At 47.4% G+C, this 57,671-nt stretch carries 44 protein-coding genes (1 of these 44 running past the window's edge); 19 read left to right on the plus strand and 25 right to left on the minus strand.

Features of this window, described 5'->3' with window-relative positions:
- The first annotated feature begins 10 nt into the window (after positions 1-10).
- A complete protein-coding gene (locus ACO08K_RS22425; protein ID WP_421798708.1) occupies positions 11-1,039 on the plus strand; it encodes an LLM class flavin-dependent oxidoreductase in 1,029 nt (342 codons plus the stop codon).
- 205 nt (positions 1,040-1,244) lie between these two features.
- Positions 1,245-6,347: an alpha-2-macroglobulin family protein gene (locus tag ACO08K_RS22430; RefSeq protein WP_421798709.1), complete on the plus strand. Its 5,103-nt coding sequence runs from the start codon at positions 1,245-1,247 to the stop codon at positions 6,345-6,347.
- A 301-nt stretch (positions 6,348-6,648) separates the two neighbouring features.
- Here the strand turns inward: ACO08K_RS22430 and ACO08K_RS22435 are convergent, their stop codons facing one another.
- The 3 genes from ACO08K_RS22435 to ACO08K_RS22445 form a co-directional block, all read right to left on the minus strand.
- Positions 6,649-7,404 carry an arginine-tRNA-protein transferase gene (locus tag ACO08K_RS22435; protein WP_421798710.1) on the minus strand — a complete coding sequence of 252 codons (756 nt, stop codon included), beginning with the start codon at positions 7,402-7,404 and terminating at the stop codon, positions 6,649-6,651.
- Positions 7,405-7,437: 33 nt separating this feature from the next.
- Positions 7,438-9,315 carry an Nramp family divalent metal transporter gene (locus ACO08K_RS22440; protein ID WP_421798711.1) on the minus strand — a complete coding sequence of 626 codons (1,878 nt, stop codon included), beginning with the start codon at positions 9,313-9,315 and terminating at the stop codon, positions 7,438-7,440.
- Between the two features lie 134 nt (positions 9,316-9,449).
- The gene (locus tag ACO08K_RS22445; RefSeq protein ID WP_421798712.1) at positions 9,450-10,628 is read right to left on the minus strand and encodes an aldose epimerase family protein; all 1,179 of its coding nucleotides are present in this window, start codon (positions 10,626-10,628) and stop codon (positions 9,450-9,452) included.
- Between the two features lie 229 nt (positions 10,629-10,857).
- On the opposite strand from ACO08K_RS22445, the gene ACO08K_RS22450 reads away from it, so the two are divergent.
- The 7 genes from ACO08K_RS22450 (at position 10,858) to ACO08K_RS22480 (ending at position 23,157) form a co-directional block, all read left to right on the plus strand.
- The gene (locus ACO08K_RS22450; protein ID WP_421798713.1) at positions 10,858-12,309 is read left to right on the plus strand and encodes a pyridoxal phosphate-dependent decarboxylase family protein; all 1,452 of its coding nucleotides are present in this window, start codon (positions 10,858-10,860) and stop codon (positions 12,307-12,309) included.
- 73 nt (positions 12,310-12,382) lie between these two features.
- Positions 12,383-18,541 (plus strand): gliding motility-associated C-terminal domain-containing protein, encoded by a 6,159-nt coding sequence (locus tag ACO08K_RS22455; RefSeq protein ID WP_421798714.1) that lies wholly within the window; start codon positions 12,383-12,385, stop codon positions 18,539-18,541.
- A 56-nt stretch (positions 18,542-18,597) separates the two neighbouring features.
- A complete protein-coding gene (locus tag ACO08K_RS22460) occupies positions 18,598-19,170 on the plus strand; it encodes a DUF1572 domain-containing protein (protein ID WP_421798715.1) in 573 nt (190 codons plus the stop codon).
- 84 nt (positions 19,171-19,254) lie between these two features.
- The gene (locus ACO08K_RS22465) at positions 19,255-19,974 is read left to right on the plus strand and encodes a class I SAM-dependent methyltransferase (RefSeq protein ID WP_421798716.1); all 720 of its coding nucleotides are present in this window, start codon (positions 19,255-19,257) and stop codon (positions 19,972-19,974) included.
- A gap of 77 nt (positions 19,975-20,051) precedes the next feature.
- On the plus strand, positions 20,052-21,359 hold the full coding sequence (locus ACO08K_RS22470; RefSeq protein ID WP_421798717.1) for a spinster family MFS transporter: 1,308 nt from the start codon (positions 20,052-20,054) through the stop codon (positions 21,357-21,359).
- Between the two features lie 123 nt (positions 21,360-21,482).
- Positions 21,483-21,836: a YciI family protein gene (locus ACO08K_RS22475; protein ID WP_421798718.1), complete on the plus strand. Its 354-nt coding sequence runs from the start codon at positions 21,483-21,485 to the stop codon at positions 21,834-21,836.
- Positions 21,837-21,933: 97 nt separating this feature from the next.
- Positions 21,934-23,157, plus strand: a complete 1,224-nt coding sequence (locus ACO08K_RS22480; RefSeq protein WP_421798719.1) for an RNA polymerase sigma factor — start codon at positions 21,934-21,936, stop codon at positions 23,155-23,157.
- Here ACO08K_RS22480 and galK read toward each other — a convergent pair.
- The 3 genes from galK to ACO08K_RS22495 form a co-directional block, all read right to left on the minus strand.
- Positions 23,154-24,323, minus strand: coding sequence for a galactokinase (gene galK / locus ACO08K_RS22485; RefSeq protein ID WP_421798720.1), 1,170 nt, complete (start codon positions 24,321-24,323; stop codon positions 23,154-23,156). The genes ACO08K_RS22480 and galK overlap by 4 nt on opposite strands.
- A gap of 60 nt (positions 24,324-24,383) precedes the next feature.
- Positions 24,384-24,875: a cohesin domain-containing protein gene (locus tag ACO08K_RS22490; protein WP_421798721.1), complete on the minus strand. Its 492-nt coding sequence runs from the start codon at positions 24,873-24,875 to the stop codon at positions 24,384-24,386.
- Positions 24,876-24,948: 73 nt separating this feature from the next.
- Positions 24,949-25,440, minus strand: coding sequence for a phosphoribosyltransferase family protein (locus ACO08K_RS22495; protein WP_421798722.1), 492 nt, complete (start codon positions 25,438-25,440; stop codon positions 24,949-24,951).
- A gap of 129 nt (positions 25,441-25,569) precedes the next feature.
- Here ACO08K_RS22495 and ACO08K_RS22500 point away from each other — a divergent pair, with 129 nt between their 5' ends.
- The 3 genes from ACO08K_RS22500 (at position 25,570) to ACO08K_RS22510 (ending at position 29,007) form a co-directional block, all read left to right on the plus strand.
- Positions 25,570-26,895, plus strand: coding sequence for a 4Fe-4S dicluster domain-containing protein (locus ACO08K_RS22500; RefSeq protein WP_421798723.1), 1,326 nt, complete (start codon positions 25,570-25,572; stop codon positions 26,893-26,895).
- 65 nt (positions 26,896-26,960) lie between these two features.
- Positions 26,961-27,746, plus strand: coding sequence for a (Fe-S)-binding protein (locus ACO08K_RS22505; protein WP_421798724.1), 786 nt, complete (start codon positions 26,961-26,963; stop codon positions 27,744-27,746).
- A gap of 136 nt (positions 27,747-27,882) precedes the next feature.
- Positions 27,883-29,007, plus strand: coding sequence for a trans-sulfuration enzyme family protein (locus ACO08K_RS22510; RefSeq protein WP_421798725.1), 1,125 nt, complete (start codon positions 27,883-27,885; stop codon positions 29,005-29,007).
- A 1-nt stretch (position 29,008) separates the two neighbouring features.
- Here ACO08K_RS22510 and ACO08K_RS22515 read toward each other — a convergent pair whose 3' ends face one another.
- Together ACO08K_RS22515 and ACO08K_RS22520 are read right to left on the minus strand one after the other, a co-directional pair.
- On the minus strand, positions 29,009-30,547 hold the full coding sequence (locus ACO08K_RS22515) for a deoxyribodipyrimidine photo-lyase/cryptochrome family protein (protein ID WP_421798726.1): 1,539 nt from the start codon (positions 30,545-30,547) through the stop codon (positions 29,009-29,011).
- Positions 30,548-30,560: 13 nt separating this feature from the next.
- The gene (locus tag ACO08K_RS22520) at positions 30,561-31,463 is read right to left on the minus strand and encodes a glycerophosphodiester phosphodiesterase family protein (protein ID WP_421798727.1); all 903 of its coding nucleotides are present in this window, start codon (positions 31,461-31,463) and stop codon (positions 30,561-30,563) included.
- 95 nt (positions 31,464-31,558) lie between these two features.
- Between ACO08K_RS22520 and ACO08K_RS22525 the strand changes: the two genes are divergently transcribed.
- Positions 31,559-31,849: a hypothetical protein gene (locus ACO08K_RS22525; protein ID WP_421798728.1), complete on the plus strand. Its 291-nt coding sequence runs from the start codon at positions 31,559-31,561 to the stop codon at positions 31,847-31,849.
- An 11-nt stretch (positions 31,850-31,860) separates the two neighbouring features.
- Here ACO08K_RS22525 and ACO08K_RS22530 read toward each other — a convergent pair whose 3' ends face one another.
- The 7 genes from ACO08K_RS22530 to tilS form a co-directional block, all read right to left on the minus strand.
- The gene (locus ACO08K_RS22530; protein WP_421798729.1) at positions 31,861-32,607 is read right to left on the minus strand and encodes a hypothetical protein; all 747 of its coding nucleotides are present in this window, start codon (positions 32,605-32,607) and stop codon (positions 31,861-31,863) included.
- 498 nt (positions 32,608-33,105) lie between these two features.
- On the minus strand, positions 33,106-33,678 hold the full coding sequence (locus ACO08K_RS22535) for an ankyrin repeat domain-containing protein (protein WP_421798730.1): 573 nt from the start codon (positions 33,676-33,678) through the stop codon (positions 33,106-33,108).
- Between the two features lie 137 nt (positions 33,679-33,815).
- Positions 33,816-35,003: a glycine C-acetyltransferase gene (gene kbl / locus ACO08K_RS22540; protein WP_421798731.1), complete on the minus strand. Its 1,188-nt coding sequence runs from the start codon at positions 35,001-35,003 to the stop codon at positions 33,816-33,818.
- A 235-nt stretch (positions 35,004-35,238) separates the two neighbouring features.
- Positions 35,239-36,198, minus strand: a complete 960-nt coding sequence (locus tag ACO08K_RS22545; protein ID WP_421798732.1) for an NAD-dependent epimerase/dehydratase family protein — start codon at positions 36,196-36,198, stop codon at positions 35,239-35,241.
- A 51-nt stretch (positions 36,199-36,249) separates the two neighbouring features.
- Entirely contained in the window at positions 36,250-36,681 is a 432-nt protein-coding gene (locus ACO08K_RS22550; RefSeq protein ID WP_421798733.1) for a type I restriction enzyme HsdR N-terminal domain-containing protein, read from the minus strand.
- A 240-nt stretch (positions 36,682-36,921) separates the two neighbouring features.
- Positions 36,922-37,995, minus strand: a complete 1,074-nt coding sequence (locus ACO08K_RS22555; protein WP_421798734.1) for a FlgD immunoglobulin-like domain containing protein — start codon at positions 37,993-37,995, stop codon at positions 36,922-36,924.
- 36 nt (positions 37,996-38,031) lie between these two features.
- A complete protein-coding gene (gene tilS / locus ACO08K_RS22560; RefSeq protein ID WP_421798735.1) occupies positions 38,032-39,390 on the minus strand; it encodes a tRNA lysidine(34) synthetase TilS in 1,359 nt (452 codons plus the stop codon).
- 153 nt (positions 39,391-39,543) lie between these two features.
- Here tilS and ACO08K_RS22565 point away from each other — a divergent pair, with 153 nt between their 5' ends.
- The 3 genes from ACO08K_RS22565 (at position 39,544) to ACO08K_RS22575 (ending at position 42,257) form a co-directional block, all read left to right on the plus strand.
- Complete coding sequence (locus tag ACO08K_RS22565; protein WP_421798736.1) at positions 39,544-40,869, plus strand: DASH family cryptochrome; 1,326 nt, start codon at positions 39,544-39,546, stop codon at positions 40,867-40,869.
- A gap of 290 nt (positions 40,870-41,159) precedes the next feature.
- Positions 41,160-41,993 carry a Sir2 family NAD-dependent protein deacetylase gene (locus tag ACO08K_RS22570; RefSeq protein ID WP_421798737.1) on the plus strand — a complete coding sequence of 278 codons (834 nt, stop codon included), beginning with the start codon at positions 41,160-41,162 and terminating at the stop codon, positions 41,991-41,993.
- 24 nt (positions 41,994-42,017) lie between these two features.
- A complete protein-coding gene (locus ACO08K_RS22575; protein ID WP_421798738.1) occupies positions 42,018-42,257 on the plus strand; it encodes a CBU_0592 family membrane protein in 240 nt (79 codons plus the stop codon).
- 66 nt (positions 42,258-42,323) lie between these two features.
- Here the strand turns inward: ACO08K_RS22575 and ACO08K_RS22580 are convergent, their stop codons facing one another.
- The 6 genes from ACO08K_RS22580 to ACO08K_RS22605 form a co-directional block, all read right to left on the minus strand.
- Entirely contained in the window at positions 42,324-43,304 is a 981-nt protein-coding gene (locus ACO08K_RS22580) for an MlaD family protein (protein WP_421798739.1), read from the minus strand.
- Between the two features lie 3 nt (positions 43,305-43,307).
- Positions 43,308-44,087, minus strand: a complete 780-nt coding sequence (locus ACO08K_RS22585; RefSeq protein ID WP_421798740.1) for an ABC transporter ATP-binding protein — start codon at positions 44,085-44,087, stop codon at positions 43,308-43,310.
- 3 nt (positions 44,088-44,090) lie between these two features.
- A complete protein-coding gene (locus tag ACO08K_RS22590) occupies positions 44,091-44,885 on the minus strand; it encodes an MlaE family ABC transporter permease (protein WP_421798741.1) in 795 nt (264 codons plus the stop codon).
- A 258-nt stretch (positions 44,886-45,143) separates the two neighbouring features.
- The gene (locus ACO08K_RS22595) at positions 45,144-45,854 is read right to left on the minus strand and encodes a hypothetical protein (protein WP_421798742.1); all 711 of its coding nucleotides are present in this window, start codon (positions 45,852-45,854) and stop codon (positions 45,144-45,146) included.
- 98 nt (positions 45,855-45,952) lie between these two features.
- Positions 45,953-47,491 carry a M20/M25/M40 family metallo-hydrolase gene (locus tag ACO08K_RS22600; RefSeq protein ID WP_421798743.1) on the minus strand — a complete coding sequence of 513 codons (1,539 nt, stop codon included), beginning with the start codon at positions 47,489-47,491 and terminating at the stop codon, positions 45,953-45,955.
- 110 nt (positions 47,492-47,601) lie between these two features.
- Positions 47,602-48,882 carry a prolyl oligopeptidase family serine peptidase gene (locus tag ACO08K_RS22605; protein ID WP_421798744.1) on the minus strand — a complete coding sequence of 427 codons (1,281 nt, stop codon included), beginning with the start codon at positions 48,880-48,882 and terminating at the stop codon, positions 47,602-47,604.
- Between the two features lie 156 nt (positions 48,883-49,038).
- Here ACO08K_RS22605 and ACO08K_RS22610 point away from each other — a divergent pair, with 156 nt between their 5' ends.
- From ACO08K_RS22610 to ACO08K_RS22620, 3 genes are all read left to right on the plus strand, one after another.
- Positions 49,039-51,294, plus strand: a complete 2,256-nt coding sequence (locus ACO08K_RS22610) for a molybdopterin cofactor-binding domain-containing protein (protein WP_421798745.1) — start codon at positions 49,039-49,041, stop codon at positions 51,292-51,294.
- 104 nt (positions 51,295-51,398) lie between these two features.
- Positions 51,399-51,854 (plus strand): (2Fe-2S)-binding protein, encoded by a 456-nt coding sequence (locus ACO08K_RS22615; protein ID WP_421798746.1) that lies wholly within the window; start codon positions 51,399-51,401, stop codon positions 51,852-51,854.
- A 181-nt stretch (positions 51,855-52,035) separates the two neighbouring features.
- Entirely contained in the window at positions 52,036-54,303 is a 2,268-nt protein-coding gene (locus tag ACO08K_RS22620) for a molybdopterin cofactor-binding domain-containing protein (RefSeq protein WP_421798747.1), read from the plus strand.
- Positions 54,304-54,357: 54 nt separating this feature from the next.
- Here ACO08K_RS22620 and ACO08K_RS22625 read toward each other — a convergent pair whose 3' ends face one another.
- From ACO08K_RS22625 to ACO08K_RS22640, 4 genes are all read right to left on the minus strand, one after another.
- Positions 54,358-54,801, minus strand: coding sequence for a DUF3592 domain-containing protein (locus ACO08K_RS22625; RefSeq protein ID WP_421798748.1), 444 nt, complete (start codon positions 54,799-54,801; stop codon positions 54,358-54,360).
- A gap of 18 nt (positions 54,802-54,819) precedes the next feature.
- Positions 54,820-55,767: a pepsin/retropepsin-like aspartic protease family protein gene (locus ACO08K_RS22630; protein ID WP_421798749.1), complete on the minus strand. Its 948-nt coding sequence runs from the start codon at positions 55,765-55,767 to the stop codon at positions 54,820-54,822.
- A gap of 227 nt (positions 55,768-55,994) precedes the next feature.
- Positions 55,995-56,879, minus strand: a complete 885-nt coding sequence (locus ACO08K_RS22635) for a glycosyl hydrolase family 17 protein (protein WP_421798750.1) — start codon at positions 56,877-56,879, stop codon at positions 55,995-55,997.
- A gap of 166 nt (positions 56,880-57,045) precedes the next feature.
- Positions 57,046-57,671: the final stretch of an MFS transporter gene (locus ACO08K_RS22640; RefSeq protein WP_421798751.1), read on the minus strand. Its footprint extends 814 nt past the window's final position; 626 of the gene's 1,440 nt are visible here — the last part of the coding sequence; its start codon lies off the right edge, out of view — the gene reads right to left on this strand; it ends in the stop codon at positions 57,046-57,048.

Genomic DNA, 57,671 nt, shown 5'->3' on the forward strand with positions numbered 1-57,671 from the left:
ACACCACAACATGGAAATAGGCATTGACAGTTTTGCCGCCGCTCACTTCAGCGGATCGGCGAGTGACCCCGACAAAAACATACAAGCCATGGCCAACCTGCTAGAGCGTGTACAACGCGCCGATCAGGTTGGGCTCGACATATTTGGAATCGGAGAACACCACCGCAAAGAGTTTTTGGACTCGGCGCCCATTACCATCCTTTCTGCGGCCGCCGCCATGACCCAGCGCATTCGTTTGACCAGTGCAGTCACGGTACTCAGTGCGGCCGACCCGGTGCGGGTATTTCAAAATTTTGCCAGTTTGGACATCATTTCCAAAGGCCGTGCCGAGATTGTAGCGGGTCGGGGCTCCTTCATCGAAGCTTACCCACTCTTTGGTTTCAGCCTCCAGGATTACGATGCCCTCTTTGCGGAAAAATTAAACCTGTTGCTACACATCCGCGACAATGAAGTGGTGAGCTGGAAAGGCAAATTCCGCCCCGCATTGGAGGAGGCAGAGATTTACCCTCGCCCTGTTCAACCCAAGATGCCCATTTGGTTGGGGGTAGGTGGTACCCCGCAGTCCTTCATCCGGGCGGGCAGTTTGGGCTTACCTTTGATGGTCGCCATCATTGGTGGTGAAACCCGGCGCTTTCGTCCCTTGGTCGATCTGTATCGGCAGGCAGGAGCTGCGGCTGGGTTCAAACCTGAAGACTTAAAAGTGGGTTTACACTCCCTGGGCTACATCGGCGAAACGAGCAAAGAGGCTCGTGATGAGTTTTTCCCCGGTTACGCTGAAGTGTTCACCCGCATTGGCAAAGAGCGTGGTTGGCCACCCGTGACCCGCCCTCAGTTTGAAGTACAAACAGGGCACCACGGCGCCTTGTTGGTGGGTAGCCCGGAGGAAGTGGCGGAAAAAATTCTGCGTCACAGCGAGGCACTGGGGGGGATTTCGCGCTTGACTTTTCAGATGGACAATGCAGCTCTGCCACAAAGTAAGTTGTTGCGGTCGATTGAACTGATTGGTGAGAAATTGGCACCCATTGTGAGGAAGGGGTAAATCGGTTGATGCATTATTGCTGAGGTGGTTCTGGGTGTCTGAGGTTGTTTAGGTAGTGAAATTAAGCTATTTTTTTCACCACCTAAGCAACCTCGGACACCTAGAATCGCCTCAGACACAAGTACTGGATCTCAATTTATAAAAAGCGTCATTATTGTTATGTATTTATCGTGAGTGTTGCATCCCATGCTGAAACACTCCACTTATGAAACAACTCTATCTAGCTCTCGGTATTCTTTTGCAACTCAACAGTCGGGCTTTATTTGCTCAAAAAGCCCAGGAATGGCACTACAACCTGAGCCCTCAAGTGGCCAAACAATTGTTTCTGGGCAAAGCCTTGGACACTTCCATGATCGGCAAGCCACAGACTTCTGAAAGTTTTGATAGTCTGCCTATTCAGCACCATTTGCTGGTACAAAACAAGGCAGAAGAACTCCAACTTTCCTTGCAGTCCAAAGCGAATTTTACGGTAAGGGCAATAGTTCTTGGGTCGCATTTGGGTGTACAAATCCTCGATGCTCAAGGTGAGTCCATTAAATCTGCCAAGGTAGTTTTGAACGGTACATCATTGGTTTTTGAAGCTGGCCTCAATCTTTTTCGATACCCCAATTTTATGCCTGTCAGTGGTACTTTGAGCGTGACCTTGGGTGAGCATACTTTTTATTACCAATTGAACGCCACCAAAGTAAATGCGCCGAGGCCAGTTGCTGCACCATCCCGGGACCAGGCTGATCAAGCCTTGCGAGGGTACGTCGCTTTTTGCAAGCCTGTTTTTCGACCTCGGGACACTCTGAAGGCAAAAATTTACGCGGCAAAACCTAATGGAAAGCCTTATGCGGGCAAACTAAGGTTGGAGTTAAATACGGACAAACTTTGGTGGGATACCCTGGTTATCATCAAACGGGGCACTTTTGCCTTCGAACTCCCATTGGCTGATACCTTACCTCTGGATCAAACCTATACTTTGTCGGCTAAAGCTTTGGATAACAACATCAAACAAACTTTAAGCCATACTTTTCACCTGGAAGATTATCAGTTGAATGAAGTGCAGTACAACTTATACCTTGAAAAAGATAAATTTCATGCAGGTGAAAAAATTAAACTAAATCTGGTTGCTCAAACCGTTTACAATACCGCTGTGCCAGATGCAGAAGTGAGTCTTAGGTGTCAGTGGTATGGGAAAACGATTTGGGAATACCAAAATAAATTGGGTGAGGCTGGTGAACTTGAAATGGAGATTCCCACAGATTTATTGCCTAAAACCCCATGCGTCATTAAAGTGTGGGCTGGTTTTTCGCGTCCAGGTGAAGCACTTCAAATCAAGGAGATTTCCTTTTGGTACAGTCCCCTAGGCATTGATCTCTATGTTGACAACTCAAAACTCCACGCAAGTTCTTATGGCGAAACCTATCAGTTGTGGGCTGAATATAATTGGGGACGGCAGTTGTTGTATGCCGGGAAAGATAGCCTGATCATCCCCATCAATCCCAATCTGAAAGGCTATAGTGCTGGTTTCAATAAACCTGAAACCTACCTGGATCTTCAAAATGGCGGACCAGGTGCAGTTGGCGATCAATTGATCTGGACTACTCGGAATTTGAAAAACAAACAATCCATTAGCTTACACAATCCCTTTGGCATCTCCATTTGGTACCAAATAAGCAACAAAAATGGATTGATAAAACAAGGTTGGATAAAAGATACAATGTTTCGCTGGACTCAACAGGAGAAAAAACCTCAGGATATGTACCTGCAGTACCAATATTGGTGGGGATCAAATCTCGTGCTTGAAAAACGGCTGATTCCTTATCAAAAAAAACAGGTAAAAATCGAATGGATTGCTCCAGAAAGGGTATACCCGGGGCAAAACCTGGATTTGCAAATCAGGGCGCAGGATGAACGGAGTGCCCCCTTAGCTGGCGTTGACCTCGCTGCGGGGGCAATCAATGCACAGTTTGGCGAAGACTTACCTCATAGCCCCTTGGCCTTAACTTCGGATCAGAAACTGCCCATTAGTTATTGGGATATTCAAGTTGTCCCATCAAAAAAAGAATGGAAACAGCCTTTGGATTATACTTTTTACAAAAAACTCGATTGCCTGTCTTCTGACCCCTTTTACCGCTATCGATTCCTGGAAAATGGTTTTTTGAGTCAAGCCATTGCATTAAATGCCAGCCGATTTTATCAGGAACATGCCTTTTTTGCACCTTTTGTGGTCAAACAAGGAAAAGTCCAGCCAGTAATGCTGGTTTATCTCAACGATACTTTGACCTATTTCGGCGGCAGTGGGGGAAGCGGCAATTACCATTTTTGCACTTCACCTGGCTACAAATCGATTCGAGTACGCACCAAAGAAGGCGTATACCAATTGGATAGTATGTACCTGAAGCTTGGGCACAAACTCAACCTGATCGTTGACGCCCTTAATTTCAAAAATTCTGAGGCAGCTAAGCAAATCACCTTTTCCCCAATGCCAGATACCTTGGTCGATGCAGAAAAACAATTGTTAGCCAAAAGTATGTTGCTGATGTCCGACCTTGGTGGCGAGTATGCCTGGGACAATTTTGGGCATTCCTACTACCAACGGTTCAATACAGGCTTCCTTGGCCCGTTTATCCCGGGAAGTACCATCCAGTATATCCAGCGTTTCTATCGCAAGCAGGTTTTTGAATTCCCAATCGTGGATCAGAAAGTCAGTGGTTTAAAAATGGTACAGGCATCCCATTTTGATCACAAAAATGTTTGCCCGGAATGGGCACCTAGTTTTTTTGACTCCTATTCCATTCCATTGGTTGATCGGACGGTGCAGGAAGCCTATAACCTTAGCGGGTTTCGCATTGAGCAGCCAGGCAAACAAGAAGGAATTGAGGATTTTTGTTTGCAAATTGGGGTGGATGGAGTCTTGAGAGGGCGAGTTGTAGATGAAACTCTATCCCCTTTGATCGGAACCAACATATTAGTCAAACAGACCACACTGGGGTGCGTCAGCGATTATGATGGGAGCTTTACGTTGAACATGTCAGGTTTGTCAAACCACCAGATCATCATCAGCTATACTGGGTATCAAACCCGTGAATTTAAGACTTGCCAGACTGAAATACCCCTATCTGGAGATATAGTTTTGTATGAGAGTACTGATCTTTTGTCGGAGGTTGTTGTAGTTGGTTATGGAGTTCAAAAGAGGTCAGAAAGCGTTGCATCTATATTTACTATTTCCAGTCAATCAATAGGCCGACAAAAATCATCCAATCACAGCAAGCCAGCCAAGCCGAAGCCTGAAAAAACAAAACCCTCCTTTGAGGCGAGCGAGCTATTTAGTCCGACTATCAATGGCATCCGCACTCATTTCAGCGATTATGCTTTTTGGCAACCCAATCTTCTTACCGACTCTGAAGGGAAAGCCCAATTCAGCGTCAAATTCCCGGACAACATCACCTCCTGGCAAAGTTTTGCCATTGGTGTGGATCAAGATGGAGAAATGGGTTTGGGCTTAAAAAACATCGCTGCATTCAAACCCCTGCAAGCCCAATTGTACACCCCCCGTTTTCTGGTTGCGGGTGATCAGGTGCAAGTCAATGCCAAAGTAACAAATCTGGTCAGCAGCCCCACCTTGATCCATACCCATTTCAAACAAAACGGCCAAAACCTGCAAGATTCGAATTGGATTGCCCCGGCTTTTACCAACCTCACCCAAATGATCACTGCGCCAACTAAAACGGATAGCATGGCCCTGGAATTTGGCTTACAAACTGGTCAATACATCGATGGGGAAGCCCGTGATTTGCCCATCATTCCCCTTGGCCGGATGAAACCATACGGGCAATTCATCGAAATTACCCAGGATACCATGATTATTTTACCCTTCACGGCAGGCACCCCTGCTGCTACCTTGACCCTCGAACCCGGAGGAGCCTTAAAACTGATGCTGGATGACATCAAATATTTAAAAGAGTACCGTTTTGGCTGCAATGAACAGACCTCTAGTAAACTGACAGCTCTTTTATTGGAAAAATCACTTCGTGGGATGTTGGGCGAGCCCTTTACAGGCGAGCAAGAAATTTATGAAGGCATCGCCATTTTGGAGGGACGCCAGCAAGCTGAGGGCGGCTGGTGTTGGTGGATAACTGGACAACAACGATATTGGACTACAAACTATGTTTTAAAAACATTGTTGCGCGCTGCCCAGGCTGGTTACCCCGTAAAAGTGCTGAAAAAAGGCCTGGAGTTTTTGCAAGAACAATTGCCACAAATGAATGAAGAAGATTATTTGATCTCCCTGGAGACCTTGACCAAGGCGGGTATAAATGTTGACCTGACCCGACTCCAACAAGAACCGGAGGCTATAGCAGAACAGGATTTATTGTACAAAAAACTCTTGCGGCAATACTTGCTACAAGCCCATAACCTACCTTATTCTCTGGATACTTTGTACAAATACCAACGTTTTGAGGCCAATCGACCCGGCACTTATTGGGATGGAAGGGAGGTCTTTGGGTTTGCTGGCTATCGGGTAGCCGATTGTAGTACTCAAAATACTTTAATCGCTTATTCAATTTTTAAAAAGGCAGGCAAGGAAGATGAACTCAAAAAAATCCGCAGTTATTTTCTCAACAACCGAGGCTTTTTCGAAGGCAATTACCGCTACGGTGGTCGCTGGAACAACACCATGGAGGTTGCCAAAATTCTGGAAGCCATTTTACCCGATTTGATTGAAGCGGATAAAGAAGAGGATAGGGGCAATAAGAAGCTTGAGAAAAAAATGGCCGCTTCACATCGCTTATTGGCTCTTGAACAAACGCCCATTACGCTCAAGCTTCAGCAACAGGATACCTTCTTCATTAAACTGGGTATGAAAACCAATTCTGCATATCTGACTTATATTCAATACACGAATTTAGGGGATTCAGTGCAAAAGACGAGCAGCTCCAATTTTGTGGTGCAATCTCAATTTTTGAAAAACCAGGAGCAAACTTCAGTTTTGCAACTCAATGACCCTGTTAACTTCCGGGTTGATGTTCTAGTCAAACAAAGATCCCGGCATGTGATGATTGAAATACCAATTCCAGCGGGTTGTACTTATTTTAACAAAGATGAAACCCGTAACCCTTTTGAAGTCAACCGCGAATACCATGCGGACCGGGTGCTTATTTTTTGCGATGAATTACCCGCATGGAACCATGAGTTCAGGGTGCAATTGATACCTCAATTCGCTGGAAAATTTACCCTCAATCCTGTTTGGGTAGAAGACATGTATCATCCTTTGGACAATGGGACGAATACAATTAGAAAGGTGCAGATTCGGCAGTAAGACATTACAAATGATGATGTCAATACCAAAGCGACAAAATAGCAACGCGGATGACACGGATAACGCGGATTAACACGGATTTTTATCCCGCATTCGGCGTGATGAAAAAAATAGCCACTAAAGTACAAAGCCACCAAGAAATCATTTTCAATTCAACGGACTTTGTGCCTTCGTTCCTTCGTGGCTAAAAAACTTTGCCGCAGGCAAAGCAAAATCCGTTTTGATCCGCTTTATCCGTGTCATCCGTGTTGCTATTATTGTCGCTTTGGTAAATATAAAATCGCGAAGCGTTCAAATATCCCTACCCCCTTTCCGTCTTCTCCTTCAAACGTTCATACGGCAACCAATCCATTGTCCCTTTCCAGTCCAGCCATTCCAGGCCATTGAAGCGTTTTTTGTAATCGTAAAACGAAGACTCGTGGTGGGCGAAGCCCGGATAATAAAAGGCCTTACCCAATTGTCGGCAACTGTAAATCTCCAACAGCATTGTGTACACCCCCAGACTGTATGCCCCGTAATCCGGATGAAACATGGCGTAAATGCTCGACATAGACTTGGGGGTATGGTCAATCAAACTGGTTGCAATCAGCTTTTCACCATCATAAACATCCAGGATCAAGCCCCGCGTGGGCAAACTTTCGTGGGTGGTGCTGATGAAGTCGAAAATGCTATCGGGCACATTGCGCTCAAAACGTTCACGGTGCAGGAGGAATAGCTCGTGGTGGGCATCCGTGGGGCGCCCGGCAATCAGGTTCCAGTGGAAGTTTTCGTTTTTGCGCCAGATTTTGGACTGGCTTTTGGTCAGGGTGAAGTTGTTGACCGGAATCCGCAGGGGGAGTACTTGCAGCGGCCCAGCTCCGGTCGTAATGTCTTCGTGGGTATCGTAGGAGTAGCGGTAAAAGATGTTGCCTGCCCGCCGCCAGCCATTTTCAAACATCAAATCCAGTTCTTCATCCCCAATGCTCAGTAGCCAGGCATGCTGATGGTGAATCACCTGCCCGTTGAGCTCCAGTTGATTTTCTTCCGAAAAAAGATATGAATCGGGGTATAAGATCATGTTGCAAGTAATCTGACTTTTCTCGCAACAATTCTACTGATTTTCCCGAACAATTAAAACAGGAATTTTTACGCGGTGTCGCACGCTGTCCACCGTGGTGCCAAAAATTAGATCTTTGAAGAAGGTATGTCCATGGGCGCCCATTACCAACCATTCTGCACCAAATTCATGGACCAATTTGGGGATTTTGCGTTTTGGGTTGCCGAAGCCAATTTTCATTTCTACCTGATAACCTTGTACTTGCAATTGCTGAACGTAAGCTGCCAGGGCTCGTTCATCTTCACTCGATTCATGATCGGCAATTTCCGGGCCGTAAACCATCGCTCCAGCGGTTTCCACTACATGGATCAGGCAGTAATTGGCTTTTTGTCCCCCTTGCGCCAAAGCACTGCGGATGGCCAGCGAATCAATGGCTGAAAAATCAATACACACTGCAATACGCCCGGGGTTTGCCTGAGGGGCCAGATCCAGTTGCATGGCCGTTCCATGGGGGAGTTTTGCACCTCGGGCGATTTCCCGATTTTGAATCCAGGGTTTGAAAGTAATGTAAAACAATAGGGCCAGGACGGCGGCACAGATGGGCAATACCGTAATTTGGATGACCCAGGGATTTGCCGCGCTACTCAACCAACCCACAATTTCCTGATAAACCAATTTTACATTAAGGCTCACAATAATGATGGCAATAACCCAGGCAGCAATTTTCACCCAGGGTTTGTTGACATAAATCCCCATTTTTTGTTTGTCACTGGTAAAATGGATCAGCGGAATGATGGCAAAACCCAATTGTAGGCTCAGAATTACCTGGCTAAAAACCAATAAGGAAGTGGTTTGGCTTTCCCCATAAATCAAAATCACAATATAAGCCGGGATAATGGCGATCAGGCGGGTGATCAAACGCCGGAGCCAGGGGGCGATGCGCAGGTTGAGGTAACCTTCCATTACAATTTGCCCAGCCAGGGTGCCAGTGATGGTTGAACTTTGGCCTGCTGCGATCAGTGCAATGCCAAAGAGCATGGGTGCAAGGTTTGTGCCGAGCAAGGGTGCCAATAATTTATGCGCGTCCTGAATGTCGGCCACTTCAAAATATCCCGCTTTGAAAAAAGTAGACGCAGCCAAAACCAGGATGGCCGAGTTGACAAAAAAAGCGGCGTTTAGGGCGATGGCTGAATCGATAAAGTTGTAGCGGATGGCGGTCCAAATGCCCTTTTCGCTAGCTTCAATTCGCCGGGTTTGTACCAACGAAGAATGCAGATACAAATTGTGGGGCATTACCGTGGCTCCAATGATGCCAATGGCAATGTAGAGGGCATCGTCGGTAAGCATAGTGGGAATAAATCCTTTGGCCAATTCACCCATAGCGGGTTTGGCAATGATCATTTCGATCAAAAAAGCACCCCCAATGATGCTGACCAAGGCGAGGATAAATGCCTCGATTTTGCGCATGCCATAGCTTTGCAACAGCAAGAGGAGCAAAGTATCCAGGACAGTCAGACTAACGCCCCAAATTAAAGGTAGGCCAAACAACAAATTCAGGCCGATGGCCATCCCTAATACTTCAGCCAGGTCGCATGCGGCAATGGCTACTTCGGCCAGAATCCATAACGCATAATTGACCAACTTTGGGTAAGTGCTGCGCGAAGCTTGTGCCAAATCCAATTGGCGGACTACCCCCAGTCTTGCACTCAAACTTTGCAAAAGCAGGGCCATCAAATTAGACATGAGCAGCACCCAAATGAGTTGATATCCAAATTTACTGCCCCCGGCAATGTCAGTGGCCCAATTGCCCGGGTCCATGTACCCTACACTGACCAGGTAGGCTGGGCCCATGAAGGCCAGTAGTTTTTTCCAACCATTTTTTTGGCTGGTTTCTACGGAACCATGTACTTCACTCAAAGATTTGTTGCTCATATTGCTTCCCTTTCACATCCAATGGCTTCTTAATTTTCTAAAAATATGAATTTAGACTGGCTTAAAAAAATATTTAGATGATATTTTTAAGAGCCAGCCTAAATCAAAGCCTGAATAAGGAAAGTATTTGAGCCTTATTGCGCGGGGAACCGATACCTGGTCTTCGTGCTATACGTTTGTCCCGGATTCAAAGTAGTACTTGGAAACTTGGGTTGGTTCGGACTGTCGGGGAAATGCTGGGTTTCCAGGCACAATGCAGAGCGGAACACATAGGCCTGGCCGCTTTTCCCAACCTGAGAACCAGTCAAGAAGTTGCCACTATAAAATTGAATGCCTGGTTCAGCCGTCAATACTTCCATTTTGATTCCGGTACTGGGACTAAGTACCGTAGCAATGAGAGGCAACTCACCCGCAGCCACTTTTTCAGGCACCAACACGAAATTATGGTCGTACCCCTTACCGTACTTGATTTGGATGTGATCTGCATTTACCCGATCACCAATGGCAGTGGGTTTGCGGAAATCAAAGGGTGTGCCTTCTACTGAAGCCAGCTCACCTGTAGGGATTAAGGTAGAATCTACAGGAGTGTATTTGGAGGCAAAAATCTGCAAAAGGTGGTCGTTGATGCTGGTATCACGCTCGCCATCCAGGTTCCAGTAGTTGTGGTTGGTGAGGTTGAGCACGGTGGGTTTATCGGTAGTGGCACTGTACTCAATTTCTACGCCGCGATCAGCAGTCAGGCGATAGATTACTTTTACTTGCAAATTGCCAGGGTAACCTTCTTCCATGTCTTTGGACAGGTAGCTGAATTCTACGCTGCTGCTGTCGATTTGTTTGGCATCCCATACCTTTTTGCAAAAGCCTTCGGGCCCGCCGTGTAGGTGATTGGCGCCGTTGTTGGTGGCCAGGGTGTAGGTTTTGCCATTGAGGGTGAATTTCCCCTTGGCAATCCTGTTCCCATAACGACCCACTACGCAGCCAAAGTAAGATTCCGTCTTGAGGTAATCGTCGATGTTGTTGTACCCGGTCAAGACATCGATGTCCCGGCCATCCTTGTCCGGCACCAAAAGGCCAACCATACGTGCTCCGTAATTGGTGATGGCTGCCTGAATCGGGCCATTTTTCAGGATGAACAATTCGATTTTTTTACCCTGGTGGGTTTTGTCGAAGTTTTTTGGATCGGGTAGGCGGTAGGCCATTTCCTTCTTTGTTTCCATTTCGGCACTTTCTTTTTCTTTTGTTTTAGGCTTACAACTCAAGGCAATTAGGCTCAAAAGCGCGAATCCGATGAGTGCTTTTTGTTTGTTTTTCATTTGCTTGCGATTATCAATGGTTAAAAAAATGACATGCTTGTACAATTACTTCCATAAAGCAGGGAAGGTATTGTATTTTTCCGAACGCTTAGGGGCGATAAAAAAATAAATTTGTTCATTTTGCCAAAGGATTAGATGAGTAAAGGTTTCACTTCAAGCGTCTTATCTAATCCTTTGGCTTAAGTAAAATGAACATTTATTTTGACCCACCAATAAAACAGTTTACTGCATGTCCGAAAGAATTTCCATCCCTGCAAAAGGCCGCGATAAAGATACCATTCTTGATGAATTGTCAAAGTTACATTTAAAGGACATTTCCTGGAAAGCAGGCCGTGCCTGGAGTATGGTGTACTATGTTGATGATGCCCACCAAGAGCTCCTGACCCAGGCCTACAGTAGTTTTTTTTCCGAAAACTACCTCAATCCTTTTGCTTTTCAAAGTTTGAAAAAAATGGAACTGGAGGTCATTCAAATGACGGCCAGTTTGTTGAACGGTGATGAAAACGTGACAGGCACCATGACTTCGGGGGGGACCGAGAGCATTTTTCTCGCGGTGTACACCTATCGCGAGCGAGCCCGCAAGTTGTTTCCCAAAATTACCGAGCCGGAAATTGTCGCTTCGAATAGCATTCACCCCGCTTTTGAAAAAGCCGCCCATATCCTGAACATCAAAGTCAAAAAAGCCCCGATTGATGCCGAAATGCGAGCCCAGCCGCAGGAATTGGCCAAGCTGATTACCCGCAACACCATCCTCATTGCCGCTTCTGCGCCTACCTATCCCCATGGCGCACTGGACCCTATTGCGGCGATTGCCGCTCTTGCCCTGGAGAAAAAACTGCCGTTCCACGTTGATTGTTGCATCGGAGGGTTTTTATTGCCCTGGGTAGAAAAACTGGGCTACCCAGTTGATCCCTTCGATTTCAGGGTGCCAGGAGTTACCTCCATTTCTGCCGATGCCCACAAGTTTGGTTATGGGGCCAAGGGTGCTTCGGTGCTCTTGTACCGCAACATGAATTACCTGAAATACCAGTTTTACATCGCTACCGATTGGCCCGGTGGGATTTATGCCTCGCCCACTTTAATGGGGTCTCGTCCCGGAGGCGCTATTGCAGCTACCTGGTCGGCTATGCAGGCTTTGGGACAAGATGGTTATTTGCAGATTACTCAAGAAATCATGCAAGCTACTAACCAAATCAAAAAAGCTTTGGCAGAAATTCCAGAAATCAGTATTTTGGGCATTCCGGTGATGAACATCATCGCCTACACAACTCGTGGAAACCAGCCTGATATCTTTGTAGTGGCTGATCAACTGGAACAAAAAGGATGGATGTTGGACCGCCAACAATTGCCCAATTCCATTCACCTGACCGTAATGCGCCAGAACATTCCAGTGATTGACACCTACATTGAAGACCTCAAAGCCTCAATTCTCTTTGCAAAAAACAACCCTGGCGAAACCGCCAAAGGTAATGCTGCTTTATACGGCTTAATGGCGCGAATTCCTTTTCGGGGTATGGTTGAACAAAATGTGCGCAAGATTTTTGAAGACTTGTACGATTTTTCCAAAACCAGCCTCGTCGAAGAAACGGGAACAACTTCCACTTTGCCGGAACCACCCTTGTGGATGGGGCTATTGAATCGTTTCTTGCTGTGGTGGGGGCGATTGAGGAGGAAAAAATAGAAGATTGATACCGATTTTGTACGTTAACCCATAAACCTAAAAGACCATGTTCAGACCCCTTTTGCTAACAATCATGATCCTTTCGTTGGCTCAACAAGCACAAGCTGCTGACTATTATTGGGTTGGCGGCAGCGGCGACTGGTCAGACATCAGCCATTGGGCCACCACCAGTGGCGGTGCAACCCGTCACAATGTAGTACCAACGCCCAACGATCGGGTGTTTTTTGATGCCAATTCTTTTACTGCTCCCAACCAATTGGTCAACGCCAACAACCAGTCGATTTTTTGCATGGACATGAACTGGGAAGCGGTGACCAATAATCCCACTTTTTCTGCTCCTGCTGGGTATGTGCTCAATGTTTACGGCTCACTGAGACTGAGCGCAAATATGGTTTTTTCGTTTCGGGGCTCGGTCAATTTTTTGGCGAATACAACGGGGCAAACCATCCTTTTAGCGGGGCACCGCATCCGGCAACTGGTTACCTTTAATGGACCAGGCGGAGGCTGGACTTTACAATCGCCTTTACAAACGGATTCCACCCTACTCATAAATGCGGGGAATTTGAATACTGGAAATCAGGCAATTACCTGCAAACGTTGGTTTGTCAATCCAGGCTCAGCAGTAGCTCTTGATCTGGGCAGTAGTCGCATTACGGTCACAGGCTCTTTTTATACCTCCCGTATTCTATACCAGTACGATTCTGCAGTGGTCGAGTTCAAGCGTGGCAATTTGAGTGTGGTGCCCGGAACTTCGGTTTTTGAACTAAATTCAAGTAAACCCTTACTGCGGGTCACTGGCGTTGGAAACCTGAACTTGGGAACTGTACTGTTTTCCAATACGCTTGGAAAAGGTCGATTGATCAGCGAAACCGGAGGTGCCATCAATTTGGTGACCCTGGAAATGCGTACAGATAGTGATGTAGAAGGTTCGGTCAATTTTGACAACCTCATTCTGGGGCCAGGAAAAAACTTCAAGTTTCAGGCTGGATTCACTTATCGGTTAAAGAAGTTGACCGCCCTGGGGCAATGTATTTCACCAATCCAGATTTTTAGTAGTGTTTCAGGTACACAGTTCACTTTTGAAGCAACTGCCGACTCGATTACGGGAGATTTTGTTTCGCTGAAAGATGTAAAAGCATCTGGTGGGGCCCGCTTTGTGGTGCGCAACGCCGCCGATCTGGGCAACAATAGCGGATGGACCATCGTAGCAAAATCTAACAATAACCTTTTTTGGGTAGGTGGCAACGGCAATTGGAGTGATCCCAATCATTGGTCGTTCACCAGTGGAGGCACTGGTGGCGCTTGTGTTCCTACTGCCGGAGATAATGTGTTTTTTGATGCCAACTCAGGTAATGCCGTTACGGTCAATATCGACATCGAAAATGCCTATTGCCGCAACATGAGTTGGACGGGGGCTGCTGGAGCTCCGACCTTGAATGGCTCCGGGGAAAAAAGTTTGCACATATTTGGTTCCCTTACTTTTGTTCCAGGCTTGCGCCAACAATTTGAAGGTGACGTTTATTTTGAAGGCGACAATACATCCAATGTAATTACCTCGGCAGGAAAAACTTTCCGCAAAAAGCTGATTATGGATGGTACCGGAAACTGGAGTCTGGCGGATAGTTTGTCAACTTTGCTGGATTTTGTTTTCATCCAAGGCAATTTTAATACCAACAACCAACTGCTTTTTACTCGCAGTGTATTGTCACAAAACCCGCGCAACCGTACCCTTACCCTGGGGCGTAGCCATTGGGTATTGCGGCGAGTGGATTTACAAAATTACAATACGCTGGTTTGGGAAATCAATCCCCAGAGTATGGTGCTGGACGCAGGCACATCAACCATAGAATTCAGGAACTGGGTTGGGGTATTACAAACCTCTTTTTCTGGCCAGGGCCCAAGCTTAAATTACAATCAAGTTTGGTTTTTAGGCGGTGACGGCTCGATGTATACCTACAACCGCAATCGCCAAAAAGCAGATTCGATTCGTTGCAGTACCTCCTTCAATTTGTATGGACGGAACACCATGGAGGTTTTGGAAATGCTCCGAACCAGTAATGTAATTCAGCCCTCACTAAGCGATACCACTACGATCAACGAAATCCTGGTACCGGATTTGTGTACGGGTATGATTGAGTTACGCTCTTCCAGTCCCGATCAAAAAACCTATCTGGAAAGCACCCGCGCCTTGGTTACCAGGCGTTTGATGATCAAAGACATTGTCCACATTGGAGTAGGGCCTGCGGTGGCCAACAATTCCATCGACCTGGGCAACAATCAGGATTGGACCATCAACGAGATTGCGGGCCGGAATTTGTATTGGGTCGGCAAAGGAGGAAATGGAGATTGGTTCGATCCAGTCAACTGGTCTTTGACGAGTGGTGGTCCGGGTGGTGAATGTATCCCCACGGCCAAAGACAACGTATTTTTTGATGCCAACTCCTTCAATGGTCCCAATCAAAGGGTCAATAATTACGGTTTACACGCCTATTGCCGCAATATGAGCTGGGTAGGGGTGACGAACGACCCCGTTTTTTACATGTGGATTTTGAACGCTTTTGGCTCGGTTGATTTACCCAAACCTCAAATTGGAGCGTATTGTACCAATTTAATTTTGCGTTCAAATGATAAAGACCTGAAATTACAGACCCTAGGTTTTCAAATAGGTAGCCTCCAAATCTCGGGCCGTGGCTCCTGGACATTGCAAGACACACTTGAAGCCTATAGTATCATCCATTCCGAAGGTGAATTCAACTCAAACGGAAAACCTGTCAACATTAACTTTTATACATCCGCAGGGTTTTCCAGCAATAAACCCATTCTGAAAATGGGCAGCAGCCATTGGCGCATCAACAACAACGGTGCTGATTTTAATTACACAGCTTCTTTCTGGAGTAATCTCACCCTCGATGCAGGGACTTCCCTGCTGGAATTTACCAATACTAGTCCTTTTGTATACATTTTTAATGACCATACTTTTTACAACGTATTGTTCTCAAACCCACAGGGGACTTCCACCTTGCGCACAGAAGCCGATTTTAACCGGAGTGGTCGTGCACCCTACATAGCGAAGTTCAACCGATTGGAATTCCGCAACAATGGCATTTTGTATGGGAAAAATGTGATCGATTCACTGATTTTTTCTGCCGGAAAATCCTATCAGCTTGATGCCACGCAACCCCAAACGGTCAACGAATATTTCCAGGTTATCGGCAACAACTGTAACCCCATTGAATTGCTCTCTACTGCTCAGGGTACCAAGGCTGATGTTATTATGAATGGGGGCAAAGTCCTGGCGGATTTTGTACAAATGCGGGACCAACGTGGAGTCGGCTCTACCCAATTTTTGGCGGGAGCCAACAGTACCAACATCAACAATAGCAACCAAAACTGGATTTTTGATACACCCGTCGATTATGTAGATGAGGGAATTTTGGGTAAGGATGCGGTCTTGTGCAAAAACAATAGTTTACTGCTCGATGCCAACACCTTCAGCGCAGGAGAATCCTACCGCTGGAACGATGGCAGCACCAAGGCTACTTTCAATGTGACTCGTGCGGGAACTTATTTTGTCGCCGTTACCTACAATGACGGTTGCATCCTTCGGGATACCGTACGGGTGTTGCCAGCTACAGATTTTACGCCCAATTTAACGAATGATACTACCTTGTGTGCCAATCAAGGTTTGGTTTTAAACGCCGATCTGAATCTGGTCGGAGCAACTTATCGCTGGCAGGATGGCTCTACGGCGACCAGTATCGACGCCAGCAAAGCTGGAAAATACAAAGTAACCATCGAATTGTCGGGCTGTACTGCTTCAGATTCTATTCAGGTTCGAGTCATCAGCCCTGCCGCCATCAATTTGGGCCGCGATACCAGCATTTGTGATGGGCAATCTTTGCTGCTGGATGCCTCCAAGACAGGCGGAACAAGCTACTTGTGGAGCGACAGTACCACTGGCCCAACGCTCCGAGTTACAACTGCCGGACTGGTTTGGGTGGAAGTCAATGATGGCCAGTGCACCGCCCGCGACTCCATCAACATCAGTGTCTTGCCTGCTTTAGGTCTGAGTTTGGGGCGCGATACCTCTTTTTGTGAAGGCGGGAGTTTTACCCTGCGTTCCAATCTGGGCAATTTAACTTACCGTTGGCAGGATGGAAGCAGTAATCCTTCGTTTCGGGCAAGTACCGCTGGCGTATATTGGCTGGAAGCAACGGGGAATGGTTGTACCGAGCGAGACAGTGTCAATCTGCGGATGCAAGCCCTGCCCCGTTTTGAACTTGGTCCAGATACCAGCTTGTGCGATGGGACTAATTTCAACTTGCGCGCAACGGTCAGTACCCCAGGAAATACCACTTACCGCTGGTCCAATGGCAGTACAAATGCCAACATCAGCGTCCAATCGAGCGGTTTATACGCCGTAACCGCCACCTTGAATGGCTGTACTTTCAATGACCAAAGGCGTTTTACCTTTAACCCCGGGCCTGCCTTTGAGTTAGGGGCAAATTTGGGATTCTGTGAGGGTGAATCCTACGGCCCTAGTGTAGCCATCAATGGGGGAACTTACCGATGGAATACTGGTGCTACAACTCCCCGTATTACCATTAGACAAACAGGTTTATACTACGTAGATGTAACCTTGAACGGCTGTACCAAACGTGACTCGGTAACTTACACTTTTGCCCCAAAGCCAGAATTCAGCTTAGGCCGTGATACGACGCTCTGCGCCGGAGAAAACATCAATTTGAATGCGACCACCACCAATGCGACTTACCGCTGGAACAATGGCAACACCACCGCCACCCGAACCTTGACCCAATCAGAAATCGTCTGGGCAGATGTCACAGTAAATGGTTGCCGTAAGCGCGACAGCATTCGGGTGCAATTCATCAATTTACCCAGAGGTTTGTTAGGTCGGGATACAACTTTGTGTGAGGGCTTGACCAAGACCTACCAATTCAATGTTCCAGGTGCTACTTTGCTCTGGCAAGACAATTCCAGTGCCAATCCATATGTAGTTTCTACGGCGGGTTTGTACATTTTGCGAGCCAGTTCAGGGCGTTGTAGTGTCAGTGACTCGGTGCAAATAGGCTACAAACCTTATCCTAAATTTACTTTGGGGCCGGATACCATTTTGTGCAACAATGAAACCCTGAATTTAAATCCTACTGTTGCCGGTGGAGTATACCGCTGGAACGATGGCCAGGCTACCGCTGCAAAAATGCTAAGTCAAACTGGGACCTATTGGCTGGAAATTGACCTCAATGCCTGTGTGCGTCGAGATAGTGTGAAGATCGTAGCCGTGAATTTGCCCCAAAGTTTATTGAGGCCGGATACCGCCCTTTGTGAGGGTAGTACACTTCGACTCAGCGTACAGGTGCCCAATACCACTACTCAATGGCAGGATGGCTCCAGCAATCCGGTTTTTGTGGTGAACCAGGCTGGCTTGTATTGGGCGCAGGTTGCAGCTGGGCGTTGCCGGGCGAGGGATTCGATCAGGGTTACCTACAATCCTCTGCCTCGCTTTAACCTGGGCAAGGATACCGTGCTTTGTACGGGAGAAACCCTGGCCCTGGGTGCTTTGACTGGCTTTGATCAGGTGCGCTGGAGCACCGGCGCGTCCACACCAGGAATAAACGTCACCAGTGCCGGGACTTATTGGGCCGAGGCAACCCAGAAAAATTGCAGATTTAGGGATAGCCTCAAAGTCACTTTAAACGCTGTTCCAAGCGTGAACCTTGGCCCGGACACCCTCATTTGTGATGACAAACCATTTGTACTACAAGCCAATGGCAGCGGCAATGCCCAATTGTTGTGGTCGGATGGCAGTACGGGGAAATCCCTGGCGGCTACCCTCGCTGGAACCTATTGGGTGCGGGCGTCTAATGGACGTTGTGTAGATACGGACTCGATGACTTTAAGCTTGCGGGAATGCGTGGTGTTTAAAACCTTTACCCCCAATGCCTTTTCTCCGGATGGCAACAGCACCAACGAATCCTTCCGGCCTTACCTCAATGAAAATGTACGGGTAACGGCCTATGAAATCCAGGTATTTGACCGTTGGGGCAGCCAGGCTTTCCGTTCTACCGATATCAACACCGGCTGGGATGGGTTCATTCGGGGCCAAAAAGCTCCGCAGGGCGTTTACATTTATTGGTTCCGAATCGAATATGTAGATGACAAAGGGCCGGGTAATGCCCTGGTTAGGGGGGAGGTGACGCTATTGCGCTAGTTCAAGAAGCTGTTTGAGTCCACGATACAAACTCAAACAGCTTCAAAATTTATTTTATGGATAAGGATTATCTCGAAAGTGTCAAAAAACAGTTTGCCTATTATAAAATGTTAGGCGACAAAACTATTGCTCAACTCAGCGATGAACAATTGTTCTGGCAGTACAACTCCGAGAGCAACAGCATTGCCACCATCGTCAAACACCTTTGGGGCAATATGCTCTCGCGTTGGACAGATTTTTTAAACAGCGACGGGGAAAAAGAATGGCGGGATCGCGATGCCGAGTTTGAAAACGACATCACCTCCCGTGAGGAGTTGCTGGAAAAATGGAACGCTGGCTGGCAATGCCTTTTTGAAGCTCTAAATCCACTTGAATCAGCCGACTTAGAGCGGATCATTTACATCCGCAACCAGGGGCATACCGTGATGGAAGCCATCAACCGGCAATTGGCACATTATCCTTACCATGTAGGCCAAATGGTGTTTATTGGAAAAATGTGTTGTGATGTAAACTGGAGTTCTTTGTCGATTCCAAGAGGGAATTCCCAGGCATTTAATGCCGATAAGTTTAAGCAGGAAAAACGCCGGGCGCACTTTACGGATGAGTTTTTGGAAGGGAAAGAGGAGTAACGACTTAAGGTAGGTCGAATTGGTGATTCAGGAACTTCTAGAGCAGGTGAACCGTTATGTTGTTCCCAACAAAAAAAATTAACCATGTCATCTACACCCATTGCCTACCACACCTACCAGGCTCTAGCTGAAGCCTATTCCGAGATTGCCCCCGACAAAGAATACAACGCCTACTACGACCGCCCGGCCATGATGTCATTGTTGGATGAAGACCTTACAGGGCAATACATCCTTGACGCAGGCTGTGGCCCCGGCATTTACAGCGAAATTTTGTTGAAAAATGGGGCCGAAGTAACCGGAATCGACATCAGCGAAAACATGATCCAATACGCCCGAACCCGCAATGGGGACCAGGGCCGTTTCCTCGTGGGCAACATGGAACAGCCTTTGAGTATGTTTAAAGACCAGCAATTTGATGGAGTATTGAGTGCTTTAGCTATTTCCTACATAAAAGACATCTCCAGCCTTTTTGGCGAATTCCAGCGCATTTTAAAACCAGGAGCCTGGTTTTGCTTTTCTACCGAGCACCCTTTCTTTTCTTACGGCTACTTCAAACTGGACAATTATTTTGAAACCCAGGCAGTTTCTTGCCAATGGAAAGGTTTTACCAATGAGCCCATCACCATGAACAGTTATTACCACAGCCTCAGTTGCATCACTGATGCTTTGCTGAACAATGGTTTTGTGATTGAGCGGATTTTGGAGGCAAAACCTGTGGCCGAATTTGAGCAAAAGCATCCCCGTGCCTACGCGGAGCGGCAAAAATTTCCGTCGTTTATCCATTTCCGGTCCAGGAAAGCCTGAATCCCAAATAAAGTTCCAATCTTTATCCTGTACAAGTAAGCTAAGCTTCTGTCCATAAAGCCTAACACCACATCAGCATGCAAACGGATAAAGCAACTAAAGGCGCCTGGTATGCGCTGGGAATTCTATTTGGCATCAACCTGATGAACTTTTACGATCGGCAGATCATGGGTGCGCTCGCCGAGTTGATCAGGAAAGAATGGGCGCTGAATGATGCGCTATTGGGCACTTTGGGCACTGCCTTTATCCTGATGTATGCCGCAGTTGGTTTGCCATTGGGTCGTTTAGCCGATACCTGGAGCCGTCGCAAAATTCTAGCTGGAGGGGTCAGTATTTGGAGTGTTCTTACCGCCGTATCCGGCTTGGCACCCAGTTTTGGCTGGATGTTTGTGAGCCGATTGGGCGTGGGAGTAGGGGAGGCCAGTTGTGCACCTGCCGCCAATTCCCTGATTGGTGATTTGTTTCCGCCGCGTCGCCGAGCGCTGGCACTGTCGATTTTTATGCTAGGGCTGCCACTTGGAACCTTTTTATGTTATCGTTTGAGTGGTTTGATTGCTTCGGCTTATACCTGGCGGCACGCTTTTTATTTTGCCTGTATTCCCGGCTTGATCCTTGGTTTGCTAGCACTCAAACTGCCAGAACCGGTACGTGGTGCCACTGAGGAAAAGCCCTTGCAAGTTTCGCCAAACCAGCGTTCACCCTTTTGGCAAGTACTTGCCATTCCTACCATTTTATGGATTATCGTTTCCGGTGCTTTGCACAATTTCAATATGTATGCGGTCAATTCTTTTTTGCCCGCTTTCCTGATGCGTACTCATTTGATGAGTTTAAAAGAAGCGGCAAATATTTCTTCAATTGTTTTGGGAGCAGTGGGCATCCTCGGCCTCATCGGTGGAGGTTGGATTGCCGATCGTTGGAGCCGCCGCAGGAAGGATGCCAAATTGTTGCTTTCTGCCCTTTGTTGTGGATTGGCTGCGCCTTGTATTTTCCTGGCCTTGAATCAGCCGCCAGGCGCCACTTTGTTGTTTATGCTGCTGATGGGCACGGGCATCATGCTGATGTTTGTGTATTACTCCGGGGTTTATGCTTCAATTCAGGAGGTGATTCCAGCCAATTTGCGGGGCACTGCAATGGCTTTGTATTTTTTCGCGATGTATTTGCTAGGAGCGAGTTTTGGCCCGGTCATCACGGGTCTACTGAGTGATCATTTTGCGCGGCGGGCCATGCAGGCTGCGGGTGCTGTAGAGATGTCGGAGCAGTTCAAGGCGATCGGTTTGCATCATGCGATGTACATTATTCCAATTTTGGGGGTGGCACTGGCAGTGGTGTTGTTTGCTGCGTCCCGCACGGTGAAGAAAGACATTGAAAAAATGCAGCTGAATTAAGCCGACAATGAAGCCTTTACGGCCTTGGAGTGCAAAAAATAATCAAGACCTTGTGTCCAATTCCAATCGACTCGTTTGTCATCATGGTATACAACAATTTTGTAACCATTCAATTCAACAACGATGCAAGAATTTATGCTGATTTTTAGACACGAAGATGGGGGAAAGTTGGCTTCACCCGAACAAATGCAGGTTTGGATGCAAATGACCATGGACTGGATCGGTGGAATTGCTGCTCAAAACAAACTGGTTAGCACGGGCAGTGGCCTGGCTTTTGATGACAGCAGGGTAGTTGGGCACAATAATGTAGTCACGAATGGCCCTTTTGGAGACATCAAGGAAACCATTGGCGGCTTCATCATTGTTCGGGCTGAGTCTGCGGATGAGGCAGCTGAATTCGCCAAAGGTAGCCCGGTTTTGCTTGGTGATGGTAATACCGTGGAGGTGCGGAAGTTGGCAAAATCGGTGGAGTTATAAGTTTTTTTTTGAACCACCTAAGGCACCTTAGATCACCTTAGGCCGTATCCTTCTAAGGTGGTCTAAGGTGCCTTAGGTGGTTCAAAAACAATCCCGCATGGAACAAAAATTAATCCCACATCTTTTCCGCACCGAGTTCCGCAAAATCACGGCGGTACTCACCCGCTTTCTGGGTATTGAACACCTTGAACTGGCAGAAGACTTAGTCAGTGAAACCTTTGTGCTGGCCCTTGAAACCTGGCCACACCACGGCCTCCCCGATAATCCCAGTGCCTGGTTGTATACGGTGGCCAAAAACAAGGCCAAAAACCAGCTAAAAAGGCAGCAACTCTTTCAGAGCAAAATTATACCCGATTTGATGAATGAATCGGACCTGAGCCATGACTCTGAATTGGATTTATCCCCCGAAAACATTACCGACAGCCAATTACAAATGTTGTTTGCCATTTGCCACCGGGCTATTCCGGTTGAAGCCCAAATTGGTCTGGCGCTGCGTACGCTGTGCGGTTTCGGGATCGATGAAATTGCTACCGCCTTTTTGAGCAGCAAGGAAACGATTAATAAACGATTGTTTCGGGCGAGGGAAAAATTGCGGCAGGAAAAAGTGGCCATTGAAATCCCCGGGGCCACGGCTATTCAGGAGCGATTAGCCAGCGTATTGACGACCTTGTATTTGTTGTTTAGCGAAGGGTATTATTCGGAAAGCCAGGATAGTGTTTTGCGCAAGGATTTTTGTTTGGAGGCAATGCGCCTGACCTACTCGCTCATTGAATACGCGCCTACCAATCAGCCCCAGGTCAATGCCCTGATGGCTTTGATGTGTTTTCAAGCTTCCCGTTTTGAGGCCAGAACCAACGAAAAAGGGGAAATGCTCTTGTACCACGAGCAGGATGAAAGCCAATGGGATGAGGCATTGATTGCCCGCGGCGCTTATTTTTTAAAAAAAGCTGCTCAAGGAAATACGCTTTCAAAATACCATCTCGAAGCTCAAATTGCCTATTGGCACACCATTAAAGAAGATAGCCCTGAAAAATGGCAGCAGATTTTGCAGCTCTACAACCACTTGTTGGTATTGGAATATTCACCCATTATTGCCCTCAATCGCACGTATGCCCTGGCCAAAGTAAAAGGAAATGCGGTAGCCATCCTGGAAGCAGAAAAGCTTAAACTGGAGAACAACCATTTTTACTTCACCTTGCTAGGTGAATTGTACTTGCCTATTGACGCACTAAAAGCCAAAGCACAGTTCGAAAAAGCCCTGGCTATCGCCAAAACACAAACTGATAAACAGTCCATTCAAAAAAAGATCGATCAGCTTTAAGCTTGAACCTTTGCCCCATCGCCAGTCACCACCATGTACATGCCCAATTTGTGCCCCATCGTTTCTTGATACGCTTTAGCCAAACGTTCCTGCAAACCTTCAATGGCATCTTCGTGTACAAGATTGATCGTACAGCCCCCAAAACCACCGCCCATCATCCGCGCGCCAAGTACGCTGCTTTCGTCTTGTACGGCATCCACCAAAAAATCCAATTCGGGACAACTGACCTGATATAAGTGACGAAGGCCCTCGTGAGTAGCGTACATTTTGAGGCCAAAAGTGGCCAGGTCGCCATTTTTCAGGTCTTCGCAGGCGGCCAGGGTACGTTGAATTTCCTCGGTGACGTATAGGCAACGGTCGTATACTTCTTTGGGCAAACGGCTACGATTGGCCTGAACCATCGTGATGGGTACATCGCGCAGCGCTTTAAAATTGGGGTTGTAGTGTTTTTGGAAAAAATGCAAGCCAGTTTCACACTCCGACCGGCGGGTGTTGTATGCCGAATCGGCGAGGGAGTGTTTGACTCCGGTATCAAACAGCACAATTTTATAGGCACCCAACTCAATGGGGAAGTATTCAAAACTCAAATCGCGGCAATCCAGGCGAATGACCTGATTGACTTTGCCGTGCAAACTGGCAAACATGTCCATGATGCCACATTTCACCCCGATGAACTCATTCTCGGAACGCTGCGCCAAAAGTGCCATTTCCCAACGGCTCAAACCTAAACCATACATTTCATTCAAGGCAAAAATTACTGCCGATTCCAGGGCTGCGGAAGAAGACATACCCGAACCCATCGGTACATCACCGGCTACCACACAATCAAAGGCAGGAATGGGTTTACCCAATTTTTGCGCCTGATCCACAACGCCCAGAATGTAATTGGCCCAACGCACGGAGTTGGTGGTAATGTTTTGGAAATCAATGGTGACGGTTTCCGGGAAATCCAAGGAAATCCATTTGCCTTGAGTGCCTCCATTCGGTGCAAGGGCGATGTAAGCAGCCTTGTCCACTGCAGCCGGCAATACAAAACCATCGTTGTAATCGGTGTGTTCTCCAATGAGGTTGACTCGGCCAGGAGAGCTGACTACCAGGGGTTTCCGTGAAAAATGATGCTGAAAACTGTTTTCAACTTGTACGTAAAGAGGCGCAAAGGATGACATGGTGTTGTGTTTTTCGTTTGAGTCGGAAAGATCTCGGAGGATTAAGGAGCCGAATTTGCTCTACTTCACACTCACCGAACCATTCACTACCGAGACCTTAGCCAATTGCTCTTTGCTGTTGACTGCCTCGTAAGGAGTAGGGGTAGGCGAAAAAGCAATGCTACTGCTGCTGCCTGCTTTACCTTTGACGGTGAAACAAACCTGGTACATCACCGCGCCATTGGCCAGGTCCGCACCCTTGAGGTTATTTTCAATCCATACCACGGTCAAAAAACCTTTTTTAATGCCCACAGTGCCAAAGTTGTCCTTGGTCAGGTAAGGCAATTTAAAACCCTGCACCCCGGCATATTCCAGCACTTTGGGATCCCACTTCAATGAGTACTGTGTAGCCAACATTTTGCTGAAATTATCCACGCTGATGTTGACACAGACCTTGCTGCCAGGTGCAGCCGTTTTTTTCTCTGCTTTTAAGGTAATCGCACTGGATTGGGCAAAACTCAGCCCGGCAATGGCCAAGAAAGTCAGGGTGATCAAAATGTTCTTTAAGTACATATTCATGGAAATTTTTGTCAAAAACGAAAATAGAACCTGGATATTTCACCAGAGACTTGGCTTGGAGAATCTATTATTCAAGGAATGCCGCCATCTCGCCCTCTCCAATTTCAACCAGGATGTTTTCTTTTAGCGTAGTAGCCAGGGAAAGACCCACGTAATCGGCTTGAACTGGAAAAAATTTATGGGTGCGATCCACCAATACGGCAATTTCCAATTTTTTGGGCAGGGTTTCAAGAATGGGCTTGCAGGCGTACAATAAAGTGCGTCCAGAGTTGGCGACATCGTCCACCACAATGATAGACTTTCCTGTCAGCTCTTCAATCGGCAAATCGATCTCTACCGGTTTCTCCATTGGCGCGGCCGGATTGAGGCGAATATTGGTTAGTAGAATCGGCAATTTGCTGATTTTCTGGATGCGTTCAGCCAGCATTCGAGCCAAGGCCATCCCTCGATTGTTGATGCCAGCTAGAATTAGCCCCTCTTCTTCAATGTTGTGCTCCAGGATTTCAATGGCCAATCGGCTTACCTTTTGCTCAATCTGCTTGTGCTCCAGAATTTTCATGCAGAAATGTTTAGTACAGTTCCTATTTTGCATCAAAATTAATTTATCCTGTCGGGAATTTTGGAAAAAAATGTCAGGATTGTATTTTAGCGAAAATTCGCTAATTTTGAGCCAACAGAACATACATCGATGATACAACAAGTCCTTTTTGTGTTGATAGCCGGAGCCTCCTTGGGGTATGCTGCCATGCAGTTCCTCAAAATCCGCCGGAACATCAAGTTGGGTAAAGACGAATCCATAAGCGGCAACAGCGCGGAACGCTGGCGCAATGTGTTGCTGATCGCCCTGGGCCAAAAAAAGATGTTCAGCCGTATGATTCCTGCGGTGTTGCACCTCTTCATTTATGTTGCCTTCGTGATTACGCAGGTTGAGTTGATCGAAATTTTTGTGGATGGAATTACTGGACAACACCGGGTTTTTTGGCCTCCCTTGGGTGGTTTTTACACCTTCGTGATCAGTTTTATTGAAATTTTGTCGGTTTTGGCCTTGGTGGCCACTATCGCCTTTTTGGCCCGTCGCAACATCCTGCGCCTGGCGCGTTTCCACAAACCAGAAATGAAAGGCTGGCCTTTTAAAGACGCCAACTACATCCTTTTCCTGGAATTGGCGCTGATCTTCTTTATTTTCCTGATGAACAGTGCGGATATGGCGCGGCATCAGAATGAATACGGATTTGTGGTAAGCCAGTTTTTATCACCCATCTGGGATGGCACTGGCGAAGGCACTCTGCACTTGATGGAACGCATTGGCTGGTGGGGACATATTCTGGTGGTATTTGCCTTTTTGAATTACCTGCCTTTTTCCAAACACTTGCACGTCATTCTAGCTTTTCCCAATACCTACTTCGCCCGTTTGCAACCCCGTGGTGAAATGGACAACATGCCCGAGGTGATGAATGAGGTGAAAAACATGTTAGGCCTGCCGGTAGAAAACGCTGGCGCTGAAGTCAACATGGAAAACCTCGAATTTGGAGCCAACGACGTTTTTTCCCTTTCCTGGAAAAACGTGCTGGATGCTTACAGTTGTACGGAATGTGGGCGTTGTACCTCTGTTTGCCCAGCCAACCTGACGGGTAAAAAGTTGTCACCGCGCAAAATTGTGATGGACATCCGCGACCGGGCAGATGAAATCGGTAAGAAGCTGGACAGCAAGGATACTCAATACGCCAAAGACAAATCACAAGCGCTAAGTGCTGCCAACTTTGACGATGGCCGCAGCCTGTTCGACTACATCAGCCGGGAGGAAATCCACGCTTGCACCACTTGTAATGCCTGCGTAGAAGCTTGCCCGGTATTGATTAACCCTCTGGAGCCCATTCTGAAATTACGTCGCTACGAAATACTCAGCCTTTCCGAAGGTCCATCCGAATGGCTACCCATGTTCAACAGCCTGGAAAACAACGGAGCGGTTTGGGCGATGTCGGTTGAACGGGAAGCGTGGAAAAGTGAATTATAAATCATGAATGATGAATGATGAATGCCTACGTGGGATTCATCATTCATCATTCATAATTCATCATTATGAAGGTTTACACCATGGCCGAAATGGCCGCCGAAGGCCGCGAGCCGGAAATATTGTTTTGGGTAGGTTGTGCCGGGAGTTTTGATGCCCGGGCGCAAAAGGTAACCAAGGCTTTTTGCCAGATTTTGGACGCTGTGGGGATGCCCTTTGCCATTTTGGGCAACGAAGAAATGTGTACGGGTGACCCTGCACGCCGAGCGGGCAACGAGTTTGTGTTCCAGATGCTGGCCCTGCAGAACGTTCAAACCCTGAATGGCTACAATGTCAAAAAAATAGTGACGGCTTGTCCACACTGTTTCAATACCTTGAAGAACGAATACCCGGCCTTGGGGGGCAACTACGAAGTGGTGCACCACAGCCAACTCCTGCAAGAACTGATCAACACCGGTCGGATCAAAATGCAGGAAGGAGGAACTTTTAAGGGTAAAAAAATCACCTACCACGACTCTTGCTATCTAGGCCGGGTCAATGGGGTATACGAAGCGCCACGTAGTGTTTTGGCTTCGCTGGATGCCCAGCTGGTGGAAATGAAACGCTGCAAAACCAATGGTTTGTGCTGCGGAGCGGGTGGAGCACAAATGTTCAAAGAAGATGAACCCGGTGAAAAACGCATCAACCTGGAGCGTGCCGAAGAAGCCCTCGGAACAGGTGCTACAGTAATTGCCGCCAATTGCCCTTTCTGCCTGACCATGATGCAGGACGGCGTCAAAGCCAAAGACAAGCAGGACGATGTCATGGTGTATGATCTGGCGGAATTGATTGTGGATAGTATGGTGAAGGGTTGAGAAGTTGAGAATTTTAGGCTACCGCGGTGACTTAGACAAGGACTATGTCCACGTCGCTGCGGTAGCCTCAACTCCTCAACTCCTCAACTTCCCAACTTCTCAACTCTTCAACTTCTCAACTCTTCAACTTTTCCCAATGCACCTGAATACCCAAGCCGTTCACGCAGGCTATACCATCGAAAAAGAATTCGGTTCGGTGAGCCAGCCGATTATCCTGAGTACCACCTTTGAGCGGGAAAATGGGGTGCCGCGCGAGCACATCTACACCCGTAGCGAAAATCCCAACCGGATCAGCCTGGAAACCAAGCTGGCCATTCTGGAAGGTGGAGCTGAGGCCATTGCCTTTGCTTCCGGCCAGGCAGCGGCTTATGCGGCATTTCAGGCTATTTTGGAGCCAGGTGCGCATGTACTGATTCCAGATGATTGTTACCACGGCATTCGCAGCCTTTTGTCACAAGTGTACCAGGGCTGGCAAATCAATGCTGAAGAGGTAGACATGAGTGTAGTGAGCAATGTAGCTGATGCCATTCGTCCGGAAACCCAATTGATCTGGATCGAAACGCCGACCAATCCAAAACTCAAAATATTTGACATTCAGGCTATCGCCAAGCTAGGAGCTGAAAAGGGCATCACCGTAGCCTGTGACAATACTTGGGCGACACCCTTTTTTCAACGACCTTTTGAATTGGGATGTGACCTGGTCATGCATTCCACCACCAAGTATTTTGGGGGGCATTCCGATATTTTGGGAGGAGCTTTGATATTGAAAGAAAAAGGGGCCTTGGGTGCCCGCTTGCGCTCGATCCAGAGCGCGGGTGGGGGAGTACCTTCACCATTTGACTGCTGGTTGTTGAACCGCAGTTTGGCCACTTTCCCCTTGCGCATGCCTGTACACGCGAGCAACGCGCAGGTTTTGGCGCAGTTTTTACATGGGAAACCTGCCATTGAGCGGGTGTATTACCCTGGCTTACCTTCCCATCCGAATCATGAAGTGGCCAAAAGACAAATGCAGCACGGTTTTGGGGGCATGTTGTCCATTGAAGTGAAAGGAGGCAAAGAAAAGGCCATTCAACTGGCCGAACACCTGCAAATATTTGCCCATGCCACTAGTTTGGGCGGGGTGGAAAGTTTAATTGAACACCGCCGGACTGCTGAAGGGGCAAATCCAAGAAGCCCGGATAATTTGCTGCGCATCTCGGTGGGGATTGAATTTATTGGGGATTTGGTGGCGGATTTTGAGCAGGCGCTGGGGAAGTTGTAAATTACTCCTGCACGTAAGTATTGGTCTCCTGTTGGTACTTCACAATATCCTTGGGAACACAAAATTGTTCCAACAACTTTGGCAAGGCCTGTTTGGCTGCTGCACTTTGTCGCAATTGCCAATAGCGGTCTTTGTTGATGGTGATAACTGATTCAAAATCAACCAGCGGAGCTGGGTAATCCTGGCCAATTTTACAATGATAAAAACTTTGTTCCATCGGCGTCATTTTCCAGGGCTCAGCCAAATGGGATGCAGGGACATGCTGGAGTTCAGGTATCCATTTTTTGATAAAAACGCCTTCTGGATCGTGTTTGGTGACTTGGGTGGCGGGGTTGTAAATCCGCAGGGTATGGTAACCCGTTAACCCGGCCTGCATCTGGATTTGCGGGTAATGGATGCCCGGGTCAAAATCCAGAAACAAACGCGCCAGGTGAACAGCTACTGGCCGCCAATCCAACCACAAGGCAAAGGAAGCAAACGACACCAACATTGCCCGCATGCGAAAATTGACCCAACCATTGGCTTGCAAGCAGCGCATGGACGCATCTATCATCGGGAATCCGGTTTGTCCCGACTTCCAATTTTCAAGGAAAGGCCCTTCGGTCAATCTTTCCAGTTGATTAAAAACCGGATTGATGGGTTCAAACTCTATCCGCCAGTTTGATTCCAGTTTTTGAATAAAGTGGGAGCGCCACCACAAGCGCGAACGGAAGTTTTTGAGGTTCCAGGTACCCGCTTTTTTGGGCAAATCGCCCCTCAACAATTGCATGACCGACCGGGAGCTGATGCAGCCATAAGCCAGGTAAGGCGACAAGCGGCTGCAACTGATTCGACTGGCAGCGGGTTTGGACAATTGCAAACTATAGTTTTTGCCCCGCTCCTGAAAAAAGGAATGGAGGTAGCGCCAGGCTGTGGTTTCGCCACCGGGTTGGAATCCTTCCTGGGGAGTTTGGATGGCGACAGGGAGGGGTGGATAAGCCCATTCTTTCAGTAGTTTTTCGGGGAGTTCCAGGGTATCCAGCCGAGATAAATCAAGTTGGGCTAATGGAGCTTTGAAGTAGGATTTTTCCAGCTGATCAACCCAGCCGCGTCGATGTTTTCGCCCCCGGATGACACCATCGTGTGGGAATTCACGGTATTGGATCCCATATTCCAGGCACCATTTTTTGACCGCCTTGTCCCGGTCAAAGGTTTGTTTGATGCCCGTTTCGGCGTGGCTGTACAGGTGTTTAATCAGGTAATGCTCGCTCAGGTTTTCCAGGCTGGGAACCACCTCGCTGTGCACCCAATAGATTTTTTTCTGGTAAGCCTGGAGCTGTTGCTGCAAATCTTGCAGGCTTTCGTAAACAAAGCGCAAGTGGCGCAAGTCCGTTTCGGGGGCTACCATCAGGCTGGGCTCAAAACAATACCACAACAAACAAGGGATTCCATCGGCAACAGCTTGTGCCAGGGCAGCATGATCCTGTAAGCGGAGATCGCGTTTGAACCAGATGATGTTGATGGTAGGTTTGGACATGTAGGCTAAATGCCGGATATCCAAAAATGTTTAGATTTTATTGCTTGTTTGTTCCAAAAATCCTGGCCACTTCCACCGGCCGATCCGTACAAATGATATCCGCCCCAGCCCTAAAGCGTTCCCAATACAGCGCTTTGCTATCGGCCGAGGGTAAAGTATCAATATTCCCATTGGTGCCCAGGGAACAGCTGATGCCCAACGCATGAATGCGCCCATAATAGCCTGCGGGCTGGATGTCCCGAGGAGTGAGGGCTACGAGTTGGTCTTTCGGGATAACCGATTTTTCAATGGCCGCAATTTGGGACTCCTGGTTAAAACCCAGTGCCAGCATCAGGTTTGGTTTTTTCCGATAAACGTATTCTGCGTCTTTCAAACTGTAACAAATCAATACCGCCTGATTGTCAACCTTCGCCCGCGTGATCTGCTGCAAAACCAAATCAATGGCTGTGCCCGGTTTATTGTCAATGATCAAAATGCAAGATTTTTTCCGTAAAAAATCCAGAGCCTGCTTAAAAAGTGGCGGATGATAGGCGCTCACTTGATCTTCCTCATTTTTCAGGTACAATGCCTTCAAATCTTTCCACAAACTTTTGCTGACGAAACCTGTGCCATTACTCATTCGCTCCAGTTCATCGTCGTGCGCGAGTAGTAGGACGCTGTCCTTACTCATGCGCACATCAAATTCGATAAGCGGGCAAGGCACCTGTTGCAAGGTGTGTCGGAAGGTAGCCAGGCAATTTTCGGGAAAACCCTCGGCTGGTCCACCGCGATGGGCCATGATGAATGGGGTATTTTGTTTGGGGTTGTAGCGGAAGAAGGCTTTGAGCGCAGCAAAGTCTTTTGGCTGGCAGGATTCACTATTGCTTTGGCCTATCTTTGCCGAACTAGTCCAGACAAAAGCCAAAATGCAAAGCATCAAAAGAAGCAGGGTGTTTTTCATGCTGGATAGAATTCAAGCCGAAAGATACTTGCTTTTTGTAGGTTCGGGAACATGCCTTACCTTTGAAACCAGGTTTTGATCAAAAATAAGCTGGCATGGATTTCAGTACTTTCCAAACTTCATTGCAGTCGACTACACCACCTTCCTTTTCCAATTCATTGCTCCTGGCCCTTTGGCACGAAGGCCGTGGCGATTGGGATGCTTCGCACAACATTGCGCAGGATGTCCATTCCAAAGAAGGTTCCTGGGTACACGCTTATTTGCACCGCAAGGAAGGGGACATCTGGAATGCCGATTATTGGTATAACCGGGCGGGACGGAAGCGGCCCTCGTATGGTTTAGAGCAGGAATGGCGGGAAATGGTGGAATGGTTTTTGGCGCACTGAGCAAGCATCGATCATTCAAATTGTTGGTAACTGTTGTTCCAATAAGCTTCAATGAATTCCCATTTGTCGCCATAATACCCGGCTTCCCTCGGGTATTTTTTTACTAGAAGAGCCTGGTTTTGAATAATTTTGTATACAAAAATGCCATTTTCTGATTCACCCGAACAGCCCCTGCCACTTATTTCTCCAATTTGGATTGCTTGAAAATCTTTGATGTAAAACAAGTAGCTTGTCCAGTTCAAGTCAGCACAACCACTTCTTTCGTAAGAATACCAGTATTTTGTTTTTTTAATTCTGGTAGGCTCAGAAAATTGAATAAAGCCTTTAATGGGTTTAAAAACCTTGTTTTTAGGGTCAAAAAAAATTAATTCACTTAGACCTCCAACACCTGAAATCTCATGCAAACGAATGTCAGAAGTACCATCTTCATCAAAATCAATTATTTCAAAGCCATTTGATGCGAAATCATTGTGTTTGTATACCGTATCTTTGGATTGGTTTAGGATAAACAGAACGCTATTGAGCTGATGTTCAATAATCTTCATCGGGTCGTCCTGACAGACGTAATAAATTTCCTCTCCAATTTTCAAGGAATCTTTCAGCATGGGGTAGGCTATTCCTTCATCCGTGTTTAGCTTATTTTCTGATAAAATATTGTTGCTGTTTGTACTGTGTGAACAGCTGCAAATCCAAAGAAGAAAAAGGATGAGAATAGACTTTGAGTCAATTAATTGAGGGTGTAAATCTTTGTCAATCATTTGTTTGCTTTTGAGTTTTTTTACAAAAATCATAAGACTATAATATAGTGTGATCAATACTTATTTTCTAAAACAACATGAATCACTCTGAATATTGAAACCCCAACCGCGGGAGCGGTTAAATCTTGAATAGCCGCGGTCGTCCGCGGGTTTAAGGGTTTTGCTAGGTTTCGCAACCGCGGGAGCGGTTGAATTTTGCCACGATTTGTTCAACCGCTCCCGCGGTTGGAGAACCCTCTCTTTTCCATTTTCCGCGGACGACTGCGGCTATTCAAGATTGAATCACTCCGTGATTCTGGCTGCTTTCTTCGAATTAAAACTCTGTAGGACTCATCTTAAGTATACATTCGGCACATTTCTAACCACATCCTCTATTCCATACGCCGCCTTCATCAATATCCCCACCACCTCGGCAATCGTCTCTTCATTCCGATGCATCTGCGGCAAAAGCCCCATCATCGCATAACTGATCGGATTAATGGCAGGAATCAAGGTTTCCTAAGGGTAGCCTTGGCCCCAAATCAGTCCTTTGACCTGATGTTGCAAATTTGCCCCAGCATTCAGTAGCAATTCAAAAACAGCTTTAGACTGGTGCCCATTTTGATTGACCGTATGATAAATTGGGGTTTGGCCACCCAAACCCTGTTCATCAAGGTCAGCGGGCGTATCTACACTGAGCCCGGCTTCAATCAACACCTGAGCACAAGCGACAAGGTTGTATTCCGCGCAGAGGTGCAATAAACTAGCTTTGAGCAAGGGCGTATAGGCACAACGCAGAGTGTAATTTTTGTGCAACAGGGCTGGATCCTTTTGTAACATTTCTGCTAAACCCACTCCATCATCTTGTAAAAGGACTGGCAAAAGGGAGTCCTCTAGTGCTAACCCGGCATCCACAAATGCTTTTACACAAGCCGTAAATCGAGGCCCACGCGTGTACTCGCTGGTGAGTTCAAAGATTAAGGGCTCTCCACGGAACAGGCTATTGGGGTCTAATCCGTCTCTGAAGCTGTTTTGAATAGACATTACATCGTGAAGCTCGATGTATCCCACAAAATCATCTATACTTGCCATGCTGAAGCTATTTTGGGATAAGAAGAAAAGGGCAAAAGGAGACACAAGACTTTTAAATCCTGATTGTTTTCCTTCTGCCCTTTGATTAAATGGTTTGACTATAAATATAGTTGAATAGAAATTTTAAATCAAATTTTTTATTTCAAAACCCCCAATTCTCCCCCTACACTTGTAAACGCCGCCACTGCCTTTTCTAAATGCCCCAACTCATGCGCAGCCGACAACTGCACCCTAATCCGCGCTTTGCCGTGTGGCACCACCGGATAAAAGAAGCCGATCACATAAATACCTTCTTCCAGGAGCCGGGCGGCGAACTGTTGCGCCAGTTTGGCATCGTACAGCATGATGGGCACGATGGGGTGCTCACCGGGCAGGATGTCAAAACCCGCTGCGGTCATGGCGGTGCGGAAGTATTTGGTGTTGGCTTCCAGTTTGTCGCGCAGGGCAGTGGAAGAACTCAACAAATCGAGCACCTTGATCGAAGCGCCAGCAATAGACGGCGCCAAAGTATTGGAAAACAAATATGGACGCGAACGTTGGCGCAGCAACTCCACGACTTCTTTGCGCGCAGCCGTAAAGCCACCTGACGCACCGCCCAAGGCTTTGCCCAGGGTGCCTGTGATGATGTCTACCCGACCCATGACGTTGCGGTATTCGTGAGTTCCACGGCCGGTTTTGCCCAAAAAGCCGGTGGCGTGGCATTCGTCGATCATGACCATGGCGTTGTATCGTTCAGCCAGGTCGCATATTTTATCCAATTGCCCAATTGTGCCGTCCATGGAAAAACAACCATCGGTGGAAATCAGGATGCGGCGGGCACCTGCACTTTTTTGGAGTTTGTCCTCCAGGTCGTTCATGTCGTTGTGGCGGTAGCGGTGGCGCTCGGCCTTGCAGAGTCGGATGCCGTCGATGATGGAGGCATGGTTGAGCTCGTCGGAAATGATGGCATCTTCGGCACCGAGCAGGGGTTCGAACAAGCCACCATTGGCGTCAAAGGCAGCGGCGTAGAGAATGCTGTCCTCCATGCCCAAAAACTCGGCGATTTTTTGCTCCAATTCCTTGTGGATGTCCTGCGTGCCACAAATGAAACGCACCGAAGACATGCCAAAGCCGTGGGTGTCGATGGCTTCTTTGGCCGCTTTGATTACTTCGGGGTGCGCTGATAAACCGAGGTAGTTGTTGGCGCAAAAGTTGAGCACTTCTTTGCCCGAATTCAGGGCAATTTCCGCCCCCTGTGGGCTGGTGATGATGCGCTCGGACTTGTAGAGGCCCGCGTCGCGCAGGTCTTGTAGTTCTTGTTCCAGGCTGGTTTGAGCAGTGTACATGTATGAATGGTTGAGGAGGTTGAGGGAGGGGTGAGAAGGTTTAACAGTTCGTTATCCCAAAGTTTCAAAAATCACCAAAGCGACATTTTTATTTTTTGCCACAAAGGCTCAAAGACACAAAGAGAAGCGCTGTCAACGTCTAACTTTGCGTCTTCGTGTCTTTGTGTCTTTGTGTCTTTGTGGCAATAAAAATGTTGCTTTGGTTGTGTCCTGTGAAATTTGAGATAACTCATAATTAGCCCTTCTCTACCCCCACCAAATATTGTTCTTGCAAATGGCTCAACATATCCGCAGTCATGCGAGCCAAATCGAATTGAGGCTGCCAGTTCCAGTCCTGGCGGGCCTGTTGATCATCAATGCTTTGTGGCCATGAATCCGCGATGGCCTGACGGAAATCGGGCGCGTAGTGGATCTTGAAATCAGGGTGGTGTTTTTGGATTTCGGCACTGATTTCAGCAGGGGTGAAGGACACTCCGGCCAGGTTGTAGCTGGTGCGTATACTGAGTTTGTCCTTAGGGGCACTCATTAGTTGCAATACCCCCTGAATGGCATCATCCATGTAGAGCATCGGCAGGCGGGTATCCGGCCCTAAAAAGCAGGTAAAATCTTCACCCAGGATGGCCTTGTGGTAAATGTCAACCGCGTAATCGGTAGTACCACCGCCCGGAAGCGATTGGTAGCCGATGATGCCGGGGAAACGCACCGAACGTACATCCAGACCATATTTGAGGAAATAATACTGGCACCAGTTTTCGCCCGCTGCTTTGCTGATGCCATACACCGTGGTAGGTTGGGTAATGGTATCCTGAGGGGTGTTGACTTTGGGCGTATTGGGACCAAATGCCGCAATGGAGCTGGGGAAAAACACCTTGAGGTTGCGCTCTTTAGCCGCATCGAGCACATTAAACAGGCTGTCCATGTTGATGTCCCAGGCGATTTTGGGGTTTTGCTCCCCACGGGCAGAAAGGATGGCGGCCAGGTGGTAAATTTCCGTAACCCGGTAACGGTTCACCAATTCGTGTAAACGGTTGCCGTTGAGTACATCCAGCAACTCGAAGGGGCCATCGCCCAATTCAGTGCTGCGGATGTCGGTAGCAATTACCGAATTGGCGCCATAAGTATCGCGCAGTGTTTTGGTCAGTACCGAGCCGATCTGCCCTCCGGCCCCGGTAATCAGGATGGTTTTTTTGGTCATTTTTGGTTAGGCTACAAAGTAAGTAAGAGCAAAGGTATAATCTGGAAGGCTTTAAGGCAAGTCTTGGAGGAGGGTATATTCCTGATTTTCGACATCAATTTTGCAAATGTAACTTGCTTCTCCGTTGCTCATCATCAGGTGAGGTACGCGCAATTGCATGTTGTACACGGCCATTTGGTGAAAAACATTGGCGTCGAGCGGGATTTCGGGTGCTTTACATTCGATCAACAAGAAGGGTTGCATGTCCTGATCGTACACGAGGATGTCACAACGTTTGGCCAGGCCATTGACTTTGATGCCGCGTTCGATGGCGATGCGGTTGCGGTTGTAACCTTTGTTTTGGAGGAGGTATTGGACGATGAGTTGGCGGACAAATTCTTCGGGTTGGAGCACCAGCCACTTTTTGCGGATGGGATCAAAGATGTAGCGCTTTTGATCCTGGAGTTTGATTTGGAGGGTGTCGGTGTAGGTCAAAAAATCCATCTGGCGCAGTTTAAAAAATACGTTCGGAAGGTATGGCAAATCTCGAAAATAAGCCAACGCCAATTTAACTGCCGGGGTATCTTAGGCAAATCACCTGAGGTGAATCTTCAGTTTCTAAAGTTTCTTAGGTGGTAAAAAAATATTAATTCACCACCTAAGAAACCTCAGGCACTCAAGGAATCACCTTAGCAAGGCAAAAACAAAAGACTAGGTAAGATTAATTTCAAAAGAAATTTAAAATTACTGCACCACCGCTTGTCTGGTTGCAAACTGCCCATCCACCTGTAAACGTACAAAATAAAGCCCTTTGCTGCTCAATTGTTGGCGATTCAATTGAAACTGGTGCTTGCCAGCGGGCAAACTGCCACTGAAAATGGTCGCGACCACCTGGCCTTTAACGTCGTATGCTTGTACCAATACGTTTTTGCCCGCTTTGGGCAGGTTGAACTCCAGGTTGGCTTTTTCCTGAACGATGTTGGGGCTAATGGTATAGGTTGCTTTTAAGGCTTGATTCTCCTTTACGCTGGTGGTCACGCTGCTCACCTGGTCGGTCCAGTTGGCGTTGACTATGCTGTAGGTGTTGTCGCCGGTTTTTTGCCAAAGAATACTGGCAATGATGATATTGGCAGGGTTGATTTTGCTTGAAAGGGTAGTTTTGGTCGAAATGGTTTTAAAGAAGCCGTTCATCATGGTACCAGAACCAATTTCAAAACCAAATTCACTGGTGCCAAAATGGGTGCGCAGCACGTTGAGGTGTTCGGCCATGGAACCCCGATTGGATTGTTGCTCAATCACCGATTTTTCAATCAAATAAATCCCAGTGAAATAATTGCCAGTAGATGTTTTGAAAAACTCCGTTTTGGCGTTTACTTCCAAATCGCGGGTAGTAGGATTGAACTTCACGGACAAACCCGTTTGGGCGATAGGTGTAGTAGCTGCAACGGCAAAATTGTCGACCTGCTTTTTCATTTCATTACTCGTAGCAGCATCTCCTTCTCCGATCAACTTGGTATTGAAGAAGAAATAAGGTTGATAAAAAACGGGCTCGTAAGCGTTTAGCACCTTTTCAGCAGTTGCGCTGTACAAGCGACTGGTCGTACTGCGATGTGCTACCATAACCAGCGACTTTGAACTCAGGTCGCTTACCATGTTTTTGTAGGTATCCCAGGCTTCCGAACCACAAAACGGGCACCAGGTTGCCGCGAGCTTGGTTACTACGCCTTTTTGGGTTTTTGGGACAGTGATGTTGGTCGTCTGACTGTTTGCTGCAGTGGCGATTGCCAAAAAAACGAGCAAGTAAATGATCTGTTTCATAATCGGTGGGTTGATTTTTGCTTTTCCAAAATTAGCTTATTCTTTTGATAAATCAAGCAGTGATGTTAGTTGGAATTGGGCGAACTGGGTGGTGCTTTCCCGAATTTTGAAGCGATCATCCACCCTGAAACCGAGCACCCAAATGATTCTTCCGTCGCCATTTACCAGCAACCAAATGCGTTCTTTGGCAAAACGATCAATCTTTTCATCGGTGAAATAATCCTGAATTTTCTTAGGTTTTCCGGACATTCCCAGGGGGTAAAACACATCACCTGCACGCCAGTGCCGCAGCTCCAGAGGGAAGCTCAACTCGTCAGCGTCCATCCAGGCAATGTCGGGTTGATGAGGGATTGATATTGGGCCTTTTGTATATGTTGAAATTGTTATTTTTTGTCCGTCCAGCGACAGGCTAGAGTCCCCGGCTGTCCACAATTGAGGGTGGCCCGGCAGGGTGCTTTGGCTTTCGATGATCAAATTGCCTTGATGGATGAGCGCTTTATGGCTTTTGCTCAAAAACAATTTGCCCTGCTTTTGCTCCAAAACACTTGTATGGATGCCGCTGATTTGCTCCGCGACAAAACCAAAACCTTGCAGCCAATGAAACAACAAAGTCAACAAGGCTGGATGGCTTTGAATGGAGCTGAGTTGCAGCGTATGGCGGAGAGGGGAGCTGTGCCAGATTTGGGCCTTGATTTGTTGGGCTTCCTGCTCAAACCAGGCGTTGATTTGTTGCCAATACACCAGATTGCGGCTTACGGTTTGTTCGAAGGAAGGGTTCAATTTCTGGAGTTTGGGTACCACTTCATGCCTAATCCAGTTGCGGGCATAGCCCGATTCCGCATTACTGGCATCCTCGCGATGCACCAACGCTTCCTGGTTATAATAGGCGTCGATCTCTTGGCGGGTAGCAAAAGACAAAGGGCGGATCACCCGGCCATTAACGGTGGGAATGCCTAACATACCTTTGATGCCACTTCCTTTGGTGAAATTGTAAAGGATGGTTTCTACCGAATCGTTGAGGTGGTGGGCGGTGACGATGAAGTCGAAGCCCTCTTCCTGGCGGATTTGTTCGAGCCAAATGTATCGTATTTTGCGGGCGGCCATTTGGGTGGACAATTGCTGCTCAGCGGCGTAATTTTTGGTGTTTATCGCCGTGGTAAAGCAGGGCACCTCGCAGCGTTTGGCAAAAGCTTGTACAAAACGTTCATCCCCATCGGAAGCCTCACCACGCAATTGAAAATTCATGTGGGCGATGCCAAAGGGAATACCTGCACAAAAAAACAGATCTCCTAAAACAATGGAATCCTTACCACCACTGATGGCCAATAAAAAACGGTAATTGGCAGGGTTGTCCCGAAGTAGCTCCGATAAATAATCCTGAAATGCTTTTAACATGATTCATCAATTGTACAGTATTGGCAAGCCAATTGTACAAAGGTCGTCACTGAAATTGATTTTTTAAAAATTTCCTTTGCATTCCTAAACCAGCCCCCAACGCTTTTGTTGTATTTGTCGAGCCCAACACCAGTACAAAAAGGATGATTGACCATGAGAAGAAGAGCCATTGTGTGGTTTCGGCAGGATTTGCGCTTGCACGACAACGAAGCACTCCAGGATGCACTCCGCAATGTGTATGAAGTAATTCCCGTATTCGTTTTTGATGAACGAGTTTTTAAAAGGCAAACCAATTTTGGTTTCCCCAAAACGGGTAAGTACCGCACCAAGTTTATCCTGGAGAGTGTAGCGGATTTGCGCCAATCGTTACGTCGACTCAATTGTGAATTGATCGTACGAGTAGGCAAACCCGAGGAGGTGCTTTTCGAACTGGCTAAAGAATATAAAACGAGCTGGATTTTCTGCAACCGGGAACGCACCGCAGAAGAACTAAAGGTACAAGATACGCTGGAGCAAAAACTCTGGAGTATTGGCCAGGAAATGCGCTACAATCGGGGTAAAATGTTGTACTACACCGCCGATTTGCCCTTCCCGGTGCAACATACTCCCGATGTGTTTACCCAATTTAGGAAAGAGGTTGAACGCATTGTACCCGTACGGGAACCTTTGACGAAGCCCGACAAAACCTTCAATCCCTGGTCTGTGGAGGTTGCGCCGGGGGAAATCCCAACTCTGGCCGATTTTGGGCATGAGGATTTTGAACTGGATTCCCGCGCGGTTTTATCCTTCAAAGGAGGTGAAACCGAAGGTTTGAAACGCCTGAACTACTACCTCTGGGAAAGCAACCTGATCAAAGATTACAAAGAAACCCGCAATGGATTGCTGGGTGGGGATTATTCCTCCAAGTTCAGCCCCTGGCTGGCCCAAGGTTGCCTTTCGCCGAAGATGGTTTACCACGAGCTAAAACGTTACGAAGCAGCACGTGGTGCCAATGAATCAACTTATTGGTTGTTTTTTGAGCTCCTGTGGCGAGACTTTTTCCGCTTCATGGCAAAAAAACACGGGAGTAAAATTTTCCAGATCGGAGGAACCCGCGGTGTTGCCGATCCCAAATGGAAAAATGACCCGGAGACATTACAGGCCTGGATTGATGGGAAAACGGGCATCCCGTTTGTTGATGCGAACATGTTGGAACTCAAACATACGGGTTTTATGTCCAATCGGGGCCGCCAAAACGTAGCGAGCTACCTGGTTAAAGATCTAGGGGTAAACTGGCAAATGGGCGCGGAATACTTTGAATCAGTGCTCATTGATTACGATGTGTGCAGCAATTGGGGCAACTGGAATTACGTGGCTGGGGTAGGCTCCGATCCGCGGGAGGACCGCTATTTCAACATGGAAACGCAGGCCAAACGTTACGATCCGAATGGGGATTATGTGCGGCATTGGTTGCCGGAGTTGGCGTATTCACCGGTGTGAGCCTTTTATCATACTATCTGGACATTTTGCTCGGAGGACATGAATAGCCCCAGGCTTCAGCCTGGGGTTATGAGACGCCCACGGATTTGGGCTTTAGCCCTAGCTTAAAAATTAAGGCTGGGCTAAAGCCCAAAACAAGAAGGGCAATTCCATCCACTAGCTAAAGCACGTGGCAATTCATGTCCTCTGCTCCTAGAATACAAAAATGTCCAGTAGAGTGTGTGGCATCTCATCGTTAGGGAACCAAGGTGACTAAAACGACTGTTGATGGATTGTAAAAGGAAAATTCTATGCTTGACACCGAAGTCCTCGATGTAATCCAATCACAGCTCCTTGGTAAAAGGAAAATCTCATTTTTAGTAGGTGCTGGCTTGTCGGCAGAAAGTGGAATTCCCACCTTTCGCGATGTATATGGTTTTTGGACCATTGGTTCAAAAAATTACACCCCACAAGAAATGGGCACCCTACAAATGTTCAATGTCAATGCCCATCAAGTGTGGAACTGGTATTTGTACCGGATCCATTTGTGCCAGCAAGCTCGACCCAATCCTGGGCATTTTGCCTTAGCCAATATTCAACAACTCCTCCCGGATCGTTTTGCGCTGATAAGCCAAAATGTAGATGGATTGCATTTTCAAACTCCACTAGATGTGAGTCAATTGTATTTGATCCATGGCGATTTGCGATACATGCGTTGCAGTGCAAACTGCAGCAACGAACTTTATCCAATTCCAACAGAAATACTAACTCGGGGCGAACAAACCCATTTACAGGTAGATGGGGTAAAATTATTGAGTTGCCCCAAATGTGCTGAATTGACCCGGCCACACGTGCTTTGGTTTGACGAATACTACAATCAAAAATTTTACAAGCTGGATTCAGTTTTGAGGATTGCCAAAGAAACCAGCTTACTGTTTTTGGTGGGTACCTCTGAAGCTACCAACTTACCCAAACGGATCGTGGATACCGTTTTGGCCAAATCCAGTGTTGTCGTAGACATCAACCCACGCGAGAATGAATTCACCCGCCAATTGGAAAAGGCCAAAAACGGATATTGGATTCAGGGAAAGAGTGGCGAAGTTTTACCTTTGATTGAAGCACAAATCAGAGACTTTATATCTTAATTTGCGGCCTAAAAGTACCTCAATATGGCAGACTTAATTGGTTACTTTGGCGTAGGGCTCATCCTGCTCGCCTATCTCCTCAATTTGTTCAACAAGCTCGACAATGACAGCCGATTGTACATGTGGATCAATTTGGTCGGAGCAGGTCTGGCTTGTGTATCCTCGGTGCTGATCAAATCGATTCCCTTTACGATTTTGGAAGGGACTTGGGCGCTGGTCTCTTTGGTGGCGTTGCTTAGGAAAAAGAATGCTCCTAGTAGTTGACCAGCACTTCATCCTGGGCATGGGTTATCGGAATCGGCCTATTCGTCAGGTTAAGGATGTCCTGATTTATTTCAAGAGTAATGAATCCTGCTTCGCTTTTTTAGCCTTCTTCTTAAAAAAGCCGCGCAGCAAAAAGTTGTGTTGCAAGGCTTCCATACTTTCCTCCAATTTTTGGGAACTGCCTTCCAGGTTCTTGATGATGCCTTTCATTTGGGTGCCCGATTGCTCGTTTTGGATCAAGACCCCCATCGGTGTATTGGGGTTGCTACTTACGGCTTTGAGGTTAGCCACCATGGCGGCAGCATTTTCGGTAGCTAGTTTTAGTTGAACAACCGAAGCTTTTACAGATTTGAACACCGTTGTGTCAGTGGTCAATTCTGATGCCAGGGTACCTTTTTTGTTGAGGCCAGCGCTGAAATCCACCAGGGAATTGGCAAACACCTCTGCCTTGCTCGAGGTTTTTTGTAGGGAAGCAGTGGTGGCGTTGAGCTGATCGTACAAGGTGTTTTCGGCCAACAATTTGCCAATGGTGCCTTCACCTGCAGCTATTTTTTTACTGATGTTTTTAAAATCTGTGGTGATAGCCAGCACGTTTTTATTGTTTTCCTGGAACATGTTGAGGATCTCCTCAGAGGAAAAAGTTTTTTCAACCAGTAGGGTGTCGCCTTCATCTACTGCTCCGGCGCGGGTGTTGCCTCCAAAAATCACCAATATTTTGTTGCCAATGAGCCCATCAGCACTGATTCTGATTTTGGAGTCTTTTTTAATGTATTGTCGGTGTTTCGTGTCAATTTTCATGCCCACTGCTACCTGAGATTTGCCATAAAAAGCCAGGCTACTTACGGTTCCGATTTTTACCCCGGAAAACCAGATGTTGTTGCCCTCCTCCAGGCCATTTACATCGTCAAAAAGAGTGACAAGTTCTATTTTTCGTTTGAAAGTATCGTTGATGTCGCCGACCATAAAGATTGCGACGACGAGAAGCAAAAGCCCCGCTAAAACGAAGACTCCCACCATTACTGCGTGTTTATTTTGTGGATCTTGCATGGTCTATTGGATGAAATTGTAACTGAAAAAATCTTTTACCTGTTGGTTGTCGGTTTTAAAAATTTCTTCAAATTTCCCACTTGGTAAAAACTTCCCTTCAACCAGCATAACGATGCGATTGCAGGTGTTTTTGGCACAAGTCAGGTCGTGAGTAATGATGATGGAACTGGTATTGTATTTTTCCTGCACTTCGTTGATCAACTCATTGATTTCAGCGGAGGTAATGGGGTCCAGGCCAGCCGTGGGCTCATCGTACAACATGATTTCCGGTTTCAAAATTAAAGCCCGGGCTATGCCGATCCTTTTTCGTTGCCCCCCGGACAATTCAGCCGGCATACGCTCCGCTTTGTCTTTCAGTCCCACTGCTTCAAGAGCTTCTTCCACCGCATCGGCTACCTCCTTTTTGGCGAGATGTTTCACATTCATGGTCAGGGGAAAAGCCAGATTTTGGAACACATTCATGCTGTCGTACAATGCACTGTTTTGAAAGGAAAAACCGATGCGCAGGCGCAGTTCATCCAACTCTTTTCCGTCCAATGCTTCAAGTTCCTTTTCCAACACGTTTATAGTGCCACGGTCTGGTTTCAACAGACCCACAATAATTTTGATCAGCACTGACTTGCCAGAGCCAGATTTGCCGAGTACGGCCACATTCTCGCCTTTATTCACAGTCAAATCAATACCTTTTAAAACTTCCAGCGCGCCAAATGATTTGTGGAGCCCTTGGATTGAGATTACTGATTCGGCCTGCCTGTTGGGAGCTACAGAATTGGTTTTTTCCATGGGTTAAAAATATCGCATCCAATTGGACACCTGAACGATGATCACCTCTTCCAAAAAAACCAGGAACATGGCCAATACCACCGCTTCATTGGCTGCTTTGCCCACGCCGTGGGTCCCTTTGGTGGCATTGAATCCTTTGTAACACCCAATGATGCCGATCGTAAAGCCATAAACAGTCGCTTTGGCGGTAGCTGCGGATAAGTCTACAAAGGTGATGCTTGAAAAGGCATCTTTAAAAAAAGTGGTGAAGCTGGTGGTTTCTGCGGCGTGTACGTTGATGTAGGAGCCGATTAGCCCTATAAAAACACAATACATGGCCAGCAAAGGGACCATGATGGTTGCGGCAACGACACGAGTAACTACCAGGTATTTAAAGGGATTGATGGCTGAAACCTCCATAGCTTCGATTTGTTCGGTAACTTTCATGGAGCTCAATTCAGCTCCGATGCTCGACCCCACTTTCCCGGCACAAATGAGCGCAGTCAAGACAGGGCCCAAGGCCCGGATGATGGCAATGCCTACCAAATTGGGCAACCAGGAGGCTGCGCCAAAATCTTCCAGTGAAGGACGTGATTGTTTCGTGAAAACGATGCCAATGATGAAACCCGTAACAGAAATGAGCGCAAGTGATTTGATTCCAATTTCGTAAGACTGAACGATGACGGCGCGTAAGTGGAAAGGAGGGACAAATACCTCTTTAAAAAAGCGAATTACAAATTTATAGGCCGAATAAACACCCATAAAATATTGGTCAAGCCGCTCTGTAAAGATGATTTTTGGGGTGTCACCTTTGATCATTTGAAGTTTGGTAAACTTGTTGAAACCCTCAGTTCACAAAATTGTAAACGAGTTTTCACAATGCTACAAAGGTGGGGTATTTCCGGGAGGAATGTTTTACACAAATGCAAGGGAATGTTGTAGAATTCACAGGTTTGGCTGGGGTGTCCTCGGTGCAGACCAAATCGATCCATTCCCTTTAAGCTTTTGGAGGGGACCCGGGTGTTGATGTCTTTGGTGACCTTGGTAAGAAAAAAGAAGTAACGTTTCATCAATACTTCACAACTCAAAAACCAGAATCATTGGACTGCCGGGGCGGATTTGAGCAACGTCAAACAACAACTGAGCCAGGATCATTTTGAGTTGGATGAAATTGGGTGTTGGGATTGGAATACTCAAGGTCAAGTAGTCGGCTTTCCAGGAAAAGCCCAGATTTTTTAATACCGACCACTCTTGGCCAAAATCGTTGTCTTCATCATCTGGAAGCTCTTTGAGATAAATGATGTTTAAGCAATTGTCCGGGCTGCAATACAATTCAAGTACTGAGTTCTCTTCTTTTTTCTCTTTGATGCAGAGCCTTAGGTAGCGATTGAGCAACAAATATTCCAAGGCCTCTTCGAGTTGCTCTGCATCCGTGAAGAAACGCTTCTTTTTTTGTTGCTCCTGCAAATCCAAGAGCCTTTGTTGGCCCAAGCCCAATGGATAACCAAAGAATTGTTCGATCTGGTGTTCGGGTATACCTTCTGCCCTGGAGCGTTGAATTTTGTTCTGCCAATAGTCCAGCCTTTTTTCAGCACGTTTGATTTCTTCTGTAAGTGGAGCTGCCAGTTGATTTAATACCCAAAGCTTATGCTGAACTTCTGCTAAGGTATTGGCATATGCCTGGGCCTGAATGTAATCCCATTCTTGGGTACACTGTTTGAGTTGAGTTTTAAGCCAGTCTGCTTCGGAATTGTAGTGGTCGAGGAGCAGGTCGAGGTTAGATTTCATGACAAGGGTTGAAAGTCAAGTGGCAATTTAATGAGACTTTTTAGGGTTGTCAATATGTGCTCAATTGTAGCACCCAAATTGTTAATACTTCTGGCCAATCACCACTTCATCAGCATCACCGCTGCCACCGTCTCAATGCCCTCCCACAAACAACCGATCCGCAGGTTTTCATTCTCCCCGTGCTGGTTGTTGTCGTAATTGACCACGGGGATGGTAATCGGAGGCACGCTCAAGACCTCTTCGAATAAATAAAGCGGCAAACTCCCCCCAGCCGAAGGCATCAAGACAATTTCCTGGCTACTCGTCGCCCGCACAGCTTTGATTACCGCCTGTGAGATGGGCAAATCCATCGAAGTACGTTGAGCATTGTACCCTTCCCCGTTGCGAATCACGGCAATGTTGGCGTGTTGAAGGCGCTCTTCTTCCGTTGGCTCACGATCCAGGACATAATACCCCTGCTTTTTGACGTGATCGATTACCTTTTGAATCTGTCGCTTGGTGTCGTTGCCTTTCACGAGTCGCAAATCCAGGGTAACCGTCGCCAAAGTGGGAATGATGTTGCTGGCCAGTCGGCCTACGTTGGCGCTTTCTATGCCGTTGATGTTGAGCGTAGGTAGGGTAGTGATCGATTCCAGGTAGCTACGCTCTGGGTTTTCTGATGCTGCAAAGGCCAGTTCTTTTTGCATGATGGGTGCAGGGTCGGGGATCGCCGCCAGAGCCTGACGTTCACTTTTACTCAAGGGCACCACGTCATCATAAAAGCCTTTGATCAGCACTTTCCCCTTGTTGTCTTTCATCGAAGCCAGCAGATGCACCAGTTTGAGGGCCGGGTTGGGTGCCCAGTTGCCGTAATTGCCGCTGTGCAAGGGGCGTTTGGCCCCAAATACGGTCAGGTTCATGTTGACATCTCCACGTACCCCAAAGGTGATTTGTTTGCGCCCCGAGGCGTGCATGGGGCCATCCACGATGATCCAGGCGTCGGCTTTCAGCAAGTCTTTGTTGGTAGCCAAGATGGCACCCAGGTTGGTAGAACCACGTTCTTCCTCCCCCTCAAAAAAGAATTTGAGGTTGATACCAGGGCTTAGGCCACTGCGGCGAATGGCGTCGTAGGCATTGAGAATGGTGAATACCCCCGCTTTGTCGTCGGCCGTAGCCCGGCCATAGAGCCGCCAATCGTCGTTGAGCGGGCTGTTGGCGGGAGGTAAATCGATGAATTTTCCACCTTTGTCCAAAGCGGCTGTGGCCAGTTGTGGTTTGAAGGGTGACAAACCTTCTGCCCATTTGGCCGGATTGACGGGTTGGCCGTCGTAATGGGCATAAAACACCAGGGTGCGGGTGGCTCCAGGGCTCAGCACTTCGCCATACACGGCAGGGATGGCCCCAGGTACATTCGCTTCAACGGTGCGGGCATTATTGATGCCTCGTTTTTTCATCATTTCCACGATGAAGGCAGCGTTTTGGCGCAGTTGTTCGGGGTCGTTCCAGGTATTGGGCAAGGCGCAAAACTGGGTGTACTCGGAGAGGAGTTCGTGGTGGCGGTTTTGGTGGCTGGCGTGGATTTTTTGGATCTGGTCATTTTGGCCAAAAGCAAACAGGCCCGAGCCAATACAGGACAATACTAAAATTAGTTTTTTCATTTTATGGTAATGTCAAATGAAATATTAAAAACTACCTAAGCGCATGTCCAAATATTTTCGCTTAAAGCAAAATATTTAGTCATACGCTTAGAAATGAATCCCAAAGGCGCTTACTTCTTCTGCGCTGCCATCCATTCCATTATCGTCACTGGTTTATCCTTGATTTTGACTGGATAACCATCAAAGTCCAGTTTGGCGGCATTGGAGTGCGAATAAATCCAGGACCAGTGGCCATTGAAGTAATAGTTTTCTCCACCGTAAAAGCCACTCAAATCCGTGACGTGGTCATAAAAGGAAAAATGAACCGGAGCTCCCGCCGCTTTCAAACGTTTATAAACCGGCACTACTGTTTTATCAGGAATGGTAGTGCCATCGTCTTTGGCATGTACAAACCAGATGGGAACCTTACGAATGCTGTTGATTTGCTGATCGGTGATGAATTGGGACTGGTAAGCCAGGGCGCTGATGTAGCCCGCCGCAAAATAATTGGGATCAGCGAGGATCAGCCTTAGCGCCATATAGCCACCATTTGAACAACCGCCCACATAAATGCGGTTTTGATCAATCTGAGGATGAGTACGCACAAAGTTTTTGATCATGGCCAACAAGCCTTGGTTGTACATGTCATCTTCCTGGCCGTGGGTGATTACCCCTTTTTTATTGTGCATCCAGGCACCAGGGCATTGGGGTGCCAGGACATAGGCTGCTCCGAAGTAGCTTTGGATCTCAGGTGAAGCATAGTTGACCACCTTGTTGCCGATGATGGCGATGCTGGGATCACTTCCACCTTCGCCGCCACCGTGCAGCCAAATGATGAGTGGCAACTTTGCAGCTCTGACTTGGGGCGTGTATACGGCATAAGAAAGGGTAATGCTGTCGTCCACCTTGTATTTTCCACTCAGGTCAAATTGATCCATCAGCGGAATGATGCGGTTTTTCTCTTTGTCCCAAACCTGATTGCTTTTGTTGTCTTTGATGTTCAGCTTGTACTCAATCCAGTTGTTGCCCCGGCATTTGGGGTTTTGAGAATAAAAAATGGGGGAGGCAATGGGCAGGTTGGGAGCTACGGCCAAAACCAGGGTCACAAAATTCCCTTCAGCTACCCGTTTGCCTTGTTGGTCCGAAACATAGGCAAAAACGACCGACCTGCTCCCGGAGGCCTGTACAGCAGGTATCTCCACGCAGGAAGAAAAGCGAGTGGCAGACACCGTGTAATCTTTATGGTCAACTGTTTTTATTGGGCTATCCAAACCAATAATGGCTTTACTGACGTTGGGGCCCCAATCATAAGCTTCTACTACCAGGGTGTATTCTTTGGAGGCGGCGAAGGTGCTGAGTTGGGTGCACAGCCATAAAATCAGGAGGGCAATGCGCTGAGTAGGTTTTTTCATTGTTGCAACTTTAAAAGTGGAGGAGATGAACAAATATAGCCTGCAAACTGGATTTGGTGGAGTTTCAGGTAGCCTTATTTTTTGTACTTTGATTTTCGTAAGGAATTGATTTAATTTAAAAATCTTACCCTTAAATTGCCACTAAATCTCTCCACCATGACAACAGTAAAAACCTCCCACGGCAGACGCTCCTTTTTAAAATCTACTGTACTTGCAGGTGGTGGCATGATGCTGGGCTTTGAATGGCTGACCTCTTGTCAAAGCTCCACAGCAACAATAGCACCAGCAAATGCCGCCAAAGCCTGGTACAAATTCAACGGTTTCCTGAGTATTGCCGATAATGGAACGGTCACAATTATGGCACCCAATCCGGAAGGTGGACAAAACGTCAAAACCTCCATGCCGATGATTGTGGCGGAAGAACTGGATGTGAACTGGAAAGATGTGGTGGTGGAACAAGCTCCCCTCAACACAGCGTTGTACACCCGTCAATTCATCGGCGGCAGCCAGGGCATTCGCCAAAGCTGGCAAACCTTACGTACGGCTGGTGCTTCTGCCCGACAAATGCTGAAAGAAGCAGCAGCCCAAAGCTGGGGAGTACCTGTTGCCGAAATCACAACTGCTGCGGGTGTATTGTCCCACAAAGCCAGTGGAAAATCGGCTACTTATGGTCAAATGGCTTCAGCTGCGGCCAAGATTCCGGTTCCGAAAGAAGTCACTTTGAAATCGGTCAAAGATTTCAAAATCATTGGCAGCTCTCGCAAAAATGTAGACGCCACCAAAATCATCACCGGAAAGCCCCTGTTTGGCATTGACCAACGCAAAGAAGGTATGTTGATCGCAATGATCATCCATCCACCTGCCTTTGGCCTGAAATTGAAGTCTTTTGACGATTCAGCAGCACGCAACATGCCGGGCATCAAAGCCATTTTTCCCATCAAGGTGATGAATGCCGATTACGAAAAACAGTTTTTTGACACCCTGAATTTCCCTGATGTGGTTTGCATTGTGGGCAATTCAACCTGGGAGGTAATGCAGGCCAAAAAGGCCATCAAAATAGAGTGTGAACCCATCACGGAAACCACCGAAATGGTCAACCGCCTGGGCACCAGGCAACAGGTACGTACCCCTGCTGGGCTGGAAAATTCTAACCTGCATCAAAGTTCCATTGCAAAAACAGCGGCTATGCCCGCTCGGGTACGCCGCCGTGATGGTGACCCCGAAACGGCCTTTAAAAACGCCGATAAAATCATCGAACGTACCTACACCGCTCCTCACCTGGCGCACAACTGTATGGAGCCGATGAACTTTTTTGCGCATGTAACGGCGGAAAAGGCGGAGCTATCAGGTCCCCTGCAAAAACCAGAATTTACGGAGCAGGCACTGGCGGCCAGACTGGGGATGCCACTGGAAAAAATCGATTTCCAGATGACCCGCCTGGGCGGAGGTTACGGTCGGCGCTCCTACGCGCACTGGGCCCTGGAGGCTGCCCTGATTTCTCAAAAGATGGAAGCCCCCATCAAACTGATTTACAGCCGGGAAGACGATATGACCTCGGGTATTTACCGCCCAGCCTATCAAGCGACCTATCGGGCAGCATTGGATGCCAACAATCAACTGATCGCCTTCCACGTTAAAACTGGAGGAATCCCGGAAAGCCCGCTGGCCGCAAACGCCTTTCCCGCAGGAGCCATCGACAATTACCTTGCCGAGGATTGGACCATCGACAGCAACATTACGGTAGGCTCTTTCCGGGCGCCGCGTTCCAACTTTATGGCCAGTGCTGAACAGTCTTTTTTGGATGAAGTGGCCGAAGCAATGGGCAAAGACCCGATTGATTTCCGGCTGGAACTTCTGAATCGCGCCAAAACCAACCCCGTAGGTAAAAACAACGATTATGACCCTGCTCGCTATGCAGGTGTGCTGGAACTGGTGCGTGAAAAATCAGGATGGGGTCAAAATCAGCCCAATTTACACCGGGGGGTGTCTGCCTACTACAGCCACAACTCTTACTGCGCCCAGGTCCTAGACTTGGTGCTGAATGATGGAAAACCTGTGGTCAAAAGTGTTTGTTGCGCCCTAGATTGCGGTATTGTAATCAACCCCGATGCAGCCATCAACATGAGCGAAGGGGCCATTGTGGATGGTATTGGTACCGCCTTGTACGGTTCCATCAGCTTCAACGAGGGTGTACCCGACAAAAGCAACTTCGACAAGTACCGGATGATCCGCATGGGCGAAGCGCCCCAGGCCATCGACGTACATTTTGTCAAAAACGAGATTGCCCCAACCGGTATGGGTGAGCCACCTTATCCGCCAGTGTTTGCTGCTTTAGCGAATGCGCTCTATAAGGCAAGGGGGAAAAGGCTTTACCAGCAGCCTTATTTGGGGGGAAAGAGGGAGTTTGGGTAAACACCCTTTGATTTTCGTAACCATTGACTTGATTTTTATAATGTTCCGAGGCCAAAAGCCTCTTTATTTGCAAAGTTTGTTAAAATTCAATCAAACCTAATATCATGGCAGTTTTCAATCTGACTATCAATGGGAAAAAGCATCAAGTTGATGTTGACCCCACTACACCCATTCTCTGGGTACTTCGAGACCACCTCAGTTTGGTGGGCACCAAGTACGGATGCGGTATGGCGATGTGTGGTGCCTGTACCATTCACCTGGATGGTTTGGCCATGCGCTCTTGTTCACTGCCTGTTGCACAGATAGGCAATCAGAAGATTACTACTATTGAGGGGCTTTCTGAAAATGGTGATCACCCGCTTCAAAAAGCCTGGCTTGAGCACGATGTACCTCAGTGTGGTTATTGCCAAACCGGGCAGATCATGAGCGCAGCCGCTTTGTTGAAGAACAACCCCAAACCTAGCGACGAAGAAATTGATGCAGCGATGCACGGCAACATCTGCCGTTGTGGTACCTATATTCGGATTAAGGCGGCCATTAAAACGGCAGCTCGTTCTTAACGCAAAGGTGCTATTTGGGGCTATGACGCAGGCTGCAAAGGGCCTATTTTAAGCCAAATTTCGTTCCGAAAATGCTCATTTAGCGCTACTAAACTCCGCTTTTCGGGCCTCATTTGGCTTAAAATAGCCTCCTTTTCGCTTCTGCGCCATAACCCCAAACAGCACCTCTAAAGTCCAAAAAATGACAAAGACAAAAATAGCATCGAGCAGACGCTCTTTCCTCAGAAATACGCTCTTCGCGGGTGGTGGTATGGTCATTGGATTTGACTGGTTGGCCAATCAAAGCCTGGCTGTTGCCAAAGATTCCCTGGCTTTGCCTAAGGAATGGTTCGACTTCAACGCTTTTCTGAAGATAGGTGATAATGGCCTGGTAACCATTATTACGCCCAATCCTGAATTTGGCCAAAACGTGATGACCTCCATGCCCATGATTGTGGCCGAGGAACTGGACGTAAACTGGAAAGACGTACGGGTGGAAATGGCCATGCACGACCCCATCAAATTCCCGAATGCAGCCTTTGGGCAGTTTACGGGAGGTAGTAGAGGTATTCCCTCCAAGTGGGACGCCCTGCGCAAAGCTGGAGCTACTGGCCGGCAAATGCTCCGCGAAGCTGCTGCCAAAGCTTGGCAAGTACCTGTAGAAGAGATCACCACTTCCAATAGTGTATTGCAACACAGCAGTGGCAAAAAGGCTACTTATGGCGAAATGGCTGCTGCTGCGGCTCAAATCCCCGTTCCGAAGGAAGTGAAATTGAAGGCGGTCAAAGATTTTAAAATCATTGGTACCTCTCAAAAGAATGTTGAAGGGCCGAAAATCGTGACTGGAAAACCACTCTTTGGCTTGGATTACAAAGCGGATGGCATGTTGATTGCCATGATTGTACACCCACCGGCTTTTGGCATGAAGTTGAAATCCTTCAGCGATTCGGTGAAAAGTATGCCGGGCATTAAGGATGTATTTTCTTTCAAGACCTATAATGAAGGTCAGGGAAAAGCTGGCTTCGACACCAATGCCTTCCCTGAACTGGTCGCCATCGTTGGCAATTCCACCTGGGAAGTCATGAATGCCAAAAAAGCGATCAAAGTTGAGTGGGAGCCTTTCGCAACTTACAGCGAAACTGTAGCTGGCTTTGGAGGAAACACAAGCCAGGTGAAAGTACCCGCTGGCCTGGAAAATTCCACCGACCACCTGGCAAAAATGAAAGAATTTGCCAGCAAACCGGGTAAAGTGGTCCGTAAAGACGGAGATCCTGAAGCTGCTTTCAAATCTGCGGCTAAAGTATTGGAGCGGAGCTATTCGGCCCCCCACCTGGCCCACAACTGTATGGAGCCGATGAACTTTTTTGCCGATGTAAAAGGTGATAAAGTAAAAGTGGCTGGTCCACTGCAAGCGCCAGGATTGATTGAACCTACGCTCTCTGCACGTTTGGGCATACCTGCCGAAAACATCGAAATTGAAATGACCCGCATGGGCGGTGGTTTTGGGCGCCGGGCCTACAGCCACTATATGGTAGAGGCTGCGGTCATCTCTCATCAGGTTAAAGCACCGGTGAAGTTGATGTACACCCGGGAGGATGACATGACCAATGGTGTTTACCGGCCAGCTTATTATGCTACTTACCGCGCTGCGTTGGATAAAAACAATAACCTGATCGCTTTCCATGTGAAAGCGGGAGGTATTCCTGAAAGTCCATTGCATGCGAATCGTTTCCCCGCAGGTGCAATCGACAACTACCTGGCTGAGGAATGGGCCATCGAATCCAACATCACCATCGGCGCTTTTCGGGCTCCTCGCTCCAATTTTATTGCTGCTGCCGAGCAGTCATTCCTGGACGAGTTGGCAGAAATGATGAAAAAGGACCCGATTGAAATGCGTCTGGAATTGTTGAGAAAAGCCAAGGCCAGTCCAGTAGGCAAAAACAACGACTACGATGCCGATCGTTATGCCGGGGTATTGGAATTGGTGCGCGACAAATCGGGTTGGGCCAACAAGCCAAAAGGCAAGGTACACCGCGGTGTAGCTGCCTATTTTTGCCACGCCAGTTATGCGGCCCATGTGCTGGAGTTGACGGTAGAAGATGGCAAACCAGTGGTGCAAAAAGTAACCAGTGCCATCGACTGCGGCATCGTTGTAAACCCTGACGCAGCAGCCAATATGACCGAGGGCGCAGTGATTGATGGTATCGGTAATGCGCTTTTTGGGGAATTGCCTTTCAAAAATGGAGCTCCTGAAAAGACCAATTTCCACAATTACCGCATGATTCGGATGGGGGAAGCACCCAAGGCGATTGATGTTCATTTTGTGAAAAATGAGATCAGTCCTACCGGGATGGGTGAGCCACCATTTCCACCGATTTTTGGTGCAGTTGCGAACGCACTGTACAAAGCTACCGGAAAGCGGGTGTACAACCAGCCTTTTTTGGGTGATAAGCAGGAATTGGGGATGTGATATATCATGGCGGGTTCTCTTTTTTGAGAGAACTCGCCATCCACTGATTCACAGCTATATCAAATCGAGTAATTTAATGACGACAAAAGGATAGCCCAGCAAACAAAAGCAGATTCCCCAAATGAGTAAGGTGGGAGATTGGGGCTGGTTTTCTTCGCCATCGAGTAACACCTCCCGAATCGACTTATAAAAATAGTAACCTAACTGTACCTTTTGCCCCACTTCATAAGGGCAAGGTGTTTGGTAATAGGTTGAAAAATGCCGGTGACTGCCATTGGGATAATAAAATTCGACCACTGGCGCATAACCTTCACCTTCCTGAGAACCAAAGATAGGGCCTGGATTTCGCCGGATTTCTACAACTGTACCTTCAGCTCTAAGGCCGCGTTTTTTAACCCGTTCGGGCATTTTGGAGCGATCATAATAAATAATCAGGCAATAGGTTCCAATCACGGCAAGGACTGACAAATAGGGGCTGATGGTGTTGAGAATTTCCATAGGGTGGTGCCTCTTTTTCTATTTAATTTTCTCCAAAATTAAAAAAATACCTCTACGGTAATTGATGCTGTAGCGAAATTGATTCAAAAAAGCATTGCCTACAATTCCTTGAACCTGCAAATCCTCTTCATTAGAGGGAAATAACTTACTGAGGTCGCTGATGGTGAAGGTTTGATCGGCCAGGTTAATGCCACCTGCCTGGGTATTTTTGACCCGGACTTTACGTTCCTTTTTTTCGCTGTTTCCGCCCAGTCCTTTGACCAAGCTAGCGCCTAATTCTTCAAAGTCCCTTATTTGACCTTTTTCAAAAAGTGACTGATCCAAAAAATTGATTTCAGCGCCAGTATCTATGCCCAATAGTATCTTTTTCCCGTTGATAATCAATTCAATCACGGGCATATGGTCTTGTTGTTGCATGGAAAGGGCGGCCAATGCAGTGCTTGGATCATAAGGGAGCTCTTTGCGATTGCTGACTAAGGTGATGGTTTGGACTGAGGGATCAACAATTACTTCGTAATCTTTTAAAATTTCATAACCAATTAAACCTTGCACACCGTTTTTGCTGACATCATTAAAATGGTGCATATCTACACTCAGGCCGCTGAGGTTTTTCCATTCGTCGTTGTTCCAGCGAAAATTTTTGATGAAGGTATCACTGGCCGAGAGTTGGCCAGTGATACCTTTGGCTTTGATTCCCTGCTGATTGCTCTGCTGATTGACGACTAGGGTAGGGGCCCCAGTATCCAAAATAAAAACTCCTTCATTGCCGTCTAGTTCGGCTTTGACCAATAATAAGTCACCCGCTTTTTCGAAAGGGATGGCCGGAGCAGTGGTTTTTGAATTACGGTGTTCTATTGCGGCGCTGTTGCTACCCGTTGTAAAATAAGCGGCTCGGTTTTGAGCAGAAAGACAGTGTATAAACAATAAAAACAGCCAAAAAACGGCCATTCTCCTGAAACCTTGCATGTTAATTTATTTTATCCCAGTCAGGGTAAGTGAAGTAATAACACTTAGGTAAACTTAAGTTTACATTAAATTAACATTGAAATCTTGAGAATTGTGGCTTTTTGAGGCTATTTTTTTTGTTAAAGTTTTAAGATTTGTTGTAAGTCGTTTAAAATCAATAAGAAAAGGCATAGAGCAATTGCCCTATGCCTTACAGTAATTTCACGTATCTTCCCTGATCAGAAAGATCAAAACTTAAGATTGTGATGCATGTCCCACAAACCCCAGTAAGCGCCTACGTCGCCTTCGGCACCCACTTTCCAGGACTCATCAAAGGAGGAGAAATAAAAAATCTCGATGTTTTCCTCCCGCGACCATTGTTGGGTGTTGAGGAAATATTTGATGGCATTTTCCATGGAGGGCTCAGCATCTTCGAAATTTTTACCCTGGCTTGGCCACCCAGTCTCCGTGATGATTACTTTTTTGCCCTTGGCGGCCAGCATAGCCTGTTGGTACATTTGTTTCATGTAGACCAATGAATAGTCGATCTGGCAGCCCTCCCAAAAGGGGTAACAATTGGACAGAATGACATCACAAGCCTCGCTGATTTTTGGACAATCGGTAAACTCGTAATAGGCGTCCACATAGCCGACCGTTGTTTCCGGGATCGCGTTTTTTACGCGTTGAATGTAGGCTAGCAATTCCTCTTCACTGAGGTCTTTGCGGTAGAGCACTTCGTTGCCTACGGCAGCAATGTCCACGTAGCCTTGTTTGGCCAATTGAATCAGGCCGGCGATTTCCTGCTCGTTCAAATCTTTGTCTTTGCCCAACCAGGCACCGACCAGGGTTTTGATTCCAAATTCACGGGCCACTTGCGGCACCAGTTCATTGCCCTCGATGCAGGAGAATGAACGGACCCATTTGGTGTAAGGAGCAATGACCGCCATCCGCCGCCGAATTTGTTCAATCGTCAAGATATCACCGGGTTGTTGTCCCTCTTCGTAAGCGCTGTAACAAAGGCCATGCATGCCTTCTTCCAATGTTTGTTTGAAGAGGCTTTGCAGCTGCTCCGGTGATTTGCCAGAATAGTCAATACCGGAGAGGGCTAAATATTTTCCTAATCTGAATGACATAGTTGCTTAGGTTTTTGAGAGCATGTCTAAATTTTTTTGTTTTGCTGCAAATGGTCCGATTTGGGGTGAATTTCGTTCCAAAAATGCTCATTTAGCGCTGCTAAACTCCGCTTTTCGGGCCTCATTCACCCCAAATCGGCCTCATTTTCGCCTAAAACAAAAATATTTAGACATGCTCTGAGGTGAGTTCCGCTTTTTTCTGGTTTATTTCAGCACGTATTTCATTGGCCCGTTCTTCGGATACGTCATAATTGCGCATGACCCACATGGCTAGCAAAGTACCTGTAATAGGAACCAATGAAAAAAACAACCTTAATCCTGATACTGCACCTTCTGGCTGAACTTCAGCATTTGGGACAAACCCTACAAAACTCATGATAATGCCACTCAACAAACCAGCAATGGCAAAGCCCAACTTAACCATCCACCAATAAATGGCACCAAAAATACCTTCTCGTCTTTTGCCAGTATTCAATTCGTCCAAATCGCATACATCCGCTGTCATGGACATCATCAGGGTGAACAAACTACCGATTCCAAAGGAAAAGAATGGAAGTGCGAACATGTACATATAAGGTTTACCCGGTACAAACAAAAACCAAAACAAGACATATCCGATGATGGAAATTCCTTGCGACAACATGAAGGCATTTTTCTTACCCATTTTTTTGGACATCCAGGCTACTGTTGGTATCACGGCGAAGGTGGTCACCAAGGCCCCCACGCTCCCGAATAAAGTTGGCCAGACACCTGCTGCTCCTGCATCGCCATTGAACAAATGATAAACAATGA

Source organism: Haliscomenobacter sp. (assembly GCF_965225875.1).
Lineage (GTDB): Bacteria > Bacteroidota > Bacteroidia > Chitinophagales > Saprospiraceae > Haliscomenobacter.

Coding starts and splice junctions, on each gene's coding strand:
- ACO08K_RS22425 (WP_421798708.1), top strand. CDS start 11: ATGGAAATAGGCATTGACAGTTTTGCCGCCGCTCACTTCAGCGGATCG.
- ACO08K_RS22430 (WP_421798709.1), top strand. CDS start 1,245: ATGAAACAACTCTATCTAGCTCTCGGTATTCTTTTGCAACTCAACAGT.
- ACO08K_RS22435 (WP_421798710.1), bottom strand. CDS start 7,404: ATGATCTTATACCCCGATTCATATCTTTTTTCGGAAGAAAATCAACTG.
- ACO08K_RS22440 (WP_421798711.1), bottom strand. CDS start 9,315: ATGAGCAACAAATCTTTGAGTGAAGTACATGGTTCCGTAGAAACCAGC.
- ACO08K_RS22445 (WP_421798712.1), bottom strand. CDS start 10,628: ATGAAAAACAAACAAAAAGCACTCATCGGATTCGCGCTTTTGAGCCTA.
- ACO08K_RS22450 (WP_421798713.1), top strand. CDS start 10,858: ATGTCCGAAAGAATTTCCATCCCTGCAAAAGGCCGCGATAAAGATACC.
- ACO08K_RS22455 (WP_421798714.1), top strand. CDS start 12,383: ATGATCCTTTCGTTGGCTCAACAAGCACAAGCTGCTGACTATTATTGG.
- ACO08K_RS22460 (WP_421798715.1), top strand. CDS start 18,598: ATGGATAAGGATTATCTCGAAAGTGTCAAAAAACAGTTTGCCTATTAT.
- ACO08K_RS22465 (WP_421798716.1), top strand. CDS start 19,255: ATGTCATCTACACCCATTGCCTACCACACCTACCAGGCTCTAGCTGAA.
- ACO08K_RS22470 (WP_421798717.1), top strand. CDS start 20,052: ATGCAAACGGATAAAGCAACTAAAGGCGCCTGGTATGCGCTGGGAATT.
- ACO08K_RS22475 (WP_421798718.1), top strand. CDS start 21,483: ATGCAAGAATTTATGCTGATTTTTAGACACGAAGATGGGGGAAAGTTG.
- ACO08K_RS22480 (WP_421798719.1), top strand. CDS start 21,934: ATGGAACAAAAATTAATCCCACATCTTTTCCGCACCGAGTTCCGCAAA.
- galK (WP_421798720.1), bottom strand. CDS start 24,323: ATGTCATCCTTTGCGCCTCTTTACGTACAAGTTGAAAACAGTTTTCAG.
- ACO08K_RS22490 (WP_421798721.1), bottom strand. CDS start 24,875: ATGTACTTAAAGAACATTTTGATCACCCTGACTTTCTTGGCCATTGCC.
- ACO08K_RS22495 (WP_421798722.1), bottom strand. CDS start 25,440: ATGAAAATTCTGGAGCACAAGCAGATTGAGCAAAAGGTAAGCCGATTG.
- ACO08K_RS22500 (WP_421798723.1), top strand. CDS start 25,570: ATGATACAACAAGTCCTTTTTGTGTTGATAGCCGGAGCCTCCTTGGGG.
- ACO08K_RS22505 (WP_421798724.1), top strand. CDS start 26,961: ATGAAGGTTTACACCATGGCCGAAATGGCCGCCGAAGGCCGCGAGCCG.
- ACO08K_RS22510 (WP_421798725.1), top strand. CDS start 27,883: ATGCACCTGAATACCCAAGCCGTTCACGCAGGCTATACCATCGAAAAA.
- ACO08K_RS22520 (WP_421798727.1), bottom strand. CDS start 31,463: ATGAAAAACACCCTGCTTCTTTTGATGCTTTGCATTTTGGCTTTTGTC.
- ACO08K_RS22525 (WP_421798728.1), top strand. CDS start 31,559: ATGGATTTCAGTACTTTCCAAACTTCATTGCAGTCGACTACACCACCT.
- ACO08K_RS22530 (WP_421798729.1), bottom strand. CDS start 32,607: ATGATTGACAAAGATTTACACCCTCAATTAATTGACTCAAAGTCTATT.
- ACO08K_RS22535 (WP_421798730.1), bottom strand. CDS start 33,678: ATGGCAAGTATAGATGATTTTGTGGGATACATCGAGCTTCACGATGTA.
- kbl (WP_421798731.1), bottom strand. CDS start 35,003: ATGTACACTGCTCAAACCAGCCTGGAACAAGAACTACAAGACCTGCGC.
- ACO08K_RS22545 (WP_421798732.1), bottom strand. CDS start 36,198: ATGACCAAAAAAACCATCCTGATTACCGGGGCCGGAGGGCAGATCGGC.
- ACO08K_RS22550 (WP_421798733.1), bottom strand. CDS start 36,681: ATGGATTTTTTGACCTACACCGACACCCTCCAAATCAAACTCCAGGAT.
- ACO08K_RS22555 (WP_421798734.1), bottom strand. CDS start 37,995: ATGAAACAGATCATTTACTTGCTCGTTTTTTTGGCAATCGCCACTGCA.
- tilS (WP_421798735.1), bottom strand. CDS start 39,390: ATGTTAAAAGCATTTCAGGATTATTTATCGGAGCTACTTCGGGACAAC.
- ACO08K_RS22565 (WP_421798736.1), top strand. CDS start 39,544: ATGAGAAGAAGAGCCATTGTGTGGTTTCGGCAGGATTTGCGCTTGCAC.
- ACO08K_RS22570 (WP_421798737.1), top strand. CDS start 41,160: ATGCTTGACACCGAAGTCCTCGATGTAATCCAATCACAGCTCCTTGGT.
- ACO08K_RS22575 (WP_421798738.1), top strand. CDS start 42,018: ATGGCAGACTTAATTGGTTACTTTGGCGTAGGGCTCATCCTGCTCGCC.
- ACO08K_RS22580 (WP_421798739.1), bottom strand. CDS start 43,304: ATGCAAGATCCACAAAATAAACACGCAGTAATGGTGGGAGTCTTCGTT.
- ACO08K_RS22585 (WP_421798740.1), bottom strand. CDS start 44,087: ATGGAAAAAACCAATTCTGTAGCTCCCAACAGGCAGGCCGAATCAGTA.
- ACO08K_RS22590 (WP_421798741.1), bottom strand. CDS start 44,885: ATGATCAAAGGTGACACCCCAAAAATCATCTTTACAGAGCGGCTTGAC.
- ACO08K_RS22595 (WP_421798742.1), bottom strand. CDS start 45,854: ATGAAATCTAACCTCGACCTGCTCCTCGACCACTACAATTCCGAAGCA.
- ACO08K_RS22600 (WP_421798743.1), bottom strand. CDS start 47,491: ATGAAAAAACTAATTTTAGTATTGTCCTGTATTGGCTCGGGCCTGTTT.
- ACO08K_RS22605 (WP_421798744.1), bottom strand. CDS start 48,882: ATGAAAAAACCTACTCAGCGCATTGCCCTCCTGATTTTATGGCTGTGC.
- ACO08K_RS22610 (WP_421798745.1), top strand. CDS start 49,039: ATGACAACAGTAAAAACCTCCCACGGCAGACGCTCCTTTTTAAAATCT.
- ACO08K_RS22615 (WP_421798746.1), top strand. CDS start 51,399: ATGGCAGTTTTCAATCTGACTATCAATGGGAAAAAGCATCAAGTTGAT.
- ACO08K_RS22620 (WP_421798747.1), top strand. CDS start 52,036: ATGACAAAGACAAAAATAGCATCGAGCAGACGCTCTTTCCTCAGAAAT.
- ACO08K_RS22625 (WP_421798748.1), bottom strand. CDS start 54,801: ATGGAAATTCTCAACACCATCAGCCCCTATTTGTCAGTCCTTGCCGTG.
- ACO08K_RS22630 (WP_421798749.1), bottom strand. CDS start 55,767: ATGCAAGGTTTCAGGAGAATGGCCGTTTTTTGGCTGTTTTTATTGTTT.
- ACO08K_RS22635 (WP_421798750.1), bottom strand. CDS start 56,879: ATGTCATTCAGATTAGGAAAATATTTAGCCCTCTCCGGTATTGACTAT.